Source organism: Bartonella sp. CL434QHHD (assembly GCF_042195145.1).
GTDB lineage: Bacteria > Pseudomonadota > Alphaproteobacteria > Rhizobiales > Rhizobiaceae > Bartonella.
The window spans coordinates 57672-115342 of sequence record NZ_JBHINT010000034.1 but is presented as its reverse complement, the minus strand read 5'-3'; the positions used below and the strand labels follow the sequence as shown (position 1 = coordinate 115342).

Genomic DNA, 57671 nt, shown 5'->3' with positions numbered 1-57671 from the left:
ATAAAATCATCGGTCCTTAGAGGCGTTACGGTGCCCAAAGAACGTGCTCCATCGATGATAGATGAATATCCTGCTTTGGCAGTAGCAGCAGCCTTTGCAGAAGGCAAAACAGTAATGCTAGGAATTGAAGAGTTGCGTGTAAAAGAATCAGATCGACTGTCTGCTGTTGCTCAAGGACTCGAAATTAATTGCGTAGACTGTGAAGAAGGTCAAGATTTTCTTATTGTTTATGGAAAAGGTTCTGCCAAAGGTTTGGGTGGTGGACATGTCTCCACACATCTTGATCATCGAATTGCTATGTGTTTTCTCATTTTTGGGCTTGTATCAGAAAAACCTGTTACCATTGATGATAAACGAATGATCGCTACGAGCTTTCCAGAATTTATTCCTTTTATAAAACAACTTGGGGGAAAAATCGCTTGAAGCCTTTTGTTATCGCCATTGATGGACCTGCAGCCTCAGGCAAAGGAACCTTAGCACGCAAAATTGCTGCACATTATCGCCTTCGGCATCTCGATACTGGTCTTACTTATCGTAGTGTTGCTCATACGCTTTTACAACAAAATTTAGCTCTTAATGATGAAAAAAATGCTATTATTTATGCTAAAGAACTTGATTTTAATACCTTAAATCCTTCTCTTCTTTCTTCTCATGAACTTGGTGAAGCGGCTTCAAAAATAGCAATTAATCCTGCTGTACGCAAAATTCTTGTCGAAAAACAACGCAACTTTGCTAAAGTTTTGCCCGGCTGTGTGCTTGATGGGCGTGATATCGGAACTATTGTTTGTCCTGATGCCGATATCAAGTTTTATATTCTAGCCAATGTCCAAACACGCGCCAAACGTCGCTACCAAGAGATTTTAAAAAAAGGTGTTCAAGCAAATTATCATGAAATCCTAGCTCAACTTGAACAGCGCGACAGTCGCGATATAACGCGCAAACAAAGTCCATTAAAACCAGCAAAAAACGCCCACTTGCTTGATACGTCAGAATTGAGTATAGAAGCAACATTTGAAGTTGCATGCAGTTTTATTGATCCAATCATAAAAATGCATATAATTGGATAAATTCGTTAAGGTAACTTCCAGCCTAGCGCTAACTTTTTTTCCTTTATTCAAGGAAAAAGGCTAAGAAGTTGCTTATGTTAACACTAACCCAGCGCTCATACCTTATAATACAAGGTATATATTAGGAGTTCTTATGTCACAATACAATCCCACAACAGCGGATTTTGAAGCCCTTTTAACAGAATCTTTTCAAACTAATGATCTTAATGAAGGATCTGTTGTTAAAGGTCGTGTTATTGCAATCGAAAAAGACATGGCCATTATTGATGCTGGTCTTAAAGTCGAAGGACGTATTCCTCTCAAAGAATTTGGAGCTAAAGCAAAAGATGGTTCTTTGCAAGTTGGCGATGAAGTTGAGGTTTACATTGAACGCATTGAAAATGCGATGGGTGAAGCTGTTTTATCGCGTGAAAAAGCACGGCGCGAAGAAAGTTGGGTCCGTTTGGAGGAAAAATTCAATGCTGGTGCACGCGTTGATGGAGTGATCTTTAGCCAAGTAAAAGGTGGTTTTACAGTCGATCTTGATGGTGCCGTTGCTTTCTTGCCTCGCAGCCAAGTTGATATTCGTCCCATTCGTGATGTTTCACCCCTCATGCATAATTCACAGTCCTTTGAAATTTTGAAGATGGATCGTCGTCGTGGCAATATTGTGGTTTCACGTCGCACTGTCTTAGAAGAAAGTCGCGCTGAGCAACGTTCAGAAATCGTACAAAATCTTGAAGAAAACCAAATCGTTGAAGGTGTGGTGAAAAATATTACAGATTATGGTGCCTTTGTTGATCTTGGTGGGATTGATGGTCTCTTGCACGTTACAGATATGGCATGGCGGCGTGTTAATCACCCATCTGAGGTGCTCACAATTGGCCAAACGATTAAAGTTCAGATTATTCGCATTAATCAAGACACGCACCGTATTTCTCTTGGAATGAAACAGCTTGAAAGTGATCCTTGGGAAAGCATCAGTGTCCGGTATCCGATTGGTAAAAAAATTACGGGTGCTGTTACCAACATTACTGATTACGGTGGTTTTGTTGAAATTGAACCAGGAATCGAAGGGCTTATCCATGTTTCTGAAATGAGCTGGACAAAGAAAAATGTTCATCCTGGAAAAATTCTGTCTACATCACAAGAAGTAGAAGTGGTTGTTCTTGAGATTGATCCTTCTAAACGGCGTATTTCTCTTGGCTTAAAGCAAACATTTGAAAATCCATGGGAAGCTTTTGCCAATAAATTTCCTGTCAATTCGCAAATTGAAGGAGAGGTTAAAAATAAAACAGAATTTGGTCTGTTTATTGGGCTTGAAGGCGATGTTGACGGTATGGTTCATTTGTCTGATCTTGATTGGAACCGTCCTGGTGAACAAGTTATTGATACTTATAATAAAGGCGATATCGTTAAGGCTGTGGTCCTTGATGTTGACATTGAAAAAGAGCGCATTTCTCTTGGAATTAAGCAGCTTTCCAGCGATAAAGTTGGAGAAGCAGCTGCTTCTGGCGAATTGCGAAAAGGTGCTGTTGTAACATGCGAAGTGATTGCTGTTAACGACAATGACATTAGTGTGAAATTGATTGATCACAACCTTGAGACAACCATTCGGCGTGCTGATCTCGCGCGTGATCGTGATGAGCAACGTCCTGAGCGTTTCGCAATTGGGCAAAAGGTTGATGCTCGCATCACAGCATTTGATAAAAAAACACGTAAAATTTCAGTATCGATTAAAGCTTTAGAGATTGCAGAGGAAAAAGAAGCTGTTGCACAATATGGTTCTACAGATTCAGGTGCTTCTCTTGGTGATATTCTTGGTGCAGCTTTGAAAAAACAAGAACAAGATTAATCATCAATCATTAAAGTTAGTGTTATTATTAAGGTCACTCATTTTAGGAGTGACCTTTTTATTTTCTAAAGAAATTGTCTGCTTATTTTTAAATTATTGAAACAAAAATTATAAATGCTTGCAAATAAAAACAAAAAGTTTGTTTTTTGTCTAACAACGGTTCACTATTCAGATAAAATGCTTAAAATTTAAATAAAAAACGATGTAATTGAATAACAATGGGACATTATGACGTGCATAAGACCTTTCATAAAGTGCTTTTTTTCTCAAAAAGAGAAAAAAGACCATTTTATTAATACGGATTTTCCTCTTCGTGCAATTTATAAGGTACAGGAAGATCTTTATAACTTAGGGCATGATATAGCTTCTGGTAAAGAAATTTTACTCCCTGAATATGAAGGAGTAGAAGATTTTCGCAAGAGATTGAATGAAAATGCTAAACTTATTCTTCATGCCTTTCACACCAGTGATTTTGCTGCCCGAAATGATGAAACCATCGCACCTTCTGCTCAATGGCTCATTGATAATCATTACACCATTGATAAAACCATACAAAAGCTACGTCGTAATCTACCCAAGTCCTTCATAAAGCAACTTCCTCTTTCTACACACAAAGCGGGAATACCACGAATTTTTGCTTTAACTTGGCTTTATATTGCGCATACCGATAGCAGCTTTTCACAAGAAACACTCACTGCTATGACCAACGGATTTCAAGAAGTTTGTGCGCTCACAATTGGTGAATTGTGGGCTCTTCCTTCTGTTATGCAAATGCTGCTCATTGAAAATGTCCGTCGTCTTTCAGTCCGTATCGAAAAAGCGCGACATATGCGCCGTCTTGCTAGTCAAGTAGCTGATAAAATCTCTCTTGTAGAAAATAAAACAAATCTACACTCTCTTTTTACGCAGTATAAACCATTTACTGTTGATCCAACTTTTTCAGCACATTTATTCTATCGCCTGCGCAGTGCATCTGTCGATTCAACCGTAGCATTAACTTGGCTTGAAAAGCAATTGAAAAGCCAAGGCAGTAGCTTAGAGATTGCAACAGCTGATGAACATACCCGACAAGCAGCAGATGGTGTGACCATGGGAAATATTATCCGTGCTCTTAAAGCTATAGATGATGTTGATTGGACAGCATGGTTTGAAACAGTGAGTTGTGTCGATTCTATTTTGCGTAAAAATAGTGATTTTTCTGAAATTGATGCTCACTCACGCAATATTTATCGACAAGTCATTGAAAAAGTTTCACGCTTTTCGCCTCTTAGTGAACTGGAAGTTGCACATAAAGTTGTAGAAATGGCAAATTCCACTTCTAAAGATATGCCTCATCATTCTTGTGTGGGGTGGTACCTTGTTGATGATGGTCGTGGCATATTTGAAAAGGCTTGTGGATATATTCCGCACTTTCTCATAAAATGGACACGCGCTTCCTGTTGCTCAAAATTGAGAGTCATCGCCATTCCTGTCTCTTTTCTGACGCTTTCTCTTTTGCTGGTAATTTACGCCCTTTTACAAATATCTGGCATGACACAATGGATGTCTTTTTGCTTTACTGTATTGGCGCTTTTTCCTGCTATTGATGCTTCTTTTGCTTTATTTAACACTGTTGTTTCGTGGTTTGTCCCATCAAAACAACTCATTGGTTATGAATATAAAGAAGGTATTCCAAAACATGCACGGACAATGGTTGTTGTACCTACTTTGATGACATCACGCGCTAATGTTGATGAACAAGTGCGCAATCTTGAAGTGCACTATCTTTCCAATCCTAAAGGTGCCATTCATTTTGCGCTCATTACAGATTGGGTGGATGCTCCATTGAGAGAAACGCAAGATGATCTTGATTTATTGCACTATGCGCAAAAGAGTATTGATAAACTCAATAGTCGTTATCATCGTGATGAACTTCCGCTTTTTTTCCTTTTACATCGCCGACGCCTTTATAATGCAAGCGAAAAATGTTGGATGGGATGGGAACGAAAGCGAGGAAAACTTCATGAACTTAATCGGCTCTTAAGAGGCGATAAAAATACAAGCTTTTATCCTCCCAATCCACATCTTCCTATGGATTGCCGTTTTGTTATGACGCTGGATTGTGATACACGTCTTACTCCAGAGAGCGTCGCGAAACTTGTTGGAAAGCTTAACCATCCACTCAATCATCCCGTTTTTGATCCACAAAGTGGAAAGGTTGTAAAGGGCTATAGCATTTTACAACCACGCATTATTCCTTCTCTTACAACAGGAAAAAAAACATCAATTCTCCAACGGGTTTTTTCTATCAACCGTGGCATTGATCCTTATGTTTTTGCTGTTTCTGATACTTATCAAGATCTTTTAGGAGAAGGCACCTTTATCGGTAAAGGTCTTTATAATATTGATGCATTTGAACAAGCGCTTGATGGCAAAATTAAAGAAAATACTATTCTTAGCCATGATCTCTTAGAGGGAGGTTATGCTCGTACTGCTCTGGTAAGTAGCATAGAAGTTATTGAAGACTATCCAACCGCTTACAATATTGATGTTATGCGTTATCATCGTTGGGTCCGCGGTGATTGGCAGCTTTTGCCTTATCTTTTTTCCCACCGTCAAATAAGTTTCGTGACGCGTTGGAAAATGCAGGATAATTTACGTCGTTCTCTCACTCCACTTATGTGGTTAATCGCAGCATTTGCAGGATGGGCTTTTTTGTCTTTAAAGAGTGCAATCGTCTGGCAAATATTCTTGTTGTTTAGCTCCTTCATTTCACCCATTCTATGTGTATTAAAAACGCTTGTCTCATCTAATATAGATCATTCTTTGCGTGGACATTTTCAATTAATTGGGAACAAAATTGCTCTTACAAGCGCTGATATATTTCTTAAAACGACGTTTCTTGCTCATTCGGCGTATTTTATGACCGATGCGATTATTCGTACACTCTATCGTATGACGATTTCAAAACAGCATCTTCTTGAATGGAAAACTTCTGCCGCAACAAAATCAATGCCCAATAGTTTACGTTTCTATGTTTTTACAATGGCACCAGCATCGCTTATCGGTGTTCTTACTATAGCACTCCCTCTTTTTTCTGATAGTTTTGCAAGTTTGGTTGCTTTACCTTTTGGGATAGCATGGTTTTTTTCACCCTTTATTGCTTGGATTGTGAGTCAACCTTCAACCTTTCAAGATAGCCTTTATCTTTCTTCAAAAGATGAAAAAAAACTCCGCTCTATTGCACGGCGGACATGGCTTTATTATGCAACCTTTGTCAACGAACAAAACAACTATTTGCCTCCCGATAATTTTCAAGAAGATCCTGAACCTCTTGTTGCTCAACGTACATCGCCTACGAATATTGGCGTTTATCTCCTTTCTATTATTGCAGCACGTGATTTTGGCTGGATTGGTTTTGAAGAGACCATTACCCGTATTGAATGTACATTACGCTCTCTTACAAAAATGGAAAAGTTCCGTGGTCATCTCTATAATTGGTATGAAACGGATACACTCAGGCCTCTTTTGCCTACTTATGTATCAACCGTTGATTCGGGAAATCTTGCCGGTCATTTGGTAACACTCTCTTCTGCGTTAAGTGAATGGGCTGAAAAACCGCCTCTTTTTTTTCAAAGTGATCGAGAAGGCTTATCGGATGTTCTTGCTATTCTTGAAGAAACTGTCAGAGAAATTCCAGATCATCAACCCTGTTTACGCTCTTTACGCCAAAAAATCGAAGAAAACATCACTCGTTTTCATGATTCTGTCTTCACTTTTATAGAACAAGAAAATACGATCCCTTCTCACGTCATAAATCTTTCACTTGCAGCCCACGATATTGTGCACTTAGTCGATGAACTTGACCACAAAATTCAAACGATAGAATCTGCTCGTGCACTTTCTTGGGCTAAATGCCTTATCGACACCTGTAACGCTTATCATCATGATGCGACTGCTCATTGTGATACTGAAAAATTACGTAAAAAACTAAACAGGCTGGCTATAGTGGCACGGCAAATAGCCTTTGATATGAAATTTGATTTTTTAGAACAGCCTAAACGGCATCTCTTATCCATTGGATATCGTGTTCAAGAAAACAAACTCGATGAAAATTGTTATGACCTGCTTGCTTCAGAAGCACGTCTTGCAAGCTTTTTTGCCATCGCAAAAGGAGATATAAAACTTAAACATTGGTTTCGTCTTGGTCGACTTCTCGTACCCATAGGTGGGAAAGGTGCACTCCTATCATGGTCTGGATCAATGTTCGAATATCTTATGCCATCTCTCGTAATGCATGAACCTTTAGGGTCTCTCCTGGATCAAACAAATCGATTGATTATTCGTTGTCAAATACAATATGCCCATAAACGGGAATTACCATGGGGTATTTCAGAAGCCGCATTTAATGCTCGCGATCATTTAATGAATTACCAATACGCTCATTTTGGTGTTCCAAACCTCGGACTCCAACGTGGTCTTTCACGCAATGCTGTCATTGCTCCCTATGCCAGCCTTCTAGCGGCACAATATGTTCCTGCTTACGCTGTCGCTAATTTAAAACGACTTCGTGATCTTGGAGCTTTAGGAACATATGGTTATTATGACTCTGTTGATTTTACCCCTTCACGCGTGAAAACAGGGGAAAAATACGCCGTTGTACGCAATTATTATGCGCACCATCATGGCATGTCTATCCTTGCTCTTAACAATGTTATTTTTCAAGGGCGAATGCGTGATCGTTTTCACCGTGATCCCTTTATTGAGGCAACACAATTGCTCTTACAGGAAAGAGCGCCTCATCTCATTCCTATTATTCATACCAAAGCTGTTAATCGTATGCGCAATAAGTCTCAAGCATTTGATGCAGCCCCTTTGCGCATTATTACAAACCCGTTACTCAAACCACGAGCGACTTTACTTTTGTCTAATGGCTTTTATTCTACCATGTTAACAGCGAATGGTTCTGGTTACAGCCGTTGGCACGATTATGTGATTACGCGCTTTATTCCTGATGCAACAGAAGATCAACAAGGTACTTTATTCTTCTTGCGTGACACGCATAGTGGACGGTGGTGGTCTGTTACTGGTGAGCCAACACGTGTTATTGAAGAAGAAGCTGTCAGCATTTTTACAGATGAAAAGGCTGAATATACAAAAATGGTTGATGGTATTAAATCAACACTTGAATGTCTTATTACATCTGAAGGATGTGGCGAAGGGAGACGTATTCAATTGATGAATACGACAAATAAAGACCGATTCATTGAAGTGACTTCTTATGGTGAATTAGCGCTTGCCACGATGGATACAGATCAAGTTCATCCTGTTTTTTCCCGTATGTTTATAGAGACAGAAATTGCTGAAGAAGGTAAAACAATTTTTGCCAAAAGGCGCAAACGCTCGCCTAGTGATCCTGAAATCTATGTTGCCCATTTTGTTTCTAGTACAACAGATATTCTCCAAGAGACAGAAGCTGAAACAGATCGCTTTCTGTTTATTGGTCGGGGGCGATCCATTCATCGGCCCGCTGCATTTGACCAAAATGCTCGTTTCAGTAACAGTCAAGGTTGTGTTCTTGATCCTGTTATGTCATTGCGATGCCGTATAAAAATTTCAGCCCATGAAAAAGCAGAACTTATTTTTTGGACCTTTGCTGCTCATACAAAAGAAGCGCTAAATAATCATATTAAACATTATCGACAACCTGATATGTTTCAAAAAGAACTTTCAATGGCATGGACGCGCTCACAAGTCGCACTGTATCAGAGCGGAACCCAGCTTAAAGAAGCTATTATCTATCAAAAATATGCAACACCGCTTATCTATCCAGAAAGAACGTGGCGTCTTCCTTCTGAAATATTAGCAAAAACGCTAGGAAAACAGTCTGATCTTTGGCCCATGTCTATCTCAGGAGACAATCCACTCTGTCTTCTTAGATTAAATAACGAGGGAAATATAACCGTACTGCGCGAGCTCCTTAAAGCACACGAATATTGGTGTATGCGCGGACTCATTGTTGATTTGGTCATTCTTAATGAACAAACATTTTCTTATATACAAAGTACACAACGCGCTCTCGAGTGGGTCTGTGAAACTTATTATCACCACACGCAAAAAGCAGATGAACGCCAACATATTTTCATGCTTCGACGCGATCAAATGAGTGAACAGAGTTTTAAAACGCTTCTTGCATCAGCACGCATCGTTCTTGATGCCCAAAATGGCTCTTTATCTGAACAACTTAAACGACTTGATGAGAATGATTTTAATCTCACAATTCATAAAAATTATCAAGAATCTTATGATCAATTAGACTTGCCAAGATATAACGAAGGACAGCAATTTACAACACAAACTGAACAAAATCTTTTTTCTTCCATTGGTCTTATTAGCCAACAAAAACCATCCTCTTTTCTCCCAAATGGAGAAGATCTAAGATATTGGAATGGTTACGGTGGTTTTAATCAGCACAATCATTATGTAATACGTCTTCATGGACGTACCACCACACCACATCCGTGGATTAATGTCATTGCTAATCACAGATTTGGTTTTCATGTCTCTGCTGAAGGTGCAATTTTTACTTGGGCTAACAATAGCCGCGATTATCAACTAACTCCTTGGGCGAATGATCCAACGTCTAACCGGCCAGGAGAAGCTCTTTATCTGGTTGATCGCCAGTCTTTAAAACGTTTCTCACCCGTTTCTACTGTTGAATGTGACGAAAATATTGTCTATGAGGCTTGTCATGGGTTTGGATTCTCAACTTTTAAATCAACACATTCAGAAATCGCATTAGAACTGACTCATACACTTGATCCCGAAAAACCTATTCGCTTTTCACGTCTTATCCTTACGAATGAAGGGAAAAAACCACGTAGTTTACGCCTTTATAATTATGTTGAATGGGTTTTGGGAAATATCCGTACAAAATATGCCCCCTTTATTGTTTCCTCTTATGAGGCCAGATGGGGTGCACATTTTATTCAAAATCCCTATCACATCGAGAAATCTCAACAAGTTACATTTTTATCAGCATCCGAAATGCCAACCAGCACTACGACCAATCGCGCTGAATTTATTGGTGCAACGGGAACCGTAACACGTCCAAATGCGATCCGTAAAGCCGGTGCTCTTTCGAATACCATTGAAGCAGGATGTGATCCTTGTTCAGCATTCGCCTATGATATTGATCTTCAACCAGGGCAAACAAAAGAAATCATCTTCTATCTTGGCAGTGCTGAAAATAGGCAAGAAGCTGAAAAATTACTTAATCAAGTACGTGCAAGTGATTTTGAGATTCAGCTCACAAAACAAAAACAGCAATGGAGTGATTTTGTTTCTCCTTTCCAAGTCAAAACACCGGACGCTTCTTTTAATCTTATGGTCAACCATTGGCTTCCTTATCAAATCTACTCATGCCGCATCATGGCACGCGCAGGCTTTTACCAAGCTAGTGGTGCATTTGGTTTTCGTGACCAGTTACAAGATAGCCTGTCTTTGTTATTGCTGGAACCACAATTAGCACGTGAACAATTGTTAAATGCAGCAGCGCACCAATTTCTTGAAGGTGATGTGCAACATTGGTGGTTGCCTGACACAAATGCTGGTGTTCGTACATATATTTCTGATGATATCGTTTGGCTTGCATATGCAACAGCTCTTTATGTCAATACCACTGGCGATAATGCCTTTCTTGATACGCTGATTCCTTTTATTGAAGGTGATGTTCTCAAAAGTGGGCAACAGGATGCTTATTTTCAACCCACCCAATCCTCAAAGGTTGCAACAGTTTATGAACATTGTGCTTTAGCTTTAGACCTTGCCATTAAACGCTGCGGACCACATGGTCTCCCTCTTATTTTAGGTGGGGATTGGAATGATGGCATGAATTTGGTCGGTGTGGAAGGAAAAGGCGAAAGCATTTGGTTAGGATGGTTTCTTGGGCACACATTACAAGCATTTATCTCTTTAGCCAAAAAACGTGGTGACAATAGCCATATGCAAATATGGAGTACGTACCTTGAACATTTAACAAAATCCCTAGAGAAAAATGGTTGGGATGGTGCTTGGTATCGACGTGGTTATTTTGATGATGGAACGCCTCTGGGCTCTAAAGTCAATGATGAATGTCAAATTGATACCATTGCTCAATCTTGGGCTGTCATTTCTCAAATGGCATCGCTTGAACGCCAAAAACAAGCAATGACATCAATGCTGGAACATCTCTATGATAAAAAAGGTGGACTCATTCGCCTTTTTTGGCCGCCTTTTGATAAAAGTACGCTCGAGCCTGGTTACATAAAAGGTTATCCTCCAGGAATTCGAGAAAATGGTGGTCAATACACGCATGGTGCCATTTGGAGTATTTTTGCGTTGGCTGAAATGGAACAAAACGATAAAGCTTATGCTTTATTTTCTATGATAAACCCAATTACCCACGGACAAGATCCTGAAATTTATCGTGTTGAACCTTATGTGATGGCCGCAGATATTTATGCTGTTGAACCACGATGTGGTCAAGGCGGTTGGACTTGGTATACAGGTTCAGCCGGTTGGTTTTATCGCGCCGCAACACAAGCTATTCTTGGAATACAGCGTCAGGGAGACCTCTTGTTTTTGCAGCCACATTTACCCTCTATTTGGCCAAAATATGAAGCAACAATGAAGTTTTATGATGCCGTTTATAGCATTAAAGTAAAATGGGGACCTAAAAATATGCTCTATGTTAATAGCAAAGAATATACCGAATTTCATACAGGGATAAAGTTACAAAAAACAGGTCAGCATGAAATTATACGTATTGTCAAATATTAAAGATGAAAGATGAAAAAAGAGAGCAGACTTTTTTATTCTTGCCCAAAACTGTAGAGTTGTTATATTGCACCGCCTATATTAGCCGTGTTGGTGCATAATATTTTAGATTTTATGAAACTGAAAGAAAAAGGTTATGAATCATCCGGATATTGCTAGACGTGTTTACAATCATACTTGGAAACTTGATCCCATTATTCGTTCACTTCTCGATACGGATTTTTATAAGCTTCTTATGGTGCAGATGATTTGGGGGTTATATCCTAATGTTGATGTTACTTTTTCCCTCATAAATCGCTCTAAAACAATACGTCTTGCCGATGATATTGATGAGAGTGAATTACGTGCTCAACTTGATCATGCTCTTAGTTTGCACTTTACAAAAAAAGAAATGATTTGGCTTGCTGGTAATACATTTTATGGACGCAAACAAATTTTTGAACCGGATTTTCTTCAGTGGCTTGAGAATTTTCAACTCCCAGAATATGAACTAACCCGTAAAGATGGCCAATATATTCTTCATTTTTATGGTTCGTGGGCTCATAGCTCTATGTGGGAAATTCCAGCCCTTGCTATTATAAGTGAATTACGTTCACGTGCTGCTCTCAAAAAACTAGATCGTTTTGCTCTTGATGTACTTTATGCGCGTGCTAAAGCAAAAATGTGGAGTAAAGTTGAACGTCTCAAAAAATTGCCTGATATTAAAATATCTGACTTTGGGACAAGGCGCCGCCATTCTTTTTTATGGCAGCGCTGGTGTGTGGAAGCATTAAAAGAAGGGATTGGTAATTCTTTTACTGGAACTTCTAATGTTCTTCTTGCCATGGATACGGATTTAGAAGCTCTTGGAACCAATGCACACGAATTGCCCATGGTTATTGCGGCTCTCAGCAACAACGATGATGAATTACGCAGAGCTCCGTATCAAGTCTTGCAGGATTGGAACCGTTATTATGGTGGAAATCTTCTCATTGTTTTACCTGATACCTTTGGTACAGAAGCATTTTTACGCAATGCACCAGATTGGGTAGCTGATTGGACGGGTTTCAGACCCGATAGTGCGCCCCCTATTGAAGGTGGCGAACGTATTATTCAATGGTGGAAAGAAAAAGGAAAAGATCCATGCAAAAAACTTCTAATTTTTTCTGATGCTCTTGATGTCAATACAATTGAAAAAACCTATCATCATTTCCATGGTAAAGTGCGCATGAGTTTTGGATGGGGCACGGATCTTACCAATGACTTTACAGGCTGTGCACCTCAGGAAATCGAAACTCTTGATGCTCTTTCCCTTGTTTGTAAGGTGACCTATGCCAATGGTCGACCAGCCGTGAAACTTTCAGATAATCCTGAAAAAACGATCGGTGATTCAAAAGAAGTACAACGTTATATCAATTTTTTTGGTAATACAAAGCGAATTGCTAGACCTATAAAGACGTAGTTTTCGGCTCTTTAAAACAAGTATATTGCCTCAACATATTGTTTATAAGATTGATTTTTGTTCTGCCCTAAGGATGAGGATTCTTAACCTTTGCTGGTCTGAAATAGTTCGGCTGTTTTTTGAGCAGATTCTACTTAGTCTATCACGCATACGCTTCACTTACATAAGGATCAACAGATCAAACTTAAAAATATTCACTACGCATTAAAAAAATACTTAACGCGCTAGGGAAGTTTAGCCAAGGAGGCTTCCTTATATCATTTGTCATAAATAACAGTGTTATACAGCATAACAAGATACTATCATTTTGCATGTTGAATGAGCGTGCGCGAGTATCATAAGTTTTTCTCATTTCAATCCTGTTAAATCAAGCACACTAATCCCCTTGCATATATGAAGGTTTTCAAGTTTTAAGAGTTATTGTTGTAGTTTGACAGTAGGTTTTATACTAAGTGGAAAGAGGCGGGATTAAGTAGGAATACGTGGTAATTTGTTGTTTTATGTACAATTTTTACCATTAAATGCGCGTTTTATCAAAATAGATTTTGACACCTAAAATTACAAAAATTACCGAAAATCAGAAAAAAGTGCGTTTCCATAGTAAAAATGAGAAAAGGCTTTCAAAACCCTTTGAGAACACCTTTAAAACTCTTTGAAAAAAATAAATTGGTACAAAATCTAGTGTCAAAATATACAAAACCAGATGACAAGCTACAATTGCAACATTAGAAATTACTAAGGCAACATTGGAGGATGATAAATAGCATGGTGACTATCGGTATGCATTTTGCAAGGCAAGGATGATGGTGCTCAAATAGATTTTATACACTTTACAGGAGATTTTACTTTATCCATGTATGGTCTGCTATTATGAAATGAGTAAAGCGTTGAGAAATGTTTCATTAAAATAAATGTGTAAATAACATGATTTGGGAGACCTTTTGTTTTACGTGAGGGGCATGACTTCATTAAAAAACAGAGAATGCAATAATATTTTTATTTCGAATAAGCTTTATATCAAGACAGAGAAATTATTTATTCGCATATTATAATAAGAATGCGTGTATGTATAAACCATTTGAAAAATTCTGTTGTTTCTTATGAATTATTCTTAAGTTAAGAACAGATGTAACCTTAAAGATTGATATAATAGACCGGCTTCTTAACTGTATAAGTATAAAAATGAGGGTATTTAGTAAGCTTTGTATTATATCCTCATTAAGAGATATGAAAACAAACGAAATGTCTATCATATCAATGACTTTTCAATGATGTATATATAGAGATTCATACAAACATGCTTTACAAAAATAATGACTCTCTTCCATGAATGTGATTTCTCATTGTTTACCAAGTGAGAACATTTTGAGTGTTCGTAAACAATCTTCTTTGTTCATAAAAATTATTTCACAAACATATTATTAATTAATTGCGCTCAAAAAGCTTGCTATTTCATATGTATTTTGGATGTGGAGAGCTTATATTCAAAACTTAAAAGTCCTCATAGTTTTTACAAATAAGTCGAATCTAAAAAGAGTATCTCATAAAGCCTTTTTTATCATTAAGAAGATGGACGTGTTACAATATAAATGGCAATCAGCAATAATATAACCGCAACAAGTAAGGAAATCCATAAAGGAGGGTGTAGCATTACGAAAAAGGATAAAAATCCTCCTGTCATACTCATCATTGCAAAAACTTTAACGAATGGAGAGATTGCTTTTTTTTCTTCCCATCGCTTAATAGGGGGACCAAAAATACGATGATTATTCAACCATTGATGAAAACGTGGAGAAGAACGCGTAAAACACCATGAGGCAACCAATAAAAAAGGCACCGTTGGCATAATAGGTAATACGACACCGATAATACCTAATATAACCATCGCCCACCCTGCTATATAATAGCAGATACGTAAAGGGTGCGATATCTTCGAATCTTTTTTCATTCTCTCGTACTATTTTCCTCTACGCAAAACCCTATACAAAAACATTGTATCTGTTTTTTTCTGTTTACATGTCTGAGTGCACAATTACGCTCTACCCCTTCATGCGTAAGTGTCTTTGCTGTTATAAGTTCCTTGAAAATACCGAATAGCTTACACAATATGATAATCATTTTAAATGATTTCAAGAAAAGAGGAGAGATTTTAGAAAAACAAAAAAATAAAAAGGCTGCAGAAGAAATCAATGCAGCCTCTTAATTAAGAATGCAGTGTTGGGGGGGAGAAAATGTACTGCACTCATCTGCTAGATATTAGGAGGAAAAACAACCTAGCACCCCAGACTCTAATTAAAATAAAAATGAGAAACAATATATAAAAATGCATGGCTGATATGCATGAATTTTAACACTTTCAAGTTTCTTGAACTGTGTTTCGACGAAAGAAAATCATCATGAAAATAGCCATAAAAATCAACGTCAAGATCAACACAATTGTGGAAGCAGAATCAGAGCCGATAAATAAGCTGAGATAAATCCCTAAAAAACCAGAAAAAGCTGCAACAAGTATCGCGATCATTAACATAAAAGAAAACCGCTTTGTGACAAGATAGGCAATTGCTCCTGGTGCTATCAGTAAAGAAATAACGAGCACGATACCGACAGCTTTCAAAGCTGCAACAATTGTAAGAGAAATCATCGTTAGAAGGGTATAGTGGAGTAGAGATATTGGTAACCCCATTGCACGTCCTTGAACTGTGTCAAAAATATACAGCATAAAGTCGCGCCATTTTGCTGCTAAAATAAAAGTGACAACAGCAGAAATGATTGCCGTCTGCGTTATATCAAGCCAGTTAACACCCAAGAGATTACCAAATAGAATATGATTCAAATCTAAGCTACTATAAATAGATGTGGCTAAAACAAGCCCTAAACCAAACATTGAAGAAAAGACCACGCCCATCACCGTATCCTGTTTGATACGGCTATTGCTCCCTAAAAAACCCGTTAATAGTGCACACACCATTCCTGCAACAAAAGCACCGCAAGTAATCAAAGTCATTGTAATATTCTCTGGACGCATATGCTGAAACCAAGCAAATGGCAAAGAAGTTAAAAATGCGATTACCCATGGTGTTGTCATATAACCAATAACAACACCTGGAAAAACTGCATGAGAAATGGCATCGCCTAACAGCGCCCATCCTTTCAAAATAAGAAAACAGGAAAGCATCGCCATGGGAATAGAAAGAATCATGACAATAAGCATACCCTTAAGCATAAAAGAAAACTGAAACGGAAGCAGTAATTGATCAATCATGATAATATTACACCCTTTTTTGCTGCATTTATGCGTAAGCGCGCGGCAATAAACCCATGTTTAGGAGCAAAAATAAAAGCTAAAACAAATAAAGATGCTTGAAAAAGCACAACAACCCCCCCCGTTTGTGCATTCAAAAAATAACTCACATAAACACCCAAGATACTTGTGAAGGTTCCAATTACAACTGCAATAACCAAGATGTTCACGAAACGATCACTTAAAAGATAGGCCGTTGCCCCAGGTGTCACAACAAGACAAATGACTAAGAACGCTCCAACGGTTTGCATCGCAGCAACGGTACAAGCGGCAAGCAATGTGAAAAAGAGAATTTTTAAAAACTTTACGTTTAATCCAATGGCATGCGCATGCGTTTCATCAAATAACGAAACAAGAAGATCTTTCCATTTCAAAAGCAATATAAGCAACGAAACAAAGCCGATAAAAGCCAATTGTAGAATATCTGTTGAACTAACTGCTAAAATATTTCCCAAAACAATCGTATCAATATTAACAGCCATTGGTTTTAATGATTTGAGAAACAACCCAAAAGCAAAAAAGGAAGAAAAAATGAGCCCAATAATGGTATCTTCTTTAAGTTTTGTCCGGTGGTTAAAAAAGAGCATTGCTGCTGCTGCAAGACCACCAGAAAAAAAAGCGCCAAGTGAAAAAGGTAACCCTAAAAGGTAAGCTCCTGCTACACCAGGAACAATCGAATGGGAAAGTGCATCACCAATCAATGACCAACCTTTTAACATCAAAAAAGCCGAAAGAAAGGCACAAACACACCCAACTAACCCAGAAACCCACATTGCATTCACCATATATTGATAGCTCAGTGGCTCAAGCAACCAAGAAATCATGCAACGTGCTCCACTCTTTCAATATCTTCACAAACGGCAGACTGCTTTCTTCCCATGAAAACATCATTTTTTTTTGTGGTTTGAAGATCAAAAATATGGTGGTGCAAAGACCCTCCAAACGTTTTCTCCAGATTTTCCTTTGTAAAGATTTTTTCTGTTAACCCAGAAGCTAAAACAGTACCTTTTATTAAAACTGTATGATCACAAAACTCGCGAACAGAACCCAAATTGTGAGTTGAAACCAAGATCACGGCTCCTTCTTTACGAAGATCTTGTAACAAAGCAATGATTTTATCTTCTGTTGTAACATCAACCCCTGTAAACGGCTCATCTAATAAAATAGCTTTTGCTTTCTGTGCAAGAGCGCGCGCTAGGAAAACACGCTTTTTCTGTCCACCAGAAAGTTCTCCAATTTGGCGCTTGGCAAAAGCCAACATATCAACGCGTTCTAAGGCAATACGAACGGCTTCATAATCTTGTGTACGGGCATAGCGAAAGAAATTCATATGACCATACCGCCCCATCAATACAACATCTTCAACCAAGACAGGAAAATTCCAATCAACATCTTCACTTTGAGGAACATAAGCAATGAGGTTTTTTTTCAAAGCTATATCAACAGGTAAATCAAACATGCGAATTTTTCCCTTTGAGGGGCGTACAAACCCCATAATCGCTTTAAATAACGTTGACTTACCGGATCCATTAACACCAACCAATGCCGTAATAGAACCCTTTGGACTTTCAAAATTCACTTCGCGTAAAGCTGTATGTCCATTACGATATGTTACCGTTACTCCTTGGGCAAATATTCCACATTCCGTCATTGGCTTTTTACTCCCTCTACTAAAGCATTGCTAATACGCCCACTCGTGACACGTAATAAATCAATATAAGTGGGTACCTCACCATTTTTCTCACTTAAAGAATCAACATAAAGAACACCACCGTATTTAGCCCCTGTTTCTCTGGCAACCTGCTTAGCAGGCGCAGGGGAAATAGTGCTTTCAGAAAAAACTGCATGAATATTGTATTTGCGAACCATATCAATAACATGCTTGACCTGCTGTGGTGTTCCTTGTTGGTCAGCATTGATGGGCCATAAATAAAGTTCTTTTAGATCAAAATCACGCGCCAAATAGCTAAAAGCCCCCTCACTTGTCACAAGCCAACGTTTTTCTTGCGGTACAGCTTCTAATTCAGCCCTAATTGGATCAATCGTTGCACGAATTTTCTGTTTATAAATTTCAGCATTCTGTTTATAAATTTCAGCATGTTCAGGATCATATTTTACAAAAGCATCGCGAATATTATCAACGTAAATCAAAGCAGAGGTCGGTGACATCCACGCATGAGGATTAGGTTTACCGCTAAAGGGGCCCTCACCAATTTTAATGGGTACAATACCTTTTGAAACAACAACACTTGGAACATCCTTGATATTTTGAAAAAACTTTTCAAACCAAAGCTCTAACTCTAAACCATTCCACAATACAAGGTTAGCTCCCTGAGCACGCATAAGATCGCGTGGGGTGGGTTGGTATTCATGAATTTCCGCACCTGGTTTTGTAATGGATTCAACATCAGCGGCATCACCTGCTACATTGCGTGCCATATCAGCAATGATAGTGAATGTCGTAACAGCTTTAAATTTACCAGCACACAAAGCAAAATTGGGTGTAAAAAAAATAACACTTCCAAAAACTATGGTGAAAAACGTTCTTACGTTCATTGGTTTTCTCTTTCCTTTATATGCCTTCTTTTTATTGCAAATAATTTGCATTATCATTTAGCAATAGCAGTTATCTTTTACATTTGCAATGAAGGATTAAGAGAAAAAATAACTTTTCAAAATGTTTAAAAACAGTTTTTTCATATTGAAAAAATTGATGATTTAAGCAGCTTGTTTTGGTAAGGAGGTCCCCTTTCAAGAAGCTCTATAGCTCTTGAATGCCAAACAAAAAGGGAGCACTCAAAGATGCTCCCACTTCATGTAAAATATCTCATAAAAAATGAGAATACTCAGTAGCGTAAATATGCACCTGTCATTTTGGTAACATTATCCACGATCTTTGAGGCAAGCTTTTCTAAATCTTCATCCGTTAGAGTCCGTTCTATGGGCTGAATAGTTACTTCAATTGCAACAGATTTTTTATCTTCACCAAAGCTTAAATCTTCGAAAACATCAAAAACTTGCACTGAATGAATAAGTTTTTTATCGGCTCCACTTGCCGCCCGAATAATAAGAGAAGAGGCAACAGTTTTATCCGCTATAAAGGCAAAATCACGCCGCACCATTTGAAAAGGTGAGAGTTTCAAAGGAGGACGGCTTTTGGTCGTTTTTTTCTTTGATTCTGGAATTCGGTCTAGAAAAATTTCAAAGCCGCATAAAGGTCCACTGACATCTAACTTTTCTAATGTAGCAGGATGAAAAACACCAAAAAAACCAAGAATAATCTTTGATCCAAGTTTTATGACACCTGAACGACCAGGATGATACCAATCTGGTGCTCCAACTTCAATCTGCACTTTCCCAATATCCATATCACATGCTTCTAAAATAGCTAAAGCATCTGCTTTGGCATCAAAAACATCAACGACGGTTGCATTTCCATTCCAAAAGCGCCCAGCACCTTTAAATTGCTCTGTTCCGCGACGAATCCCACTAACAACACGGTGTTGTTTATCAGGGGTGTCACCCTCATAAATACTGGAAACTTCAAACAAAGCAAGATCGGAAAAACCACGATCAGCATTTCTTTGTGCCGCCATAATCAAACCAGGTAAAAGGGAAGGACGCATCATTGACATATCAGCAGCAATAGGATTAACCAATTTAAGCTCTTCTTGACCTCCTCCAAAAGCAAGAGCTTGATTTTCAGAAATAAAAGACCATGTTACCGCTTCTTTCATACCGCGTTGCACTAAAGCCAAACGTGTAGCACGTGAACGAATTTGTGCGCATGTTACAATCTGATCTTTTTCTTCTACGAAGTTTTCCAAAGGAATAGGTTTAATTTTATCTAACCCATAAATTCTCATGATCTCTTCCACCAAATCGGCTTTACCCATAATATCAGGGCGCCATGATGGTACTTTTACCGTAACGACATCTCCTTTTCCTTCAACAAAAAATCCAAGTTTTGTTAAAATAGAGATGATTTTTTCAGGCTCTATTTCCAAATTTGTTAAACGTTTAATTTCAGAAAAAGGAAAAGCGATCTGTTTGATTTCTTGTTGCTGATAGCCAACGATCCTCTTCTTAGATACTTCACCACCACAAAGATGCAAGACCAATTCTGTTGCAATCTCAAGCCCTGTTTCTATAAAAGCCGGATCAACACCTCGTTCAAATCGATAACGTGCATCACTGATAAGACCTAATGCTCTTCCTGTTTGTGCAATGCTTTGCGCATCCCAAAGCGCCGATTCAATAATAACGCGATGTGTTGTTTCATCACAACTCGTTCTTTCTCCGCCCATGATACCGGCAATCGAAACAACTCCCTCGTCATCTGCAATGACACAATTCTTAGCGCCCAAATGATAGATTTTTCCGTTCAGTGCTTGAAGCTGTTCTCCCTCACGCGCACAACGTACACACAAATTACCTTTAATTTTATCTGCATCAAAAACATGGAGTGGACGACCAAGGTCAAAACTGATGTAATTGGTCATATCAACAAGCGCATTAATCGGTCTCAAACCAATTGCATTCAAACGCTGTTGCATCCACTGTGGTGATTCGCCATTTTGAACATTGCGTACTTCACGCCAAGCAAAACCTAAACATAATGATAAATCTTGCGAAAAATCTAATGAAACATTGAGAGGTGTTTCAAAGGAAGGCTCAAATTTTGGTAAAGACAATTCTTTTAATTGTCCGATTCCTGTAGCGGCAAGATCACGGGCAATACCACGAACACCTGTGCAATCGGAACGATTAGGGGTCAAACCAATATCAATGACCGGATCATCTAAACCAGCATAAGCTGCAAATGAATCTCCAATAGGACTATCTTCTGGAAGTTCAATAATCCCATCATGCTCATTCGATAATTCAAGCTCTGCTTGTGAACACATCATCCCAAAACTTTCAACACCACGGATTTTTCCTACAGATAATGTTACATCAAGTCCTGGAATATAAGTACCTGGTAGTGCCAGAACACCAATAAGACCTGCACGCGCATTTGGTGCTCCACAGACAACTTGAACAGGTGTGGAAGTCCCTGTATTGACGGACAGAATCTGGAGTTTATCTGCATCAGGATGCTTTATTGCTGTTAAAACTTTTGCAATCACAAAACCTTTTAAAGAAGATCGATCATCAACGGAGTCAACTTCAAGACCGATAGCTGTTAGTTTCTCACAAATTTCATCCAAAGATGCATTTGTCTCTAAGTGATCTTTTAACCACGACAATGTAAATTTCATTTTAAAACCTCACATGAAAGCGATGACTAAGATCACACATTATCTATTAGGAAAAAAAGCAGGCATATCAAAGAAACGAAAGCCATAGTGGTCTAACCAACGCAGATCAGCATCAAAAAAAGCCCGCAAATCAGGCATACCGTATTTCAACATGGCAATACGATCAATGCCCATTCCCCATGCAAAGCCTTGATATTCATCGGGATCTAAGCCAACATTTTTCAACACATGAGGGTGCACCATTCCGCATCCTAAAATTTCCAACCAATCCTGCCCTTCTCCGAACTTTACGTCTGAACCAGAACGATCACATTGAATATCCACTTCCATAGATGGCTCGGTAAAAGGGAAAAAAGAGGGACGAAAACGCATTTTTACAGAGGGAACTTCAAAAAATTCTTTACAAAAGGTTTCATGTAGCCACATCATATGGGCAATGGTGGAGGTTTTATCGATGACAAGACCTTCTACCTGATGGAACATGGGAGAATGTGTTGCATCCGAATCCATGCGGTAAGTTTTTCCAGGAATAATGATCCGTATCGGTGCTTTTTGTCTTTCTAGTGTGCGAATTTGTACAGGTGATGTATGGGTCCGCAATAATTTTCGTTCTCCCATTTTATCAACATCAAAAAAGAAGGTATCATGCATTTCGCGTGCTGGATGCCCTTCAGGAAAATTCAATGCCGTAAAATTATAATAGTCTGTTTCAATATCAGGTCCCTCTGCAAGAGAAAAACCCAACTTCGTATAAATGGCAATAATTTCCTCAATCACTTGTGAAATAGGATGAATGCGTCCCCGTTCTATAGGTGAAGAGCGAATAGGCAAGGTAACATCAACTGTTTCACGAGAAAGACGGGCATCCATTGCCTGTCTTTTCAGAAGATCACGCTTTTGCGCCCATAATTCTAAAATACGATTTTTTAATCCATTAAGAACTGGTCCAACTTTATGACGCTCGCCAGCATCCATTTTTCCTAATTCTTTTAATTTTTCAGAGATACTACCTTTTTTACCCAATGCTGCAATACGCACTTCTTCAAGAGCTTTTTCATCACCTGCTGCCTCTAAGGCTAAACAAATTTCTTGTTCCAGACGCTCAATATCATTCATATTTTTGCCTATTTTTTAATAAAGAAAAACCCGCACTTGCAATAGCCAGCACGGGACCTCAAATAAATGAATGCTTTAAGAGAACACGACTGGCTTATTTGACAGCGCCTTCGAAAGCATTAGGTGTCGTATCTTTTAAATATTCTAAAGCTTTTTTTGCCGAGGCAACTAAAGCAGAAAATGCTTCCGCCTCGTGGATTGCTATATCTGAAAGAACTTTACGATCAACTTCAATACCAGCTTTTGATAAGCCATCAATAAAACGTCCATAAGTTAAACCTTCTGCACGAACAGCCGCATTAATCCTCTGAATCCACAAAGCACGGAAAGTACGTTTTCTATTTTTGCGATCACGATAAGCGTATTGCTTTGAACGATCAACCGCTGCTTTAGCTGCACGAATGGTATTTTTACGACGACCGTAAAAACCTTCAGCCTGTTTAAGAACTTTTTTGTGCTTAGCGTGTGCTGTCACACCTCTTTTCACACGAGCCATATTATAATCTCCTCAAAATCAAAAGCGTAAGGTTTAAATACCATTCGGCAAATAATGCTGAATGACTTTTTTAGCATCTTGTTCACACAAAACCATTGTTCCACGTGCATCGCGAATAAATTTATTCGAACGCTTAATCATGCCGTGGCGCTTACCGGCAGCTGCTACTTTAATTTTGCCTGACGCAGTGATTTTAAACCGCTTTTTAGCGGATGATTTGGTCTTCATCTTGGGCATTTTGCTACTCCGTACATTAATTTATTCAATCAAAAAATTTATTCACTCAAGCGGACCAACGCTTGAACAAGCATTTAAACAGCCACGGCATGCCCTGCCGGGCGGCTCTTAAAGACGTTTTCATAAGCTAGTATACACAAAATTGCAAGACCGTATTACAAAAAAATCGGCGCTCCATTGCCTTGAAGCTCAACTAAAGGTGCTGGAATTGCATTTGTTTTGATGGCTGCTTTACATAAATCGGCAATAATGCATTGCGTACATTGTGGTTTACGGGCTTGACAAATATAGCGACCATGTAAAATCAGCCAATGATGTGCATGGCGAATATAATGAACCGGTATAATCTTTAATAATTTTTTCTCAACAATTTCTGGTGTTTTGCCAAGCGCTAAACCAAGACGATTGCTTAAGCGAAAAATATGTGTATCTACTGCCAATGTAGGTTGACCAAAAGCAACATTCAAGACCACATTAGCCGTTTTGCGCCCTACTCCAGGAAGGGCCATGAGTGCTTCACGCGTATCGGGTACTTGACCGCCATAATAATCAATTAAATAGTTGCAAAGCGCATAAACATTACGTGCTTTTGCACGCCAAAGACCAATTGAACGGATATGATGTGCTATTTCTTCTTCTCCTAATGCAACCATTTTTTCCGGTTGATCAGCAAGGCGAAATAATTCTTTTGTCGCTTTATTAACGCTTACATCTGTCGCTTGAGCCGAAAGCACAACGGCAACCAAAAGCGTAAAAATATTTGTATAGATAAGATCACTCTTAGGCGCTGGGCGTTGCACAGAAAAACGGCGAAATATTTCTGCAATTTCATTTTCATTATATAATATACCAGATAAATTTCGCACTTTTGACAATTTTATGGTACGTTGAGGCATTGAACTCTCTTAAATCTTCTCTCTTGAAGTTATCATTCACGCTCGCCATATGAGAGAAATGCAGCGAACACTTTTATAGAGTATGGTCAAGTAAAGCCGTTTTAAAGAGGATACTCATGAATGACACATGTGACGCCTTTCTCCAATCCCTTTCTTTTAGGGTTTGAAACCGTAGAAAAAATATTGCAACGTATCGGTAAAGCTGATGAGGCTTACCCAGCCTATAACATTGAACGTTTGCATAAAAATGATGATGCAAATCATATCCGGATAACTTTGGCTGTTGCTGGATTTAAGATTAACCATCTTAATATTTTGCTTGATGATAATCAATTGGTTATTCATGGTAAACAAACAGACAACCAAAATCATCAATATTTATATCGCGGTATAGCTGCGCGACAATTCCAGCGAACCTTTGTTCTCGCGGAAGGGATGCATGTTACAAATGCGGAGTTGAAAAATGGTCTTTTATCAATTAATCTGTATCAACCAAAATTAAAAAAAGAAATAAAACAGATTCCAATTAAAGTCAGTAGTGGTGAGTCATAAAAGTTAAGGCGTAAAGGAACAGTGAAATGGGAGAACATAAACAAAACTTGTCGTTTCAGAACACATCCTACTCTGATGCGGGACAGATTGCCTATTTAAAAAAAGTTTGTACAGATGATCTGGCTAAAAACTTTCCAGATCTTCCACCGATGACCCCAGGCATTACGATATGGGCTCTCTTTGGTGAAACAGGTTATCCTATCATTTTATCCGATGAGCGTTCTATCGCTCTTGCTGGAGCCAATGAGCATGAACTACAAATTGTAACTCTGCACTAGATTACCTTACGAGAAAAAGCTGTACTCTTTTATAAATTCTATCTGTTTTTTCGTAAAGGGTGTAATGTGGGTTATAATTAGATTAAGTATTGATTTATATTCATAATTAATTTTTTACAACTGGAATGAGAGTCCCGAATATCATAAGGTTCTCTCATTTGAGATCTTCTTATATTGAAACAATTAAAGTCACTTGCTTGATGTCATAAGCAGGGAGAGCCATGTGGATAAAAACACTTGAAGAAAGGAATAAAAATATCTCTTTTTAATTGTCTCAATTACCAAAGACATTCACAATATGGGGATGAAAAAATGTATGATGGTGTCAGTTTTCTTCTTCATAAGTGTGAAGATGTCCCTTATAGATTTATATTATTCACGAGGGCTGTTATACCATTCATGGGCGCTATCGTGAAATGGGCTCGAGTTACATTGAAAGATGTCTCTTTAAAATGAGTACATAAAGGCTATACAAGTGTATTTTGTTTGGTGTGTTTTGTTCTTCCTGAGGGGAGTAGCTCTATTGAAGAGTGTAAAAACAAAAGCATGAGATAATGCGTCATAATTATTTAAAAGATATTTCTATGAATGCGTTTGAAAGGTGTAAAGCTGAATTGTAAGGAGATGATAGATTTTTACCACGATGCCTTTATATTCTTTCCAAATGAGGCTGTCTTCTTGTTCCAGAAATTACGCAAACAAATAGATGCAATATACTGACCAAATCTGGCATACAAAAATCTGGAACAGTTCGTTCCACACTGAAGCGTTTTGATATTTGTCTCAAACGTGGACTTGCACAGGGATTAGATGTTGATTAACAGGTAAGAAAAAAACAAAGGCTTTATGAAAAAGTTTATACAGGGCTTTTAATTTTGTGCTTCAAATGCCTCAGTACGAGGTATTTTGCTCTTTTGAATATTAAAGCTCTTGTTTTTATAATGAAGTTACAGCACAACAAGCAAAATGGAATTATTTGAGGGGAAAAAAATAATGCCTTCTTACCGTTCAAGAATATCAACCCACGGGCGTAATATGGCAGGAGCCCGCGGACTTTGGCGTGCAACAGGGATGAAAGATACTGATTTTGGTAAACCCATTATTGCGATTGCGAATTCTTTTACACAATTTGTACCAGGGCATGTCCATTTAAAAGATCTTGGGCAATTAGTCGCACAACAGATAGCTGTTGCCGGTGGTGTTGCGAAAGAATTTAATACCATTGCTGTAGATGATGGAATTGCGATGGGGCACGATGGAATGCTCTATTCTTTGCCCTCACGTGAAATCATTGCTGATTCTGTAGAGTATATGGTTAATGCACATTGTGCGGATGCACTTGTCTGTATTTCTAATTGTGACAAAATTACGCCTGGTATGTTAATGGCTGCTTTACGGTTGAATATTCCGACAATCTTTGTTTCTGGCGGTCCTATGGAAGCAGGTAAGATTAAATGGAAGGATCAAGATCTAAGGGTTGATTTGGTCGATGCCATGGTCGCAGCAGCTTCAGAACAAAATTCAGAAGAAGAAGTTGCTGAAATGGAGCGTGCAGCTTGTCCTACATGTGGTTCTTGTTCAGGAATGTTTACGGCCAACTCCATGAATTGCTTAACGGAAGCATTGGGGCTTTCTCTTCCTGGAAATGGATCAATGTTAGCAACACATGCAGATCGGCGGATGCTTTTCGAAGAAGCTGGAAAACAGATTGTTGCATTGGTTAAGCGTTATTATGAAAATGATGATGAAACAGTTTTGCCACGCTCTATTGCTTCACGCAAGGCTTTTGAAAATGCAATGACCGTTGATATTGCCATGGGGGGATCAACCAATACAGTACTGCATCTTTTAGCCGCGGCGCAAGAAGGTGAGGTGGATTTTACCATGACGGATATTGATCATCTTTCACGTCGTGTTCCTGTTTTATGTAAGGTTGCTCCTGCTGTTGCAAATGTACATATGGAAGATGTTCATCGCGCTGGTGGTATTATGGGGCTTTTAGGCGAACTGGATGCGGCGGGACTCATTGATACATCAACTTATACGGTTCATGCAAAAACAATGAAAGAAGCTCTTTACCGCTGGGATGTAAAGCAAACTAATGAGCCAACAGTTCGTGCATTTTATCGTGCTGCTCCAGGTGGTATTCCGACACAAACAGCTTTTAGCCAATCTTGTCGCTATGAGACCCTTGATCTTGATCGTGAAAAAGGTGTGATTCGCAATAGAGAACATGCATATTCACAAGATGGAGGATTGGCAGTTCTTTATGGAAATCTTGCAAAAGATGGCTGTATTGTAAAAACAGCAGGCGTTGATCAATCAATTTTAACTTTTAAAGGTCCGGCAAGAATTTTTGAAAGCCAAGATTCAGCTGTTTCAGCTATATTAACTGATAAGATTAAAACAGGTGAAATTGTTTTAATCCGTTATGAAGGTCCACGTGGTGGACCTGGAATGCAAGAAATGCTTTATCCAACGAGTTATCTCAAATCTAAAGGATTAGGCAAGGTTTGTGCACTTGTTACGGATGGACGTTTTTCAGGAGGAAGTTCAGGGCTTTCGATAGGACATATTTCACCAGAAGCTGCGGAAGGAGGAGAAATTGCGTTAGTGGAAGAAGGGGATATCATAGAAATTGATATTCCAAATCGTAGAATTCATATGTTGGTGGATGACGTTGAGATGAAGCAGCGCCGTGCTAAGATGGAAGCAAAAGGAAAAGGCGCTTGGCAACCGATTGAGAAGCGTCAGCGTAAAGTTTCAAAGGCTCTCAAAGCTTATGCAGCGATGACTACATCTGCTTCAAAAGGTGCAGTACGTAATATTTGATGAGTTGAATAGAGACAGTACTCTGATTTTTTGCATCTTTTGCACGATATTCTAAGCTAATTATTTTATGAGTTTATGAACTTATCAGAATATTTCGAGTCATGGATGAGTATGATTAAAAAGCTATCAATACAACTAAAAGCAGCTGCGGATTGCTTATTTTAGCAGCTATGTAAGACAGATAAAGATATATACAGTATCATTACTTTTCATATCATATTCCAATCTTATACGAAATTACAATTTCCTGTTCTCATATTTATGGAAGATATTTATTGTACTGGTGGCATTATCTTGTTGTACCGTAAAACACTGTCATTTAGGACTGTGATATACGGCATCCTCCTTAAATATTAAGTGTTTCTTAGTGCGTGGTGAATATTCTTAGACTTGTTTGTAAAGCTTTTAGTTTAAGTGAATCACATGACTAGGAAATCAAGATAAATTCCTTAGAATCTGGATTGTTTGCAGACTTGATTCGAATGAAAATCTTTATCCTTTGAGATGTAAGAAGGAGTTTAAGGATATTTAGGAAAATAAAATGCTGCTGTGATATATCTGATTATATGTTCCATATGAAAACAGTAAAAGAGCTCTTTATAGCTTAAAATGTGAAGAAAATACGAGACCCATTATCCATGAATTTATTATGCAAAATGGGATGGTATCCCAACACCAACAGCTTTAAACTAGAAATGTTGCTATGATAACAATAATATCGATCGTGAAAAAGCATAATTCACTAAATATGGCGTATTTGCAAGGTGGAGGAGATTTCATGACAATCTTTACAAAAAACGACTATCTTGTAAAAATAGTCGATCTTGACCAATTTTTTGTATAAGAGCCAATATTAATCTAAGGGAATATGAAATATAATGCATATGGTTTTGCTTCTATAGGCAATTATACTTACAAATATATTATGTAGAAAAGCGATGGGAATACGATAAATAACTGTTTATGCTGTGGTATATCAAAAATGGTTACGTTATCTCCTATTAAGAAGGTTTTTTAATAAAAAATAACATCTGTTTTCTATAAAGGGTTACTCTTTTCAAGCTGTTTGAGGTGGTAAATTGCTTCTAAAGCTTGTTTAGGAGAGAGTTCATCGGGATGAATATTTTTTAAAGCTTCGTGAAGTATACAATGTTTGTTTTTTGCTTCATTGACGGGAGATGTTGCTTTAAGAGAAAAGAGTGGTAAATCATCAATGAGTTTATGTCCTTTTCCAGCCATTTCGCCTTGTTCTAATTGATGGAGTACATCTGTTGCTCGTGTAATAACGGCTGGGGGAAGTCCAGCAAGCTTTGCGACTTGTACACCATAGGAACGGTCAGCGGCTCCTGGTGTGACCTCATGAAGAAAAACTACATCACCATCCCAATTTTTGACTTTCATGGTTACATTATGCAGTCTGTCAAGTTTTTCGGTAAGTGCAGTCATTTCATGAAAATGGGTAGCAAGAATAGCACGACAATGGTTAACTTCATGGAGATATTCAACAGCAGCCCAAGCAATAGAAAGTCCATCAAAGGTTGATGTTCCACGTCCTATTTCATCAAGAATAACAAGGGAATGGTGGCTAGCATGATTGAGAATCGTTGCTGTTTCAACCATTTCCATCATAAAGGTTGAGCGCCCCCGTGCAAGATCATCGGAAGCCCCAACGCGACTAAATAGGCGATCAACGACACCAATATGTGCTGAAGTTGCTGGAACGAAGGATCCCATTTGCGCCATAATAGCAATAAGAGCATTTTGCCGCAAAAAAGTTGATTTTCCTCCCATATTAGGCCCTGTCAACAGCCAGATTGCTGCATATTGCTGATTTTCTTGCACAGAGAGATCACAATTATTGGCAATAAAAGGTTCTGCTGCTTGTTTGCGGAGTGCTTGCTCGACGACAGGATGGCGTCCTGCTGTAATATGAAAGGTAAGTGAAAGATCAATTTTAGGGCGGCAATATCCTTGTTCTTCAGCAAGATATGCTAAAGCGACAGAGACATCTAAAATAGCAAGTGCTTCAGAGGCTTTACGAATAAAATCAACTTGTTCGGTAATTTCCTGAACGAGAATATCAAAAATCTCTAGTTCAAGTGTCAATGCGTGATTGGCAGCATGGGCAATACGGCTTTCAAGGTCAGCGAGCTCTGTTGTCGTAAAACGCATAGCGTTTGCCATTGTTTGCCGATGAATAAAACGTGCTTTAGCTTGTGGATTATTTGTAAGGGAAGATGCTTGTGTGCTGGTTACTTCAATGAAATAACCTAGAATATTATTATGCTTTATTTTAAGCGTCTTAATATCTGTTTCGTGGGCATATTGCGCTTGAAGTTCAGCAATGACACGGCGAGATTCATCACGTAAAGCACGCATTTCATCGAGCTCTTTATGATAATTAGAACGAATAAAACCACCATCACGTTTAAGGAGTGGGAGATCATCAGCTAATGCCTGTTCTAAATGAAAGTATAACGCTGTGGGTAAGTTTGAGAACACCTGTTGTACATCACTTATTTCTTGAGGCAGAAGCTCATTATCAAGAAGTTGATGCAATTCACGAATGATTTCAAAGCCGCGCTGGATTGTCGCCATATCACGGGGACCTCCTCGTCCAAGAGCCAAACGTGAAACGGCGCGGGGCATATCTGGTCCCCCCTTTAAAATAAGCTTTATCGCTTCTGCAAGAGAAGGATTACGTAGAAAAAAATCGATAGAATCCAAACGCGTATCAATAGCCGAAGGAGTGGTGAGGGGAGCAATAAGGCGGTCAATAAGAAGGCGTGATCCTCCTCCTGTTACAGTGCGATCAATAGCTTTTAATAAACTTCCATCCCGTTGACCTGATGTCGTACGAATAAGTTCAAGGCTTAATCTGGTTGCGGCATCAATAAAAAGAGTCGCACTTTCATTTTGGCGCTCAGGCTGCATGAGGGGAGGGCGATGCGTGATTTGTGTTTTTTCGATATAACGAATAGCAGCTACAATTGCAGAGAGTTCGGAACGTGAATAATCGGCAACGCCTTCAAGAGTTGAGAGTTTAAAATAATTGCAAATATCGCGTTCAGCGGTGAGTGCATCAAAGAGACAAGCAGGTTGAGGTGAAACGATACGATCAAGAATACTAAAAAGTGACTTGTGAGATTTATCATGAAAAAATGAATCAGCAACAATGATTTCTTGTGGATCAACACGCATAATATCTGCTAAAAGTTTTTCTTGGCGGCTTTCTGTTACACGAAATATGCCTGTTGAGATATCAATCCAAGAAAGAGCAAATTCCTCTCCATCGCTAGTTTTTATACGGGAAAGTGTCATCAAATAATTTGCGCGTGTTGGATCAAGGAGTTTTTCTTCTGTTATCGTTCCAGGTGTTACAAGGCGAACAACATCACGCCGAACAACAGATTTTGAGCCACGTTTTTTTGCTTCAGCAGGATCTTCTATTTGTTCACAAACAGCAACTCGGTAACCACAAGCAATCAGTTTTTGTAAATAATCATCAGCAGCATGAACGGGAACACCGCACATAGGAATATCTTGTCCTAAATGTTTTCCGCGTGCTGTGAGTGTGATTCCTAAAGCCTGAGCAGCTTCAATCGCATCATTAAAAAATAATTCATAAAAATCCCCCATTCGGTAAAAGAGAAGGGAATCATGATGGACGGCTTTGATTTCTATGTACTGCTCCATCATAGGTGTAAGACGTTCTTGAGAGGAAGCAGATGAGGAGGCAGGCTGTGGAATTAAATTATTTTTATGATTGTTTTTTTTATCCATTTGTACGAGGCCTGTTTCCTTTAAGTGAAGTTTTTACTCTTTTTTATTTACTTCAATATCTATTTATCTCTAAATTGCAACGCATCATCAGATTTGCTAAGGCAAGAATAGCGATTTCTAATATATGAATCAGATTTAATGACTATACGCATTATCAAGCAAAATTTACACTGTTTTTGGAGAAAATAAAGTGAGATGAAAAAGAGTGAGCAAGATCAGAAAATATCTCAAACTGTTTACAGTGCGAGCGAAAGAGAAGCTCTAGATTTTCATAGTCGTGGTCGACCAGGAAAGCTTGAGATTGTTGCAACAAAGTCTATGGCAACACAGCATGATTTAGCACTTGCTTATTCACCAGGTGTTGCCGTTCCAGTTAAGGCAATTGCTCAAAATCCAGCGCTAGCTTATGATTATACAGCAAAAGGCAATCTTGTTGCTGTTATTTCAAATGGTACAGCTATTTTAGGGTTAGGCAATTTAGGTGCACTTGCTTCTAAGCCGGTCATGGAAGGAAAAGCAGTGCTGTTTAAGCGTTTTGCGGATATTGATTCCATTGATTTAGAAATTGATATAAACGATACAGAAAGTTTTATCAATTTGGTGCGCCATTTAGAACCTTCTTTTGGTGGAATTAATCTTGAAGACATTAAGGCGCCAGAGTGCTTTATGATTGAAAGCCGCCTACGCGAGGTAATGAATATACCTGTTTTTCACGACGATCAACATGGTACAGCAATTATTGTTGCTGCTGGTGTTCTCAACGCTTTGACTTTAACAGGGCGCGATATGCAAAATACGCGGTTAGTCTGTAATGGTGCTGGTTCTGCAGGAATTGCTTGTATTGAACTGATTAAAGCGATGGGCTTTCGTTCCGAAAATATCATATTATGTGATACAAAGGGTGTGGTCTATGAAGGCCGCAAAGAGGGAATGAATCAGTGGAAATCTGCGCATGCTATTCAAACAGATAAACGTACGCTTATGGAAGCAATGGAAGGTGCAGATATATTTTTTGGGGTTTCTGCTAAAGGTGCTCTTACTCCTGAAATGGTAAGATCCATGGCACCCCAGCCGATCATTTTTGCTATGGCTAATCCCGATCCAGAAATTACGCCGGAAGAGGTTATGCAAGTGCGTCATGATGCCATTATCGCAACAGGACGTTCCGATTATCCAAATCAGATTAATAATGTTCTCTGTTTTCCTTATATATTTCGTGGTGCGCTTGATGTGCGTGCAAGAGTTATTAATGAAGACATGAAGATTGCTGCGGCAAAGGCTCTTGCTAATTTAGCGCATGAAGAAGTGCCTGACAGCGTTGCAGAAGCTTATCATGGAAAGCGATTAAAATTTGGTCCTAATTATATCATCCCTGTTCCTTTTGATCCGCGTTTATTTACGGTTGTTTCAATAGCGGTAGCAAAAGCAGCAATGGAAAGCGGTGTTGCGCAAAAGAACATAGATGATTTAGAGGCCTATGAGCGCGATTTGAATGCGAGACGTGATCCTACTTCCTCGATGATGCGTGGGGTTTATAACCATGTTCGTCAAGCGCCAAAACAAATTGTCTTTGCAGAAGGTGAAGAAGAGCAAGTTATGCGGGCAGCCGTTTCCTATGTCCATCAAAAATTAGGACAAGCGATTTTGGTTGGTCGTGAAGAGCAAGTAAGAGAAGCGGCTGTTATCGCTGGAATTGATCTGGAGCGTGAAGGTATTTCTATTATGAATGCTAAGCTTTCTTGCCGTACAGATGCTTATGCGAATTATCTTTATAAAAAGATGCAGCGTCAAGGCTGGCTGTTGCGTGATTGTCATCATCGTATCAATAATGATCGCAATTATTTTGCTGCGTGTATGGTGGCACTAGGAGATGCTGATGCAATGGTTACAGGGGTGACACGCAATTATGAAACAGCGTTAATCGATATACGTCGTGCAATTGATGAAAAACCAAAAGAACGATTGATTGGTATTTCAATGGCTATTTGCCGTGGACGAATTGTGTTTATTACGGATACAGCCGTTTATGAAAATCCTAATGCTGAAGAACTTGCGGATATAGCGGAACAAGCAGCTTCATTTGTGCGAGGATTTGGATATCAACCACGGGTAGCATTTTTAGCATTTTCTACATTTGCTTATATGAAAGGGCAGACGACGCAGCAAATTCAGGATGCGATTAATATTTTGCATGAACGCAAAGTTGATTTTGAGTTTGATGGAGAAATGAGTGCTGATGTGGCACTCAATTCCAAATTGATGCAGCAATATCCATTTATGGGATTAACGGAGCCCGCTAACATTTTGGTTATGCCTGGATATCACGCGTCTTCCATTGCAAGCAAAATGTTACAAGAACTTGGTGAAGCAACCATCATTGGTCCTATTTTAATTGGATTGGAAAAATCTGTCCAAATTGTACCATTTAGTGGAAGCGATACAGATGTTGTCAATATTGCAATGCTTGCGGCTTATCATGCCGCAAAAGTCGTCTAAAGGAAAAAAGCCCCTACTATACCAAGAATATATCAAGGGGCTTTTTAATAACAAAAGAATAAACTTTTTAAGAGGGCTGTATTTGACTGTCTTTTTGTTCTTCAGAAAGACGCTTTTGGAAGAGTGCTGCAAAATCAATAGGATCAATCCACAAAGGTGGAAAGCCACCGTTTTGAGTAGCATCAGATATAATTTGGCGAGCAAATGGAAATAAAAGACGGGGACATTCAATAAAGACCAGAGGCATAACATGTTCTTGTGGAATGTTTTTAAGGTGAAAAACACCACCGTAAATCAATTCTACATGAAATAAGGTTTCAGTTTCATCATTGGCTTTGACGGAGAGAGACAAAACGACATCATAATTGTCATCACCAATTGGGTTAGCATTGACGTTAATATTGATATCAATTTGTGGTGATTTTTCACGTGCACGCAATGAACGAGGAGCACCTGGATTTTCGAATGATAAATCTTTTAAATATTGAGTTAATACAGCAAAAACCGGCTCTCCACCACTGTTATTCATTTCACCTTCGGCCATACGACGAACCTCTCTTATTATAATATGTATAATTTATTTTAGATCTAAAGACCAGATTGGTTATCACGCCTTGCAAAAGGTTGCAAGAAATGCGCTCTTTATCTTGAATATTTTTTTAGTTTGTTGCAGATTTTTTAGGCATTTCAATGGTTATCATCATTTTTGCGCCATGGAGATTCTGTCGTATCATGAATTGTGTAATCTTCTGCTTTAAGATCAATTATTTTTTCAGAGTCATTTTTTCTTTTAGTATTGGGATTCATTTTGTTTTTTAATGATATAAAGAAATGCCAAGCAACAGAGCGAATTGGTTTAATAAGAAGTAATATTCCCAAGAAATCACTTACAAAGCCGGGAAGAATAAGTAAAATTGCACTAAAGATGATGAAAGCATCATTAATAATATTATTCTCTAATGTGCGTCCTTGGACAAGTTCAGTTTGTATATTTTTTAAAAGGCTAATCCCTTGAATTCGCAATAAAACAACCCCAACTATGGTTGTGAGAATAACCAAACTCAAAGTTGCCAAAATACCAATTTCTTGACCAACAAAGATAAAACCAGCAATCTCGATTAAAAGAATGCAAAGAAAGATAACAACAAAAAAACGAGGATTTATAGAATAAAGTTTTATCACATGAAAATTTCCTTCTGGATGAGTAGGGGGAGAAATTCTTAAGAGCACTCCGTTTAAATACAAAATCTATAAAAATATTTGAATGATAAGATTCCTTATTTTACATATTTATTGATAAATGGTATTGACTGCAATGTTTATTAGAGACTTAAGCTTTGGAGATTGACAGCGCCTATGGAATTTGACGTTATACTTGTCATAGCTCTTGTTGTTATGGTTGTTATTTTTGTGCAACTCCGTAATGTATTAGGGAAACGAATTGGGTTTGAAAAGCCACCCTTTGATCCTTATTCACGTCGTTCTAAAAAACAGGTTGAAGCAGAAACGGCTGATAATATTGTTTCGTTCCCTCATCAGAAAAATTCACAAAAAGACGACTTTAGTGAAATTGATAAAATTTCACCGGAGGGGAGTCTTTTGAATAAAAATTTGCGGGAATTGCATAGAATTGATTCTCATTTTTCTCCTCAACTTTTTATAAAAGGTGCGCAAATTGCTTATGAAATGATTGTAACAGCTTTTGCCAAAGGTGATCGCAATCAGCTTAAAAGCTTGCTTTGTCAGGATGTTTTTGAGAGTTTTTGTACGGCTATTGAGCAACGAGAAAAAAATAAAGAAAGAATAGAATTCACTTTTGTTGGAATTAATAAGATCGAATTTATTGCGGCGGCAATACAAGAAAAGGATGAACTTTTAACGATACGTATTGTCAGTGAGATGATTTCTGTTACTTATAATGAACAGGGCGAGCGTATAGACGGTGATCCTGATGCTATTGTAGAAATCAGAGATATTTGGACTTTTGTTCGCAATAGTTTATCGTCAGATCCCAACTGGAAGCTTTTTGCTACAGAAAATGAAAATTAAAATACTTTTTGTTTTTCTTCCATAAGCATTCAATGATTTATGAGAAATTAAAATGTCCTCAAGTAAATGGAGACAAAAAAGAGATTTATTGGCTTCACAAGATCGCCTTTTATGGGAGATGGTGTGTCGTACGATAACACCGCTTCACGGTAAGATGCTCTCTTCTACTTCAGAAATTATTGCAAATATTAATGATAAAAATCAACCTGTAACTCAAATCTCCTCATTGTCTCAGGAAAATCAACAACCCTCGACAATTATTAAAAGAGAAAAGAGGGCAGTTACACAAGCACAAAAGATTCATTTCTTCGATCATGTTGCATATCGTAAAATTTCCCAAGGTCGTTATCCTCTTGAGGCGCGTCTTGATCTTCATGGTTATATGCAGGAAGAAGCTTATTTTTTCTTAAAAAAATTTCTACAATCCTCTCAGCAGAGAGGATTGCGTTATGTCCTTGTGATTACAGGAAAAGGACGATCCGTTGGGAGTGATGGAGCTTTGTATAGATTTGTTCCGTATTGGTTATCAACACCAGCTTTTCGATATTATGTCCACGCGTTTGAGCAAGCAGCACGTCAGCATGGCGGAGAAGGTGCGCTTTATGTTTGGTTGCGCCGTTTTATGTCGGGAGAAGGAATGTGATGTCATTATGGTCGTTTCAGGTTTAATATTTATTTATACTTATAATTTATTGTTTTCGTATATTTCGTAAGAGCCTTGAATACAATATTCCCTTCGTTATAATTTTTTATAAAGAATTATAAAGATATTATTTTACATTCTACGTATTGCTTCACGCTTTTGTTTATAGCATTCGTTAACGGGGCACATCCCTCACACAAAACAGAACGACATTGAATTGAATATATCCACAGGCTTGTTTTAAAGAAACATCTTTCAACGCTCTCAAGCTTATTTTGCGACAGTATCCGTGAAGAGTATAATGATAAATCCATGAAGCACCCCCCCTATCTTTATGCTTAGTAAAAGAGTAAGCTGGCATCATCATACACTTTACCATCTCCCAATGTTGCAACAACCCTTTAAGTCCTTGGTATTTTAAAGCGTTTATACAGAGGCATGCTTTTCTGTAAGTGTTTTTACTCTCCGCAGTTCTCATCTCGCGCGTGACGCCTAAACGAAAGATTTTGATCGATTCAATATAAGAGGACTTAAAATGAGAGAGATATAGATGGATCTCATTCAGGTTGCAAAGCGATAAATTATTTTTATAAACCACAGCATTACTCTATTAAATACACGAAGAATAAAAACATGAGAAATTGAGAACTGTATTATTCAAAAGACATTGCTATGGATAGTGTTAACAGCAGTACAACTAAATTAAAGAGAATCGTGAAAATAAACAAGAATATAACTTTACAACACATAGCTGCGCAGTAGCATCAAAAGATACAGTTTCGTTGAATAATTTCATGAAGAAATTTTTTCATTCATTAAAAGCTCCATCAAATTTCGTTCTCATAATAATTCGATAATTAAAATTTAATAACGAAGCGCAGAAGACGTAAAATACGAGATTCAATTGAGGATATTACACTCTTATCCGACGTCTTTCAGATATTGGTTGAAATGCTAGCTTAGCATGAAAGGCACAATAGGGGCTACTTTCATCAGAATCTGCACCACAAAAATGAAAATCTGCTGATAATGGATCGCCAACCGGCCATCTACATGTATTTTCACTCAATTGTAGAAGATTAAGTTGACGTGATATAGGCACCACTACATTGGATTTTGTGGACATATCAACTTCTTTTACATCTTCCACTACAAATTCTGTCTTTAAAGCTGTTTCTTCAATACTTACAGATGATGTGTTTACTGGCGATACCGTGGATGTGTTGCGACGCACACGTGGAGATGATGGGCTGCTGCTTCCCACGGGAGTTTTTTGCGCACGCGTGCTTCCTTGAGCTGTCTTACCACGTCCTGGTAACTTTAATCGATGTACTTTGCCGATGACTGCATTTCTGCTGACCCCACCTAATTGAGCAGCAATTTGACTTGCACTTAACCCTTCACTCCAAAGCTTTTTAAGAAGCTCAACGCGTTCACATGTCCAACCCATACCAGCACTCCATTCCGATTACGTCACTAAGATGCTCTCCCCCGTTGCATCTTCAAATGTTTAAATAATGTTTTCATTACGCTGAATGAAAGAACTTTACACTCTAAACGAGCATAAGAAAATCATCCAGCCTGTGGACTTACAAATCAAAACACATCATCTTGCTTATTATATTGTAAATTACAATATGCACTCACTCTATGACAAGAGTCTTTACCTCTTGAAGAGTTTATTTAGAATGTTTTCCCCAACTTGCAAATCAATCATAGGTTAAACTTTCACTTTTGTTTAAGGCTTTTCCCCAAAATGCTTATTTGTAGAACCTTCATTGACTTTTTTTCAATTGGTGTAATGATCTATTCTATAGGTGTAATCACTAATCGTAATGAAATGTTGAAAGCACCGTAACGAAATGTACCATGCTGTTTTATTTGTAGTGTTGCTTTGTATATATATTGAAAAGGTTAAAATATAAAGGGAATTATGATGGATGCTGTCTCTATACAACCACTTTATGAATGCTTCGCACGACGAAATTTGCATTTTGAACAGGGGCATGGTGTATGGCTTATTTCCGATAAAGGAGAACATTATCTTGATTTCACATCTGGCATTGCTGTTAATGCATTAGGGTATTCACATCCAAAATTGGTTGATACGCTCAAAATACAAGCTGAAAAACTTTGGCATGTTTCTAATATTTTTCAATCTCCTGAACAAGCATCTCTTGCCACGCGGCTTTGTGCAAATAGTTTTGCGGATAAGGTTTTTTTCTGCAATTCAGGTACTGAAGCATTGGAGTGCGCATTCAAAACGGCACGTCATTATTACTATGCTGCTGGTCATTCAGAACGCATTGAAATAATTACTTTTGAAGGGGCATTTCATGGACGTACACTTGCAGCACTTGCTGCGACTGGGCATGAAAAATATCTTGAAGGCTTTGGACCTAAAGCTGGTGGATTTATTCAAGTACCTTTTTGTGATGAAATCGCTTTGTGTAATGCTATTAATAAAAATACCGCCGCTATTCTTATTGAACCTATTCAAGGAGAAGGAGGAATACGAACGGTCCCTCATGAATATTTAAGATTTTTGCGCAAAATATGCGATGATAATGGTCTATTATTGATTTTAGATGAAGTCCAAACGGGTATAGGACGAACAGGAAAGCTTTTTGCTTATGAATGGAGTGATGTCACACCTGATATTCTTACCCTCGCAAAAGGATTAGGAGGGGGATTTCCATTAGGCGCTTGCCTTGCAACGGATAAAGTTGCAAAAAGCATGACACTTGGGACACATGGTTCAACCTTTGGAGGAAATCTTCTTGGAATGGCTGTAGGAAATAGTGTTCTTGATATTTTGTTAGAGCCAAGTTTTCTCAACCATGTTCAGCGCATGGGGGATAAACTAAAAAGTGGACTTTTGCATATTCTCAATATCTATCCTGATATTATCCGCGCAGTTCCGGGGATGGGGCTAATGTTGGGTATTCAATGTGTTGTGTCTTCAAATCTTGTCGTTAATGCTTTAGAAAATGAACATCTCTTAAGTGTTGCTGCCAACAACAATGTTGTGCGCTTATTGCCTCCTCTTATCATTAGGGAAGAAGAAATAGATGAAAGTTTGCATCGTATTGAAAAAGCAATAGCTTATCTTTCGCAAGTAAACAAAGAAAGACAAATATCACACACATGACAAATGCTCTTCGTCATTTCACGGACTTATCCATTTTAACGCCAGCAATAGCACGCGCACTGATCGATTATGCGAAGATCCTTAAAGCATCTTTTAAAGCAGGAAAAGGTTCAAAACCTTTTATAGGTAAAACACTTGCGATGATTTTTGAAAAACCATCCACACGAACCCGTATTTCATTCGATATCAGTATGCGCCAGCTTGGCGGAGATACAATCATGCTCACGGGTTCAGAGATGCAGCTTGGTCACAGTGAAACTATAGCTGATACGGCTCGTGTTTTATCTCGTTTTGTGGATATCGTGATATTACGAACAACAAAACATCAACGTATGCTCGAATTGGCACAATATGCACAAATTCCTGTCATTAATGCCCTTACAGATGATACACATCCTTGCCAAATTCTAGCAGATATATTAACCTATGAGGAGCATCGGGGGCCTATTTCTGGTAAAATATTTGCGTGGATGGGGGATGGTAATAATGTACTCCATTCCTTAATTGAAGCTGCAGCTCTTTTTGATTTTCATTTGCGTATTGCTACTCCAAAGGGCAGTGAGCCACAGGAAAAATTTATCCATTGGGCACGTGAACGAGGAGCACATCTTACACTAACCCATAATCCCCAAAAAGCAGCTCAAGATGCTGATTGTATTATGACCGATACATGGGTCTCCATGGGACAAGAATTTCGTGCTCGCAGTCGTTCTACTTTTCAGCCTTATCAAGTCAATGAATCTCTCATGAAATTAGCAAAATCTGATGCTCTTTTTATGCATTGTCTTCCTGCTCATCGCGGTGAAGAAGTTGTTGATTCTGTGATTGATGGACCGCACTCCGTTGTTTTCGATGAGGCTGAAAATCGTCTTCATGTTCAAAAAGCAATTCTTTCTTGGTGTTTACAAGATGCGTTTTTCTCTCCACAATAGCCTCCCTACAACAAATTATATAAAAAAGGCAAAGCTATGAGTGAACAAGCTAAAGATGAAGCCTCTCTCAACAACAACTTCTTGCGTGAAGATGATAGTGTTATTCCCTTTCAAGTTGAAGAACTTGATATCCGTGGACGTGCCGTACAACTTGGGGAAACTTTAAATTCTATTCTTAACAGACATCAATATCCTGAACCGGTTTCTTATCTTCTAGCAGAAGCTTTACTTTTAACGGTTCTGCTTGGAACTTCTCTAAAACTTACGGGAAAATTTATTCTACAAACCCATTCCGATGGACCTGTTAATATGTTGGTGTGCGATTTTTCGCCTCCTTCCAGTTTACGTGGATACGCTCGTTTTGATAAGGAACAGCTAAAACAAGCCATAGACAATGGTCAAACTTCTTCAGAAACACTTTTAGGAAAAGGCACTTTAGCCTTCACCATTGATCAAGGTCCCCATATGCAACCCTATCAAGGGATAGTTGCATTAGATGGATCAAATTTACAAGAAGCTTCTCGTATTTATTTTGATCAGTCAGAACAAATTCCTACCGATATCCGTCTGGCTGTTGCTATATTAATTAATCGTGACCAACAAGGAAAACCGCAGAAAAGCTGGCGAGCTGGAGGTATTTTGATCCAACTTTTACCCCAAGAATCGTCTCATCATAAAATAGATGCCCCTCATCAAAAGCGAGAAGAAACGAAAACCCATACCCAATTGGATAACCAATGGCAGGAATCTAAAATACTCATGGAAACGATTGAAAGTTCAGAATTAACAGATCCCCAAGTCGGTAGTAAACAGCTCTTGTTCCGCCTTTTTCATGAACAAGGTGTTAGAGTTTTTAATCCTTTTTCTCTTGTCGATCAATGTTCTTGTTCACACGAAAAAATTAAAGGAATCCTAGAAGGTTTTTCTATTGATGAACGCAATAAAATGGTTAAAAATAAATATATTTCAGTCACATGTGAATTTTGCTCAAAAACATATTGTTTTACACCGCAAGAATTTTTAGAAGAAAAAACATAATCAAATATTTTTCATAAAAAATGATGATTGCAACAAAAGCCTATTTTATTTGCGTTATAAAAGTTTACGCATAAGCTCATATGAACTTCTAGAATATTTCTTGTCTTAGAGTTTTTTAATGTATACGAGTGATCTTTCTGTTGAAATCAGTAATCACGTTATAGAGTGCTTAAAAAAGAGTTCTCTGTAAAATATATTTTCTCCTCTCGAAAAAGCTTCTTTTATACTTTTTACATCTCAAAAGTTTATTTCTTACAATGAATTCTTTTATAATGTTCATTGATAGATTGATTATGTATTCATAACTTATCTTCTCTGTTAAATGAGACTTTTTGATTGTAGTCATATTTTCTTACTCGAATTTATCTTATTAAGAGTCAAAAAAGCTCATTAGTTATAATCATAAGAGAAATTATCGATAGAATAAGAATGTATAGACTCAATATGGACTTTATAGAGTCTATTACGAACAGATAGTATAATGGGAATAAATATAACAATGACGCTGCGAAGGAACGGGTTTGTTATTTTATAAAAAAGATGAGAATAGTGGTGAAGTCCCCTCATAACAATGTGCATTTTAGATAAAAATGCGAAGACAAAATACTATATGACTTTGAAAATAATAGTTGGTTGCTGTCACTAATCTAACGATGGTTCTACAGCAATATTGTTTTTGTCCAAGTAATCAAAAATAAAGCTCCCAAACAGATATTTCTTTACACATGTTTTTGAATCAACAATGGTAATGCTCTTGTAAAATTTTTCTAAGAAGAATGATGGTCCGTATAAATAAAATAGCATACATAGCATGATAAAACGTTATGTTTTTACAAACCTGCATTATTTTATTTTTCTTCTGTCATAATCGCTTGTTCAATTTTTGGTAGAATTTTTTTTTGATAAATTTGCCATGTTAAGGGACCAACATGTTTGGCAATAATAATGCTCTCTTTATTCAAGAGAAAGGTTTCTGGGGGGCCATATATTCCCCAATCAATGGCTGTATATCCTGAAACATCAAAGCCAATAAATTTAAAAGGATTACCAAAACTGTTTAAAAAACGCAGGGCATTTGTTTTATTATCTTTATAATTAATACCAATCAGATCAAAACGTTTATCTTGTGCAATTTGCATAAGAATAGGATGTTCTTCGCGACAGGGCAGACACCAAGAGCCCCAAAAATTGACCAATGTGACACGTCCTTTAAACTGTTTTGAATTGAGATAACTTTCTTTATCAAGAAGAGGAAGATGAATATTGGGAGCAGGTTTTTCAGCCAATGCGTTTGCGAGAAGAGAAGAATCTTGAAGGTGTTTTTTATCCATAAAGTTGAAAAAAAACACCATGAGAAGAAGAAAAAGAACAAATGGTCCAAAAAAAACAAGTAGAACAGGCAAAGATATATTTTTTTTAAGTTTGGAGGGATGTTTTTCATTATACTTTTCTTTTTGTGACAGCTCTTTTTTGTTTAGTTGTTGGAGAATTTTTTTTTGGTATAGAGCTTTGCAAAGAATATATCCAATAAGACATAAGAGAGATATTGCAGAAAGCACATAGCTTAAAACAACAATTTGCTCGTGTTTAAGGGTGCTAAGGAAAAAATCAATTTTCTGAGATAGATTTCCTAAAAGTCCGCTGTGGATGCCATTTAGGTCGAGCATGATGAAGCGTCCTGTTGTTGTGCACGACGGGATTTTTTAATCTGAAGTATTCGGATATAATGACTATTGATTTCATTTCGCATAGCCATCAAATAAAGCACAATAAACATAAAGATAAAACAAAAGAGCATTGTTATAAGGGGCCATAACATAGCATTGTCGATTGTTGATCCTCCAGCACGTAACAATGATGCTGGTTGATGCAATGTATTCCACCAATTAACGGAAAATTTAATAACAGGGATATTAACAAATCCAACAAGTGTAAGAATTGCAGTAGCACGAGCGGCTTTTATTTGGTTGTCAAAAGCACGCCCAAGCAGGATAATGGAGAGATAGATAAAAAGCAGAATTAAAACTGATGTTAACCGTGCATCCCAGACCCACCATGTTCCCCATGTAGGTCGCCCCCAAAGCGCTCCTGTCATGAGAGCCAAGGCGGTAAAAATTGCCCCTATAGGCGCTCCACATTTAAGTGCTACATCAGCAAGATGATATTTCCAAATCAGATTTCCTAATGCCGCTGCACTCATCGTTACATAACAGAATGTAGACAACCACGCAAAGGGAACATGAAGGTACATAATCTTAACAGTAATGCCTTGTTGATAGTCATCAGGAGAATGCATCACCAGCATAAGCCCTAAGATAAGGAAACACAATGTTATGCCGGCCAACCAAGGTAAGACGATACTGCTTATTTTCATGAAAAGGGTGAAACTTGCAGGGAGTGACCTGATTTTATATGTACGAGATAGTTCATTCATAAAATTCATAATAGGCAGAGTTTTGCTATGCGGCAATCATCTTTTATTATTCTGATAAAAGTTTAAGCGTTATTGCAGCAACAAAAGAGCTAAAGAGACTCAAAAGAAGTGAAAAAGCACTGAGAAGAGCTAGGGAAGTAAGAAAAGAGGTATTTGGGTTTATTGGGGCTGTAGCAGCCGAAACACCAAAAATCATAATTGGAATGATCCACGGCAAGATAATGATAAAAATAAGCAAAGTACTGTGCAACAATGAGGTTGCGAGTGCAGCGCCTATAGCACCAATAAAAATAATAGCTGGTGTTCCGCATAAAAGGGTGAGTATTGTTGTAAAAGTTATTGTTACATCTAAATGGAGCATGAGGGCTAAAATAGGTGTGGCAAAAATAAGAGGAAGCATCGTTCCTACCCAATGGGCAAAACATTTGGTAAAGACAATTAGAGTAAAACTTTGTCTTTGTCCTGAAAGGATAAATTGGTCGAGATTACCATCATCGCGATCGATTTGGAAAAGTTTGTTCAGATTGAGAAGCCCTGCAAGAAGGGCTCCAAACCACAATATACCTGGTCCTATTTGTGCAAGAATTTTGGGGTCTGGCCCAATGGCAAAGGGGGTTATGACAACAACAGCGATAAAAAACAATAATCCTGTTAGTGAAGAGGCTTGTAGCACTAATAATAGTTTAAGATCACGCCAGAACAGTGCTTTCATTTTATTCTCTCCTAGAGAGGTAAAAATTTTTCCAGAGCGATTTTATGGTTTTCTGGAATGCCTATGGAATTATGAGTTGCAGCGATAATCATACCACCTTGATTGAGATGACGCTGGAAAATACGAGCAAGGAGTTTTTGAGCATGGTTATCAAGCCCAGATATTGGTTCATCTAAAATCCAAAGAGGACGATAGGAGAGCAAAAGGCGAGCAATAGCTACGCGTCTTTGTTGTCCAGTTGACAGAGCGTTAAAGGGTAAATGTTCAAGGTTAGAAAGACCAATATCGGCAAGAGCTTCATGCGCAAAACGTAAATGTTGACCGTAAAAATCTGCCCAAAATTGCAAATTATCAATGACAGATAAAAGAGGTTTCATAGCATTTTGAGGACCAAGATAATGACAGGCAGTTGCAACAGGGTATATTTGATCATGGTCTTTAAGTATTATATGACCTTCAGCAGCTTCAAGAAGACCGACAATGATTCGGAGTAATGTAGACTTTCCGATACCATTAGGACCGGTGATTGTCATAAGTTGCTGTGAAAATAAACAAAAAGAAAGACCTTTAAACAGAATTTCTTCGTTTCTGTAAGCGGCTAAATCTTTGCCTGATAACACCATGTGATTGCCTATTTTGTTTTTATTTTCATATTCTTTATTGTATTATAGAATAAAAAACACATTTTTTATGCAATTGTACCTAGAATAGTTCTAGAAATAGTTCTATAAAGGATACCTTACATCAATATCTGGTGTAAAATGGTTTCTGGCGCTGATTTCCGCATTTGCCTATGAGAGGTGGAGGGGAAATGGATAGCGGAGGTAATTGCGTCTGCGCTCAAGCTGCGACCTTGACTCGTAGTTTGTGTTGTTCATTCCTGGAAATTGGGTGGTTATAGTATTGAGGGTGGACAGTCATGACTCAAATTGATAGCTTTAATTGTCGCAGAGTATTAAATGTTGGTGGCAAAGAATATATTTATTATAGTTTGATCGAAGCGGAGAAGAACGGACTTGAAGGTGTTTCTCGTTTACCGTTTTCGATGAAAGTTATTCTCGAAAATTTATTGCGATTTGAAGATGGTCGCACAGTTAAAAAAGAGGATATCCTCAATGTTGCTAAGTGGTTAAACGACAAAGGGAGTGCCGGGGCAGAAATTGCTTACCGTCCTGCGCGTGTTCTTATGCAGGATTTTACAGGTGTTCCAGCAGTTGTTGATCTTTCTGCAATGCGTGATGCTATGGTTAAACTTGGTGGTAACGCTGAAAAAATCAATCCTCTCATTCCCGTTGATCTCATCATTGATCACTCAGTTATTGTTGATGCTTTTGGCACTTCCATGGCTTTTAAGGAAAACGTCGAGCATGAATATGAACGCAATGGTGAACGCTATCGTTTCCTTAAATGGGGGCAGCAAGCCTTTCAAAATTTTCGTGTTGTTCCTCCAGGAACAGGGATTTGTCATCAGGTTAACCTAGAATATTTAGCACAATGTGTATGGATGAAGAATGAAGAGGGGTGTGAGACGATTTATCCTGACACCTGTGTGGGAACTGATTCGCATACGACTATGGTAAATGGTTTAGGGGTTTTAGGTTGGGGTGTTGGTGGTATTGAAGCAGAAGCAGCAATGTTAGGCCAACCTGTTTCTATGTTGTTACCTGAAGTGATTGGTTTTCGTCTAACAGGTAAACTTAAGGAAGGTGTAACAGCCACCGATCTCGTATTGACGGTGACTCAAATGCTACGTCGGAAGGGTGTTGTCGGTAAATTTGTTGAGTTTTTTGGTCCTGGTTTGGAGCATATGACACTTGCTGATCGGGCAACGATTGGAAATATGGCACCTGAATATGGAGCAACGTGTGGTTTTTTCCCAATTGATAAGGAGACAGTGCGTTATCTCAATATGACAGGGCGTGATGAACATCGGATTGCCTTAGTGGAGGCTTACACCAAAGCACAAGGGATGTGGCATGATGAAATGGTAGCTCATCCCATTTTTAGTGATACAATTGAATTAGATATGGGAACTGTTGTCTCTTCTATGGCTGGTCCTAAACGTCCTGAAGGACGTATTGCATTGGAAAACGTTGGGCAGGGTTTTGAGAAGGCATTGGTCGAAGACTATAAGAAGACTTCTGGACAAGATAAAGATAAGCGTTATCAGGTCGAGGGTGAAGAATATACGCTTGGTCACGGTGATGTGGTGATCGCTGCGATTACGTCGTGTACGAATACATCGAATCCAAGTGTTCTTATTGCAGCGGGTCTTTTGGCACGAAATGCTGTGGCAAAGGGGCTCAAGAGTAAACCATGGGTAAAAACTTCTCTTGCACCTGGTTCACAAGTCGTTGAAGCTTACCTTCAAAATTCGGGTCTGCAAAAAGATTTAGATGCACTGGGATTTAACTTAGTAGGATTTGGGTGCACAACATGTATTGGGAATTCTGGTCCTTTGCATCCAGCTATTTCCAAAACGATTAATGACAATGGTATAATTGCATCTGCGGTTCTTTCAGGAAATCGTAATTTTGAAGGGCGTGTTTCCCCTGATGTGCAAGCGAATTATTTAGCTTCACCACCGTTAGTTGTTGCACATGCGCTCATCGGGACGGTGTGTAAGGATTTAACCAAGGAGCCTCTTGGTGAAGATTCAAATGGCCAACCCATTTATTTGAGAGATATTTGGCCAACTTCTCAAGAAATACAGGAGTTTATCGAAAAAAATGTCACGCGTAAGGTTTTTGCCGAAAAGTATGCAGATGTTTTTAAGGGAGATGAAAATTGGCAAAAAGTTCAGATTCCTACGGGTTCTACCTATTCTTGGGATGAGCGATCCACCTATGTACGCAATCCACCTTATTTCGATGATATGCAGAAAACACCTGATATCTTACCAGATATTAGAGATGCACGGATTTTAGGTTTATTTGGTGATAAAATCACGACGGATCATATTTCTCCTGCTGGTTCTATTAAAGCAGCTTCTCCTGCCGGAAAATATTTAATGGATCATGGTGTTAAAGTAGCTGATTTTAACCAGTATGGAACGCGTCGTGGGAATCATGAAGTTATGGTGCGTGGGACCTTTGCCAATATTCGCATTCGTAATTTTATGTTAGGGGAAAATGGTCGAGAAGGAGGTTATACGGTTCATTATCCGTCAGCGGTAGAACAAACCATTTACGATGCAGCAATGGCGTATAAACAAGAAGGTATTCCGCTCGTTGTTTTTGCAGGTGTTGAATATGGTAATGGATCATCACGCGATTGGGCTGCCAAGGGGACCAATCTTCTTGGTGTCAAAGCGGTGATTGTGCAATCTTTTGAAAGGATACATCGTTCTAATCTTGTTGGTATGGGCATTGTCCCTTTTGTCTTTGAGGAGGGGCTAAGTTGGAAATCTTTAGGCTTAAAGGGAGATGAAAAGGTGACAATTGAAGGGATTCATAACTTGAAACCTCGTCAAAAGACTGTAGCGAAAATTACTTTTTCTGATGGTACGGTAAAAACCGTTCCATTATTATGCCGTGTTGATACTGAAGATGAGCTAGATTATTTGCATCATGGTGGAATTTTGCAATATGTCTTGCGTAAGTTAGCCGTTTAAATTCTTTTGTTTGTTAAGGAATATCTATTATTAGGCTATAAAGTTGCGGATCAAAGAGTTTGGCTTCGTTTTTTTTATGACTATCTTTGAAAATCTAATTGACGTTAGCTTTGGGATTGCGTTATAAACCACACGAGTTATAGGCAGCTTTATAGTTTTGCTTGGGTTGGATTTATTTATATTGGTAGAGTTGTTATTGAGACTCATTTTACCAAGGTGTTGAAAGAGAGATTATATTTATGGCGAATACACCTTCTGCTCGAAAAGCGGTGCGCAAGGTTGCGGCGCGCACACAGGTTAATAAGGCCCGCCGTTCACGCGTTCGTACTTTTATACGTAAGTTTGATGATGCTTTGGCGGGTGGCGATAAGGCATCTGCGGAGATTGCATTTAAGAATTTTGAGCCTGAAATTATGCGTGCAGTTTCTAAAGGGGTTTTTCATAAAAATGCTGCTGCGAGGAAAGTATCGCGTTTAGCTAAACGGTTGAAGGCTCTCAGCGTTTAAACTTTTTCTCCTTTAATTGAGAAAAAAGCCAGTATCCATGAGGATGCTGGCTTTTTGTTTATTATTTCAAAAAGTTTCTATTGAAATAAGAATCGATAATGATTCTCCACTTGAAAAAGGAGAGAAAGTTTATAGAGGGGGGTATGGTTATCCACAAGCTTTGTGGATTTTTACAGAGTCTTTTTTGTCAAGCATTTTATTTTTTTTTTTTAAATCTGAAGAGATTCTTTAATTATTGGTAAATTTAGAGAAAAAAAATGAATTGAATCAATATTTTTTTCAGTCCTCATTAATATAAGCATTTTTTTTGGGTTTTTTGATTTTATTTTGACCTCTTGCATTTTACCTCTGCTGTTTTGTATGGTTCTTATGAAGACTAAAAAGCATGAAGGGGTCACATCAGCGTATTATTCTGTACTTTGTTGAATACAAGATGTTTTGATTTAGGCTTTTCTAAACTTTTGTGTTGGAGAGGTTTTCTGACGGTTTTTTAGTTTTCTTAATGGATATGTTTACCATTTTAGAAGGGTGGGTCATATCATGAGTGCAAGTAAATCTTATTGGTCATCTTTGTTAGTGGGGTTGTGATGAGGCTATCCTAGGGGAGGGTGAGTAATCTTATTTGGGGTAGGGCGTTTTGCCTTCGCTAGATTTATTTTAGCTGTTTGGCAGGACAAAATTTTATTTTTATCAGGATGGAAGATGGTGGATAAATTGAACTCTAAAGCTAGTTCCTTTAAAAGGGTTTCGGTAAATATCCTGTCGGCAGAGAACATAATAAAGAATAGGATGACGGAGAGTGATAAGAATGTTTGTAGAAGTGCTCCTATAGGGCATTCTATTGTTTCAGAGGAGGAAAGTGCAGCGGCTTTTATACGTGTTATGGCGCAATTAAAGGTACAGGTTGGTGTTGAGGCTTATACCAGTTGGTTTGGGCGCGTGAAGCTTGCTGAATATAGTCATACTCTTGTAAAGCTTTCTGTTCCTACTGCTTTTTTACGTTCATGGATTAATAATCACTATGGTTCTCTTTTGACTCATTTATGGAAACAAGAGAATTCAGCAATTCTTCGTGTTGAAGTTATTGTTCGTGGTATGGAACGCGTTTCAAGAGATGTCGTTTGTAAAAGAAGTGTTCCTTCTGTTGTACTAGAGGAGCAGGCGACTTCATCTTTTGTTGAAAGTTGCGCAGAGCATTCAGTTAAGAGTTCTCAAACGGGAGTTTTTGGATCTCCACTTGATTCTCGTTATACTTTTGAAAGTTTTGTTGAGGGGGCTTCTAATCGTGTTGCTTTAGCGGCTGCGCGTTCTATTGCGGAGGGGCATAAAAGTGCTTTACGTTTTAATCCTCTTTTTATTCACGCATCTGTTGGCTTAGGAAAAACACATTTGCTTCAAGCGATTGCTGCTTCTGCATTGAAGCGTTTAACGTCTGCGCGCGTTATTTATTTAACTGCTGAATATTTTATGTGGCGTTTTGCAACAGCTATTCGTGATAATGATGCTCTTTCTTTTAAAGAACAGCTTCGTGATATCGACCTTTTAATTATTGATGATATGCAGTTTTTACAGGGTAAGTCGATACAACATGAGTTTTGCCATTTGCTTAATATGTTGCTTGATAGTGCAAAACAGGTTGTTGTCGCTGCAGATCGTCCACCAGCAGAATTAGAATCGCTTGATCTTCGCGTTCGCTCTCGTCTTCAGGGAGGGGTGGCCCTTGAAATTGAAGCACCAGATTATGAAATGCGTTTGCAAATGTTGCGCCAGCGGTTGAAGGTGGCACAACAAGATGATGGCATGGTATCAATTTCTGATGATATCTTGGAATATATTGCGAAAACGGTTTTAGGGTCGGGGCGTGATATTGAAGGTGCATTTAATCAGCTCTTGTTTCGTCAATCTTTTGAGTCTGATTTATCTTTAGAGCGGATTGATGAGTTATTAGGTCACTTGACACGTCCTGGTGAACCTAAGCGTATTCGGATTGAAGAAATTCAGCGTACGGTAGCACGCCATTATAATGTTTCTAAACAGGACTTGTTATCTAATCGTCGAACACGTACGGTTGTGAAGCCACGGCAAGTTGCAATGTATTTAGCAAAAGTATTAACTCCTCGCTCGTTACCAGAAATTGGGCGCCGTTTTGGTGGGCGTGATCATACAACAGTTTTACACGCTGTGCGTAAAATTGAAGATTTGGTTTGTGGTGATCAGACCTTGGCTAAGGAACTTGAATTGCTTAAGCGGTTGATTGGAGAACAGGCTGTATAGTGTTTATCGTTTCTTTCCTTGGAGAGACTTTAAAGAATTTAATGAAAAGATTTATTTTTTCTTATGCAGGAGTGACTTGCCATTTTAAGAGAGGTTTAATAAACTCTAGCAGGCGATTCTTAAAGAGGGTCTATTCTTTAAGTCTAAAGAATTCTTATAGTTTTTAGTAAATCATACGGGGCTTTTATGCGTATTACAGTTGATCGCAGTCAATTTCTCAAGTCTCTTGGTCGGGTTCACCGTGTGGTAGAGCGCCGTAATACTGTTCCTATTTTATCGAATGTGTTGATTGATGCAGAAAATGGCCGTGTACAGTTAAAAGCAACAGACCTTGATTTAGAGGTTATGGAATCTTTTGCAGTTAATGTTAAACAAGCTGGAGCAACAACTGTTCCAGCACATTTGCTTTATGATATCATTCGAAAACTTCCTGATAGCAATGAAGTTGTATTATCCGTCGATGAGAATCAAGCAGGTACAATGTCCGTGGTTTCGGGTTGTGCACATTTTCAGCTTCAATGTCTTCCGAAGTCAGACTTTCCAGAGTCGCTTCCTGGGCAGTTTGGTTATCGTTTTTCTTTATCGGCATCAGGCTTAAAACATTTACTTGATTGTACACAATTTGCTATTTCTACTGAAGAAACCCGTTATTATCTTAATGGTATTTATTTCCATATTATTAATGATGATGTTTTGAAATTGCGTTTGGTTGCAACTGATGGTCATCGTTTGGCACAAGTTGAGATGGAAGCTCCTTCGGGTGTTGAGGGAATGCCTGGTGTTATTGTTCCCCGTAAAGCTGTAGGAGAATTGCAAAAACTTCTTTCAGAAGAAAATGATAGTGATGTGTGTATAGAGCTTTCAGAGACAAAAATTCGTTTTTCTATAGGCTCTGTGATTTTTACATCAAAATTAATTGATGGAACATTTCCAGATTATCAACGTGTTATCCCTCTTGGAAATGATAAAGAATTAATTGTTAATAGGCAGGACTTTTCTTCTGCCGTTGATCGTGTTTCAACGATTTCAAGTGATCGGGGGCGTGCAGTTAAATTAACGATTGAGCATGGACAGTTAAGGCTTGTTGTTAATAGCCCAGATTCGGGCAGTGCAGAAGATCAATTATCAGTAACTTATGCATCTGAACCGCTTGAGATAGGGTTTAATTCACGTTATCTTTTGGATATTGCTGGGCAGCTTTCAAGCGATGAGATGGTTTTTATGTTGGCTGAGGCTGGAGCACCCGCTCTGATTCGTGATAATGATGATGTGGATGTGCTCTATGTACTGATGCCTATTCGCGTTTAGGGGCGGTTGTTTTGCAATGTATGGCCAGTCATGTGCACAAAGTGGCAGTGAGGCAGCTGAAGCTTTTACGTTATCGCAATTATTCTTTTTTCAATATTCATTTTTCTGGTCAGCATGTGGTTTTTACTGGCCATAATGGTGCTGGTAAGACGAATCTTTTAGAGGCGTTATCTTTTCTTTCTCCTGGCCGTGGTTTGCGGCGCGCTGTTTATTCTGACGTTAGCTTTGTAGATGGTGGTGGAGGATTTGTTGTATTTGCGCGTCTTGAATGCGCTCTTTATGGTGAAGTAAAGATTGGTACAGCTTTCGAGGTTAGTGATAACAGTCGAAAGGTCCATATTAATGGTGTGAATGAGTCGAGTGATTGCCTAACAGATTATTGTCATATTAGTGTCCTAACACCGTCTATGGATGGTCTTTTTACAGGTCCTTCACTTGAGCGCCGTAGTTTTTTGGATCGTATGGTTTTGGCGATTGATCCCTTGCATAGGCGCCGCATAGCCGATTATGATAGAGCTATGCGCGCACGTAATCGTTTGTTTTTAGATGGAAATGAAGATTGTGCTTGGTTTGATGCTTTAGAAAAGCAGATGGCAGAACTGGCGACAGCTATTTCTGCGGCGCGTGTTGATGTTATTCGTCTTTTAAATGACATGTTTACACAAATGCCATCACAGATACCTTTTCCACGAGCTTTTTTGCAAATTGATGGTTTTTTGGAAACAGCTCTTAGTGAAATATCAGCAACTGAAGTTGAAGAACAATTTTGTGATCGATTACGGCATAATCGCGCAATGGATCGTGCTGCTGGTCGGACGTTAGAAGGACCACATCGTGCAGATTTGCAGGTTTTTTATGCTGATAAAAATAGAGCAGCAACATCTTGTTCAACAGGTGAACAAAAAGCGCTGCTGACAGGTTTAGTTTTGTGTCATGCACGTCTAACAGGTATGATATCGGAAAGATCTCCCATTCTTCTTCTTGATGAAATGGCTGCCCATCTTGATTCGCATCGACGTGCTGCTCTATTTGATATTCTTGATGATTTAGCTGTACAAACATTTATGACAGGAACAGATCGTCTTTTATTCGATGACTTAAAAGGACGCGCAGAATTCTTTGAGATTAAGGATGGAGCTTTATTGCCATAAAAACATGCTAAATATTTTTTTAATAAGTGATAGGTCTGAAAGAAAAGGCTTGCTATGTCAGAGATAATAACAATTTTAAATGGTCCTAATTTAAATTTTCTAGGTCAACGTGAGCCAGAAATTTATGGAACTGAAACTCTAGAAGATATTGAAAAAAGATGCAGAGAATGGGCAAAAAAAAATGATATTATAATAAATTTTTATCAAAGTAACTGTGAAGGGCAATTAGTAGCATGGATACAAGAAGCAATAGAGGCAAGTTCTGGATTGATCATTAATCCAGCGGCTTACAGTCATACATCTGTTGCACTTCTTGATGCCCTAAAAATGTTTTCAGGGCCGAAAGTAGAAGTTCATTTATCTCATATTTATCAGCGTGAAGCTTTTCGTCACCATTCTTATACATCTGCAGGTGTAGACGCTGTCATAACTGGGTGTGGAGGTGATGGATATTGGTTTGCACTTGAGTATATTGCAAAACAATTAAGCAAAACAATTAAATTGTGATAGATAAAGAGTAGGCGTTTAATAAGAGTAATATAGGCATTGAATTCTCTTGATAATTATTTTCAAATCTGTACAATGTGAGGTATATATTTATGACAATTTTTAGTGCGTATGACGGGGGTAAATAAAGGTGAAAAGCTTTGTTAGACAATTAGAAATGCTTGTGATTTTAGGGGGAGCACTGCTTTTGTCTGGTTGTAAAATTGATGTTATACAGCCATCAGGTTATGTTGCACGTCAACAGCTCATTTTGATCGTTGTTTGTGTGGTGGTGATGCTTTGTATTGTCATCCCAGTTATGGTGAGTGTGGTATTTTTAGCTATAAAATATCGTGCATCGAATATGAAAGCGGACTATTCTCCTGATTGGGCGCATTCAAATAAAATTGAAGCATTGATGTGGGGTATTCCAGTTTTAATTGTAATGGTTTTAGGTTCATTAACAGCTTATTATACCTATAAGCTTGAACCTACAAATCCTCTTCCAGTGGAAGTTGTGGGTGAAGGAAAGCCATTACAGATTGATGCTGTTGCTCTTGATTGGAAATGGCTTTTTATTTATCCTGAATATGGTGTTGCATCGATTAATGAGATTTATGCGCCTGAAGGACGTCAAGTTTTATTGCAATTAACGTCAGAGAATTCTGTCAATGCTTTTTGGGTTCCCAAATTGGGTACAGTTCTTTACGCTATGCCGCAGATGAATGCTAAGTTGCATTTGGTCGCTGAAGAGCAAGGAGTATTCAAAGGAGCCTCAGCAAATTACAGTGGTGATGGTTTTTCGAGTATGCGGTTTAAGTGGCATTCTGTGTCTTTGCAGGATTTTGAGGATTGGATTGTAAAAGCTCGGGCTAATGGTCGAGTACTTGATCGTGCATCTTATCGTCAACTTTCTATTGCGCCTCGTATGGGTGATATTGCTGCGAAGGAAAAAGATGCTGAAGTTCGTTATTTTGCACCTGTTGAGAAGCGGCTTTACTATCGTGTTGTTAATCGATGTGTCGATGAAAAGACGGTATGTAATGAAGATTTAATGAAACGTGCTGCTGCTCAGACGCTGTGGGGTGCACTATGTTCAGTATTTGATCCTGATGTTATTTAACAGAGTCAATAAAGTAAAGAGCCCTTTTAACAAAGGTTTCTTTTAAACTTGAATTTCATTTGAAATGGGTTGAGAAATGTTTGGAAGACTTACAGATCCTACGGCAGGTGCTTTTCATGCGCTTGCACATGAACCGATCGTTTTGTATACATGTATTGCGATTGTTTTGGTTGGTTTAATTGCTGTTATTGCTTTAACAGCACTTGGGTGGTGGGGAATTCTATGGCGAAATTGGATTACAACGGTTGACCATAAACGCATAGGTATTATGTACATCGTTCTTGGAATTATTATGCTTGTTCGCGGTTTTGCGGACGCACTTATGATGCGAACGCATCAAGCTTTAGCTCTTGGGAGTGAAACAGCGGGTTATTTGCCCCCTGAGCATTTTGATCAAATTTTTTCGGCGCATGGTACGATCATGATTTTTTTCATGGCCACGCCTATTTTATTTGGTCTTTTTAATTATCTTATACCGCTTCAAATTGGTGCGCGTGATGTTGCTTTTCCCTTTGCAAATAATCTAGGTTTTTGGATTACGGCTGCGGGGGCAATATTAATTAACATATCCCTAGGTGTTGGTAATTTTGGTCGTGGTGGTTGGCTGATGTACCCACCTTTTACAGAATTGCAAACGAGTCCAGATACAGGGGTAGATTATTATTTATGGTCACTTCAGCTTTCTGGTATTGCAACAACAATGGGATCAGTAAATTTTATTGCAACGATGATTAAAATGCGTGCTCCTGGAATGACAATGATGAGAATGCCTATTTTCTGTTGGAGTGCTTTTGTCAGCAATGTTCTTATTTTAGTTATTTACCCTGTCTTGGCTGTAGCATTTGCACTCTTGGCATGCGATCGTTATTTGGGCATGAATTTCTTTTCTAATGTTGGTGGCGGAAATCCGATGGTATGGATTAACTATGTTTGGGTTTTTGGTCATCCTGAGGTTTATGTTTTGGTTGTTCCTGCTTTTGGAATTGTTTCTGAAGTTGTGTCAACTTTTTCTTCAAAGCGCCTCTTTGGTTATACTTCGATGGTATGGGCCATGTTGGTTATTTTGATTCTTTCGCTTCTTGTTTGGGGACATCATTTTTTCACAATGGGTGGCGGTGAAGCTGTAAATACTTTCTTTGGTATTGCGACAATGATCATCGCAGTTCCAACAGGTGTAAAAGTCTTTAATTGGCTGCTTACGATGTATAAAGGTCGAATTCGCTTTGAGCCTCCAATGCTTTGGTGCATGGGCATGATCTTTACATTTGTTGGTGGTGGATTAACCGGTGTTTTATTATCTATTGTCCCTGCTGATTGGCAGTTTCATAATTCGCTCTTTTTGATAGCACATTTCCATCATACAATTATTGGAGGTGTGGTTTTTGCGTACTTAGCGGGGATTGCATTTTGGTTTCCAAAAGTTTTTGGTTATAAACCAAATCGCATACTAGGTATTGCATCTTTTTGGTGTTGGTTTATTGGTTTTTACCTTGCCTTTTTCCCCGTTTATGCGCTTGGTTTAATGGGGGCGACGCGTCGTCTTCAACATTACATGGAACCTAGTTGGCAGCCGATGTTTATTATTGCTGCATTAGGTGCTTGTATTATCTTACTTGGTATTCTTTGTTTTGTGTTACAGGTTGTTTTGGCGATTTGGTACGGTATTAAGCATAAAGGTCACTTACCGGTAACATTAAATGATTCTTGGGGTGATGCACGTACACTTGAATGGTTTACCTCTTCACCGCCTCCTTCCTATAATTTTGCCCTCCTTCCAAAGATACAGTCTGATGACGCTTATTGGAATATGAAGAAAAGTGGTTATCAACGGCCGACAAGTGGATTTACAAAAATTCATATGCCAT

The 57671-nt window shown here is 38.4% G+C and carries 40 protein-coding genes (2 of these 40 cut by a window edge); 22 read left to right on the top strand and 18 right to left on the bottom strand.

Annotated elements, in window-relative coordinates; translation table 11 throughout:
* From aroA to pncB, 5 genes are all read left to right on the top strand, one after another.
* Positions 1-423, top strand: the 3' portion of a protein-coding gene (aroA, locus tag ACFILN_RS05360) for a 3-phosphoshikimate 1-carboxyvinyltransferase (protein WP_273790245.1). The gene continues 906 nt to the left of window position 1, outside the view; the window shows 423 of its 1329 coding nt (coding positions 907-1329); its start codon lies beyond the left edge, outside the window; it ends in the stop codon at positions 421-423.
* On the top strand, positions 420-1067 hold the full coding sequence (gene cmk, locus ACFILN_RS05355) for a (d)CMP kinase (RefSeq protein WP_375617510.1): 648 nt from the start codon (positions 420-422) through the stop codon (positions 1065-1067). Before aroA ends, cmk begins: the two co-directional genes overlap by 4 nt.
* 133 nt (positions 1068-1200) lie before the next feature.
* Positions 1201-2901 carry a 30S ribosomal protein S1 gene (gene rpsA, locus ACFILN_RS05350; RefSeq protein ID WP_375641363.1) on the top strand — a complete coding sequence of 567 codons (1701 nt, stop codon included), beginning with the start codon at positions 1201-1203 and terminating at the stop codon, positions 2899-2901.
* Between the two features lie 228 nt (positions 2902-3129).
* Positions 3130-11700, top strand: a complete 8571-nt coding sequence (locus ACFILN_RS05345) for a GH36-type glycosyl hydrolase domain-containing protein (protein ID WP_375671038.1) — start codon at positions 3130-3132, stop codon at positions 11698-11700.
* 133 nt (positions 11701-11833) lie between these two features.
* Positions 11834-13138: a nicotinate phosphoribosyltransferase gene (gene pncB, locus ACFILN_RS05340; protein WP_273790248.1), complete on the top strand. Its 1305-nt coding sequence runs from the start codon at positions 11834-11836 to the stop codon at positions 13136-13138.
* 1561 nt (positions 13139-14699) lie between these two features.
* Here pncB and ACFILN_RS05335 read toward each other — a convergent pair.
* From ACFILN_RS05335 to nth, 10 genes are all read right to left on the bottom strand, one after another.
* Positions 14700-15086, bottom strand: a complete 387-nt coding sequence (locus ACFILN_RS05335; RefSeq protein ID WP_273790249.1) for a YbaN family protein — start codon at positions 15084-15086, stop codon at positions 14700-14702.
* A gap of 408 nt (positions 15087-15494) precedes the next feature.
* Entirely contained in the window at positions 15495-16400 is a 906-nt protein-coding gene (locus ACFILN_RS05330) for a metal ABC transporter permease (protein WP_375671037.1), read from the bottom strand.
* Positions 16397-17263, bottom strand: coding sequence for a metal ABC transporter permease (locus tag ACFILN_RS05325; RefSeq protein WP_273790251.1), 867 nt, complete (start codon positions 17261-17263; stop codon positions 16397-16399). The genes ACFILN_RS05330 and ACFILN_RS05325 overlap by 4 nt, the downstream gene beginning before the upstream one ends.
* Entirely contained in the window at positions 17260-18090 is an 831-nt protein-coding gene (locus ACFILN_RS05320) for a manganese/iron ABC transporter ATP-binding protein (protein WP_273790252.1), read from the bottom strand. The genes ACFILN_RS05325 and ACFILN_RS05320 overlap by 4 nt, the downstream gene beginning before the upstream one ends.
* Positions 18087-18995, bottom strand: a complete 909-nt coding sequence (locus ACFILN_RS05315; protein ID WP_375662939.1) for a metal ABC transporter substrate-binding protein — start codon at positions 18993-18995, stop codon at positions 18087-18089. Before ACFILN_RS05315 ends, ACFILN_RS05320 begins: the two co-directional genes overlap by 4 nt.
* Before the next feature lie 290 nt (positions 18996-19285).
* On the bottom strand, positions 19286-21700 hold the full coding sequence (gene pheT / locus ACFILN_RS05310) for a phenylalanine--tRNA ligase subunit beta (RefSeq protein WP_375671035.1): 2415 nt from the start codon (positions 21698-21700) through the stop codon (positions 19286-19288).
* A gap of 39 nt (positions 21701-21739) precedes the next feature.
* A complete protein-coding gene (gene pheS / locus ACFILN_RS05305) occupies positions 21740-22816 on the bottom strand; it encodes a phenylalanine--tRNA ligase subunit alpha (protein ID WP_375630537.1) in 1077 nt (358 codons plus the stop codon).
* Between the two features lie 94 nt (positions 22817-22910).
* On the bottom strand, positions 22911-23312 hold the full coding sequence (rplT, locus tag ACFILN_RS05300; protein ID WP_012754515.1) for a 50S ribosomal protein L20: 402 nt from the start codon (positions 23310-23312) through the stop codon (positions 22911-22913).
* A gap of 33 nt (positions 23313-23345) precedes the next feature.
* Positions 23346-23549: a 50S ribosomal protein L35 gene (rpmI, locus tag ACFILN_RS05295; RefSeq protein WP_183193590.1), complete on the bottom strand. Its 204-nt coding sequence runs from the start codon at positions 23547-23549 to the stop codon at positions 23346-23348.
* A gap of 155 nt (positions 23550-23704) precedes the next feature.
* Complete coding sequence (gene nth, locus ACFILN_RS05290; protein WP_375642992.1) at positions 23705-24445, bottom strand: endonuclease III; 741 nt, start codon at positions 24443-24445, stop codon at positions 23705-23707.
* A 120-nt stretch (positions 24446-24565) separates the two neighbouring features.
* Here nth and ACFILN_RS05285 point away from each other — a divergent pair, with 120 nt between their 5' ends.
* From ACFILN_RS05285 to ilvD, 3 genes are all read left to right on the top strand, one after another.
* The gene (locus tag ACFILN_RS05285) at positions 24566-24997 is read left to right on the top strand and encodes an Hsp20 family protein (protein WP_012754518.1); all 432 of its coding nucleotides are present in this window, start codon (positions 24566-24568) and stop codon (positions 24995-24997) included.
* A 26-nt stretch (positions 24998-25023) separates the two neighbouring features.
* Positions 25024-25275: a DUF1150 domain-containing protein gene (locus ACFILN_RS05280; RefSeq protein ID WP_012754519.1), complete on the top strand. Its 252-nt coding sequence runs from the start codon at positions 25024-25026 to the stop codon at positions 25273-25275.
* A 993-nt stretch (positions 25276-26268) separates the two neighbouring features.
* The gene (gene ilvD, locus ACFILN_RS05275; protein WP_273790257.1) at positions 26269-28107 is read left to right on the top strand and encodes a dihydroxy-acid dehydratase; all 1839 of its coding nucleotides are present in this window, start codon (positions 26269-26271) and stop codon (positions 28105-28107) included.
* Between the two features lie 1038 nt (positions 28108-29145).
* Here the strand turns inward: ilvD and mutS are convergent.
* A complete protein-coding gene (mutS, locus tag ACFILN_RS05270; protein ID WP_375671034.1) occupies positions 29146-31890 on the bottom strand; it encodes a DNA mismatch repair protein MutS in 2745 nt (914 codons plus the stop codon).
* A gap of 195 nt (positions 31891-32085) precedes the next feature.
* Here mutS and ACFILN_RS05265 point away from each other — a divergent pair, with 195 nt between their 5' ends.
* A complete protein-coding gene (locus tag ACFILN_RS05265; RefSeq protein WP_375642989.1) occupies positions 32086-34386 on the top strand; it encodes an NADP-dependent malic enzyme in 2301 nt (766 codons plus the stop codon).
* A gap of 67 nt (positions 34387-34453) precedes the next feature.
* Here ACFILN_RS05265 and secB read toward each other — a convergent pair whose 3' ends face one another.
* Entirely contained in the window at positions 34454-34930 is a 477-nt protein-coding gene (gene secB, locus ACFILN_RS05260) for a protein-export chaperone SecB (protein ID WP_375630527.1), read from the bottom strand.
* A 143-nt stretch (positions 34931-35073) separates the two neighbouring features.
* Complete coding sequence (locus ACFILN_RS05255; RefSeq protein ID WP_375630525.1) at positions 35074-35568, bottom strand: FxsA family protein; 495 nt, start codon at positions 35566-35568, stop codon at positions 35074-35076.
* A gap of 174 nt (positions 35569-35742) precedes the next feature.
* Between ACFILN_RS05255 and ACFILN_RS05250 the strand changes: the two genes are divergently transcribed.
* Positions 35743-36435, top strand: coding sequence for a Tim44/TimA family putative adaptor protein (locus tag ACFILN_RS05250; protein ID WP_273790262.1), 693 nt, complete (start codon positions 35743-35745; stop codon positions 36433-36435).
* Positions 36436-36487: 52 nt separating this feature from the next.
* Positions 36488-37078 (top strand): Smr/MutS family protein, encoded by a 591-nt coding sequence (locus ACFILN_RS05245; RefSeq protein ID WP_375657964.1) that lies wholly within the window; start codon positions 36488-36490, stop codon positions 37076-37078.
* 913 nt (positions 37079-37991) lie between these two features.
* Here ACFILN_RS05245 and ACFILN_RS05240 read toward each other — a convergent pair.
* Positions 37992-38528 carry a GcrA family cell cycle regulator gene (locus ACFILN_RS05240; RefSeq protein ID WP_375642988.1) on the bottom strand — a complete coding sequence of 179 codons (537 nt, stop codon included), beginning with the start codon at positions 38526-38528 and terminating at the stop codon, positions 37992-37994.
* Between the two features lie 486 nt (positions 38529-39014).
* On the opposite strand from ACFILN_RS05240, the gene ACFILN_RS05235 reads away from it, so the two are divergent.
* The 3 genes from ACFILN_RS05235 to ACFILN_RS05225 are packed head-to-tail and all read left to right on the top strand — an operon-like array spanning position 39015 to position 42199.
* Complete coding sequence (locus ACFILN_RS05235) at positions 39015-40229, top strand: aspartate aminotransferase family protein (RefSeq protein ID WP_273790265.1); 1215 nt, start codon at positions 39015-39017, stop codon at positions 40227-40229.
* The gene (gene argF / locus ACFILN_RS05230) at positions 40226-41161 is read left to right on the top strand and encodes an ornithine carbamoyltransferase (protein ID WP_375630517.1); all 936 of its coding nucleotides are present in this window, start codon (positions 40226-40228) and stop codon (positions 41159-41161) included. The genes ACFILN_RS05235 and argF overlap by 4 nt, the downstream gene beginning before the upstream one ends.
* Positions 41162-41197: 36 nt before the next feature.
* Positions 41198-42199 carry an Hsp33 family molecular chaperone gene (locus ACFILN_RS05225; protein WP_375630515.1) on the top strand — a complete coding sequence of 334 codons (1002 nt, stop codon included), beginning with the start codon at positions 41198-41200 and terminating at the stop codon, positions 42197-42199.
* An 848-nt stretch (positions 42200-43047) separates the two neighbouring features.
* On the opposite strand, the gene ACFILN_RS05220 is transcribed toward ACFILN_RS05225, so the two are convergent.
* The 4 genes from ACFILN_RS05220 to ccmA form a co-directional block, all read right to left on the bottom strand.
* A complete protein-coding gene (locus ACFILN_RS05220; RefSeq protein ID WP_375637349.1) occupies positions 43048-43662 on the bottom strand; it encodes a DsbE family thiol:disulfide interchange protein in 615 nt (204 codons plus the stop codon).
* A 191-nt stretch (positions 43663-43853) separates the two neighbouring features.
* A complete protein-coding gene (locus tag ACFILN_RS05215; protein WP_375671032.1) occupies positions 43854-44633 on the bottom strand; it encodes a heme ABC transporter permease in 780 nt (259 codons plus the stop codon).
* 46 nt (positions 44634-44679) lie between these two features.
* Positions 44680-45345, bottom strand: a complete 666-nt coding sequence (ccmB, locus tag ACFILN_RS05210) for a heme exporter protein CcmB (protein WP_375630511.1) — start codon at positions 45343-45345, stop codon at positions 44680-44682.
* 11 nt (positions 45346-45356) lie between these two features.
* Positions 45357-45968, bottom strand: coding sequence for a heme ABC exporter ATP-binding protein CcmA (gene ccmA, locus ACFILN_RS05205; RefSeq protein WP_273790270.1), 612 nt, complete (start codon positions 45966-45968; stop codon positions 45357-45359).
* A gap of 296 nt (positions 45969-46264) precedes the next feature.
* Here ccmA and acnA point away from each other — a divergent pair, with 296 nt between their 5' ends.
* The 8 genes from acnA to cyoB form a co-directional block, all read left to right on the top strand.
* Positions 46265-48958, top strand: coding sequence for an aconitate hydratase AcnA (gene acnA, locus ACFILN_RS05200; protein WP_375637199.1), 2694 nt, complete (start codon positions 46265-46267; stop codon positions 48956-48958).
* Positions 48959-49197: 239 nt separating this feature from the next.
* Positions 49198-49464: a 30S ribosomal protein S20 gene (rpsT, locus tag ACFILN_RS05195; RefSeq protein WP_273790272.1), complete on the top strand. Its 267-nt coding sequence runs from the start codon at positions 49198-49200 to the stop codon at positions 49462-49464.
* A 702-nt stretch (positions 49465-50166) separates the two neighbouring features.
* Positions 50167-51738, top strand: a complete 1572-nt coding sequence (dnaA, locus tag ACFILN_RS05190) for a chromosomal replication initiator protein DnaA (protein WP_375637197.1) — start codon at positions 50167-50169, stop codon at positions 51736-51738.
* A 186-nt stretch (positions 51739-51924) separates the two neighbouring features.
* Positions 51925-53046 (top strand): DNA polymerase III subunit beta, encoded by a 1122-nt coding sequence (gene dnaN / locus ACFILN_RS05185; RefSeq protein WP_273790274.1) that lies wholly within the window; start codon positions 51925-51927, stop codon positions 53044-53046.
* A gap of 20 nt (positions 53047-53066) precedes the next feature.
* Positions 53067-54197, top strand: coding sequence for a DNA replication/repair protein RecF (gene recF / locus ACFILN_RS05180; RefSeq protein WP_273790275.1), 1131 nt, complete (start codon positions 53067-53069; stop codon positions 54195-54197).
* Between the two features lie 54 nt (positions 54198-54251).
* Positions 54252-54704: a type II 3-dehydroquinate dehydratase gene (gene aroQ / locus ACFILN_RS05175; protein ID WP_375630506.1), complete on the top strand. Its 453-nt coding sequence runs from the start codon at positions 54252-54254 to the stop codon at positions 54702-54704.
* 130 nt (positions 54705-54834) lie between these two features.
* Positions 54835-55806 carry a ubiquinol oxidase subunit II gene (gene cyoA, locus ACFILN_RS05170; RefSeq protein ID WP_375630504.1) on the top strand — a complete coding sequence of 324 codons (972 nt, stop codon included), beginning with the start codon at positions 54835-54837 and terminating at the stop codon, positions 55804-55806.
* Between the two features lie 76 nt (positions 55807-55882).
* A protein-coding gene (gene cyoB / locus ACFILN_RS05165) for a cytochrome o ubiquinol oxidase subunit I (protein WP_273790278.1) crosses the window boundary here: on the top strand, positions 55883-57671 show its 5' portion. Its footprint extends 230 nt past the window's final position; only the first 1789 of its 2019 coding nucleotides appear in the window; the start codon lies at positions 55883-55885; its stop codon lies beyond the right edge, outside the window.

What these genes read in the sequence shown, in the direction of transcription:
- rpsA (WP_375641363.1), top strand. Translation starts at nt 1,201, where the DNA reads ATGTCACAATACAATCCCACAACAGCGGATTTTGAAGCCCTTTTAACA.
- ACFILN_RS05345 (WP_375671038.1), top strand. Translation starts at nt 3,130, where the DNA reads ATGACGTGCATAAGACCTTTCATAAAGTGCTTTTTTTCTCAAAAAGAG.
- pncB (WP_273790248.1), top strand. Translation starts at nt 11,834, where the DNA reads ATGAATCATCCGGATATTGCTAGACGTGTTTACAATCATACTTGGAAA.
- ACFILN_RS05335 (WP_273790249.1), bottom strand. Translation starts at nt 15,086, where the DNA reads ATGAAAAAAGATTCGAAGATATCGCACCCTTTACGTATCTGCTATTAT.
- ACFILN_RS05330 (WP_375671037.1), bottom strand. Translation starts at nt 16,400, where the DNA reads ATGATTGATCAATTACTGCTTCCGTTTCAGTTTTCTTTTATGCTTAAG.
- ACFILN_RS05325 (WP_273790251.1), bottom strand. Translation starts at nt 17,263, where the DNA reads ATGATTTCTTGGTTGCTTGAGCCACTGAGCTATCAATATATGGTGAAT.
- ACFILN_RS05320 (WP_273790252.1), bottom strand. Translation starts at nt 18,090, where the DNA reads ATGACGGAATGTGGAATATTTGCCCAAGGAGTAACGGTAACATATCGT.
- ACFILN_RS05315 (WP_375662939.1), bottom strand. Translation starts at nt 18,995, where the DNA reads ATGAACGTAAGAACGTTTTTCACCATAGTTTTTGGAAGTGTTATTTTT.
- pheT (WP_375671035.1), bottom strand. Translation starts at nt 21,700, where the DNA reads ATGAAATTTACATTGTCGTGGTTAAAAGATCACTTAGAGACAAATGCA.
- pheS (WP_375630537.1), bottom strand. Translation starts at nt 22,816, where the DNA reads ATGAATGATATTGAGCGTCTGGAACAAGAAATTTGTTTAGCCTTAGAG.
- rplT (WP_012754515.1), bottom strand. Translation starts at nt 23,312, where the DNA reads ATGGCTCGTGTGAAAAGAGGTGTGACAGCACACGCTAAGCACAAAAAA.
- rpmI (WP_183193590.1), bottom strand. Translation starts at nt 23,549, where the DNA reads ATGCCCAAGATGAAGACCAAATCATCCGCTAAAAAGCGGTTTAAAATC.
- nth (WP_375642992.1), bottom strand. Translation starts at nt 24,445, where the DNA reads ATGCCTCAACGTACCATAAAATTGTCAAAAGTGCGAAATTTATCTGGT.
- ACFILN_RS05285 (WP_012754518.1), top strand. Translation starts at nt 24,566, where the DNA reads ATGACACATGTGACGCCTTTCTCCAATCCCTTTCTTTTAGGGTTTGAA.
- ACFILN_RS05280 (WP_012754519.1), top strand. Translation starts at nt 25,024, where the DNA reads ATGGGAGAACATAAACAAAACTTGTCGTTTCAGAACACATCCTACTCT.
- ilvD (WP_273790257.1), top strand. Translation starts at nt 26,269, where the DNA reads ATGCCTTCTTACCGTTCAAGAATATCAACCCACGGGCGTAATATGGCA.
- mutS (WP_375671034.1), bottom strand. Translation starts at nt 31,890, where the DNA reads ATGGATAAAAAAAACAATCATAAAAATAATTTAATTCCACAGCCTGCC.
- ACFILN_RS05265 (WP_375642989.1), top strand. Translation starts at nt 32,086, where the DNA reads ATGAAAAAGAGTGAGCAAGATCAGAAAATATCTCAAACTGTTTACAGT.
- secB (WP_375630527.1), bottom strand. Translation starts at nt 34,930, where the DNA reads ATGGCCGAAGGTGAAATGAATAACAGTGGTGGAGAGCCGGTTTTTGCT.
- ACFILN_RS05250 (WP_273790262.1), top strand. Translation starts at nt 35,743, where the DNA reads ATGGAATTTGACGTTATACTTGTCATAGCTCTTGTTGTTATGGTTGTT.
- ACFILN_RS05245 (WP_375657964.1), top strand. Translation starts at nt 36,488, where the DNA reads ATGTCCTCAAGTAAATGGAGACAAAAAAGAGATTTATTGGCTTCACAA.
- ACFILN_RS05240 (WP_375642988.1), bottom strand. Translation starts at nt 38,528, where the DNA reads ATGGGTTGGACATGTGAACGCGTTGAGCTTCTTAAAAAGCTTTGGAGT.
- ACFILN_RS05235 (WP_273790265.1), top strand. Translation starts at nt 39,015, where the DNA reads ATGGATGCTGTCTCTATACAACCACTTTATGAATGCTTCGCACGACGA.
- argF (WP_375630517.1), top strand. Translation starts at nt 40,226, where the DNA reads ATGACAAATGCTCTTCGTCATTTCACGGACTTATCCATTTTAACGCCA.
- ACFILN_RS05225 (WP_375630515.1), top strand. Translation starts at nt 41,198, where the DNA reads ATGAGTGAACAAGCTAAAGATGAAGCCTCTCTCAACAACAACTTCTTG.
- ACFILN_RS05215 (WP_375671032.1), bottom strand. Translation starts at nt 44,633, where the DNA reads ATGAATGAACTATCTCGTACATATAAAATCAGGTCACTCCCTGCAAGT.
- ccmB (WP_375630511.1), bottom strand. Translation starts at nt 45,345, where the DNA reads ATGAAAGCACTGTTCTGGCGTGATCTTAAACTATTATTAGTGCTACAA.
- ccmA (WP_273790270.1), bottom strand. Translation starts at nt 45,968, where the DNA reads ATGGTGTTATCAGGCAAAGATTTAGCCGCTTACAGAAACGAAGAAATT.
- acnA (WP_375637199.1), top strand. Translation starts at nt 46,265, where the DNA reads ATGACTCAAATTGATAGCTTTAATTGTCGCAGAGTATTAAATGTTGGT.
- rpsT (WP_273790272.1), top strand. Translation starts at nt 49,198, where the DNA reads ATGGCGAATACACCTTCTGCTCGAAAAGCGGTGCGCAAGGTTGCGGCG.
- dnaA (WP_375637197.1), top strand. Translation starts at nt 50,167, where the DNA reads ATGGTGGATAAATTGAACTCTAAAGCTAGTTCCTTTAAAAGGGTTTCG.
- dnaN (WP_273790274.1), top strand. Translation starts at nt 51,925, where the DNA reads ATGCGTATTACAGTTGATCGCAGTCAATTTCTCAAGTCTCTTGGTCGG.
- recF (WP_273790275.1), top strand. Translation starts at nt 53,067, where the DNA reads ATGGCCAGTCATGTGCACAAAGTGGCAGTGAGGCAGCTGAAGCTTTTA.
- aroQ (WP_375630506.1), top strand. Translation starts at nt 54,252, where the DNA reads ATGTCAGAGATAATAACAATTTTAAATGGTCCTAATTTAAATTTTCTA.